The organism is Candidatus Poribacteria bacterium, from assembly GCA_028820845.1.
Classification (GTDB): domain Bacteria; phylum Poribacteria; class WGA-4E; order WGA-4E; family WGA-3G; genus WGA-3G.
In genome coordinates this window covers 1-57,671 of sequence record JAPPII010000124.1, presented here as the reverse complement: position 1 = coordinate 57,671, position 57,671 = coordinate 1, and the positions used below count along the sequence as shown (strand labels likewise).

General features: G+C 47.6%; 51 protein-coding genes and 1 pseudogene (1 of these 52 running past the window's edge). 20 read left to right on the top strand and 32 right to left on the bottom strand.

What is annotated here, in order from left to right:
* The 3 genes from OXN25_24070 to OXN25_24060 all read left to right on the top strand — a co-directional run.
* On the top strand, positions 1–918 hold the 3' portion of the coding sequence (locus tag OXN25_24070; protein MDE0427946.1) for a sugar phosphate isomerase/epimerase. It extends 132 nt beyond the left edge of the window; the window shows 918 of its 1,050 coding nt (coding positions 133–1,050); the start codon falls outside the window, past its left edge; it ends in the stop codon at positions 916–918.
* Between the two features lie 49 nt (positions 919–967).
* Positions 968–2,128 carry a Gfo/Idh/MocA family oxidoreductase gene (locus OXN25_24065; GenBank protein MDE0427945.1) on the top strand — a complete coding sequence of 387 codons (1,161 nt, stop codon included), beginning with the start codon at positions 968–970 and terminating at the stop codon, positions 2,126–2,128.
* A 171-nt stretch (positions 2,129–2,299) separates the two neighbouring features.
* Entirely contained in the window at positions 2,300–3,328 is a 1,029-nt protein-coding gene (locus OXN25_24060) for a Gfo/Idh/MocA family oxidoreductase (GenBank protein ID MDE0427944.1), read from the top strand.
* On the opposite strand, the gene OXN25_24055 is transcribed toward OXN25_24060, so the two are convergent.
* The gene (locus OXN25_24055) at positions 3,325–4,227 is read right to left on the bottom strand and encodes a phytanoyl-CoA dioxygenase family protein (protein ID MDE0427943.1); all 903 of its coding nucleotides are present in this window, start codon (positions 4,225–4,227) and stop codon (positions 3,325–3,327) included. The genes OXN25_24060 and OXN25_24055 overlap by 4 nt on opposite strands.
* 25 nt (positions 4,228–4,252) lie before the next feature.
* Complete coding sequence (locus OXN25_24050; GenBank protein ID MDE0427942.1) at positions 4,253–5,314, bottom strand: Gfo/Idh/MocA family oxidoreductase; 1,062 nt, start codon at positions 5,312–5,314, stop codon at positions 4,253–4,255.
* Between the two features lie 299 nt (positions 5,315–5,613).
* On the opposite strand from OXN25_24050, the gene OXN25_24045 reads away from it, so the two are divergent.
* On the top strand, positions 5,614–6,342 hold the full coding sequence (locus OXN25_24045) for a hypothetical protein (protein ID MDE0427941.1): 729 nt from the start codon (positions 5,614–5,616) through the stop codon (positions 6,340–6,342).
* Between the two features lie 29 nt (positions 6,343–6,371).
* Here OXN25_24045 and OXN25_24040 read toward each other — a convergent pair whose 3' ends face one another.
* From OXN25_24040 to OXN25_24025, 4 genes are all read right to left on the bottom strand, one after another.
* Entirely contained in the window at positions 6,372–7,103 is a 732-nt protein-coding gene (locus tag OXN25_24040) for a glucosamine-6-phosphate deaminase (GenBank protein MDE0427940.1), read from the bottom strand.
* Between the two features lie 23 nt (positions 7,104–7,126).
* Positions 7,127–7,852, bottom strand: a complete 726-nt coding sequence (locus OXN25_24035; GenBank protein MDE0427939.1) for an MOSC domain-containing protein — start codon at positions 7,850–7,852, stop codon at positions 7,127–7,129.
* Positions 7,853–8,155: 303 nt separating this feature from the next.
* The gene (locus tag OXN25_24030; protein ID MDE0427938.1) at positions 8,156–9,382 is read right to left on the bottom strand and encodes a transposase; all 1,227 of its coding nucleotides are present in this window, start codon (positions 9,380–9,382) and stop codon (positions 8,156–8,158) included.
* Between the two features lie 131 nt (positions 9,383–9,513).
* The gene (locus OXN25_24025) at positions 9,514–9,765 is read right to left on the bottom strand and encodes a hypothetical protein (protein MDE0427937.1); all 252 of its coding nucleotides are present in this window, start codon (positions 9,763–9,765) and stop codon (positions 9,514–9,516) included.
* Between the two features lie 78 nt (positions 9,766–9,843).
* Here OXN25_24025 and OXN25_24020 point away from each other — a divergent pair, with 78 nt between their 5' ends.
* The 8 genes and pseudogenes from OXN25_24020 to OXN25_23985 all read left to right on the top strand — a co-directional run bounded on the left by OXN25_24020 (position 9,844) and on the right by OXN25_23985 (position 19,839).
* Complete coding sequence (locus tag OXN25_24020; protein MDE0427936.1) at positions 9,844–10,281, top strand: hypothetical protein; 438 nt, start codon at positions 9,844–9,846, stop codon at positions 10,279–10,281.
* 18 nt (positions 10,282–10,299) lie between these two features.
* The gene (locus tag OXN25_24015) at positions 10,300–11,103 is read left to right on the top strand and encodes a hypothetical protein (GenBank protein ID MDE0427935.1); all 804 of its coding nucleotides are present in this window, start codon (positions 10,300–10,302) and stop codon (positions 11,101–11,103) included.
* A gap of 262 nt (positions 11,104–11,365) precedes the next feature.
* Positions 11,366–12,475: a hypothetical protein gene (locus OXN25_24010; protein ID MDE0427934.1), complete on the top strand. Its 1,110-nt coding sequence runs from the start codon at positions 11,366–11,368 to the stop codon at positions 12,473–12,475.
* A gap of 185 nt (positions 12,476–12,660) precedes the next feature.
* On the top strand, positions 12,661–15,564 hold the full coding sequence (locus OXN25_24005) for a sigma-70 family RNA polymerase sigma factor (protein ID MDE0427933.1): 2,904 nt from the start codon (positions 12,661–12,663) through the stop codon (positions 15,562–15,564).
* 63 nt (positions 15,565–15,627) lie between these two features.
* Positions 15,628–18,168, top strand: a complete 2,541-nt coding sequence (locus tag OXN25_24000) for a dockerin type I domain-containing protein (GenBank protein MDE0427932.1) — start codon at positions 15,628–15,630, stop codon at positions 18,166–18,168.
* A gap of 288 nt (positions 18,169–18,456) precedes the next feature.
* A complete protein-coding gene (locus OXN25_23995) occupies positions 18,457–19,314 on the top strand; it encodes a hypothetical protein (protein MDE0427931.1) in 858 nt (285 codons plus the stop codon).
* Positions 19,315–19,428: 114 nt separating this feature from the next.
* A pseudogene (locus tag OXN25_23990) lies at positions 19,429–19,509 on the top strand (kelch repeat-containing protein).
* Positions 19,483–19,839 carry a kelch repeat-containing protein gene (locus OXN25_23985; GenBank protein MDE0427930.1) on the top strand — a complete coding sequence of 119 codons (357 nt, stop codon included), beginning with the start codon at positions 19,483–19,485 and terminating at the stop codon, positions 19,837–19,839. The pseudogene OXN25_23990 and the gene OXN25_23985 overlap by 27 nt, the downstream one beginning before the upstream one ends.
* A 38-nt stretch (positions 19,840–19,877) precedes the next feature.
* Here the strand turns inward: OXN25_23985 and OXN25_23980 are convergent, their stop codons facing one another.
* The 6 genes from OXN25_23980 to nusB all read right to left on the bottom strand — a co-directional run bounded on the left by OXN25_23980 (position 19,878) and on the right by nusB (position 25,852).
* The gene (locus OXN25_23980) at positions 19,878–20,759 is read right to left on the bottom strand and encodes a DUF1932 domain-containing protein (protein MDE0427929.1); all 882 of its coding nucleotides are present in this window, start codon (positions 20,757–20,759) and stop codon (positions 19,878–19,880) included.
* Positions 20,760–20,896: 137 nt separating this feature from the next.
* Positions 20,897–21,919: a hypothetical protein gene (locus OXN25_23975; protein MDE0427928.1), complete on the bottom strand. Its 1,023-nt coding sequence runs from the start codon at positions 21,917–21,919 to the stop codon at positions 20,897–20,899.
* Between the two features lie 3 nt (positions 21,920–21,922).
* Positions 21,923–22,771, bottom strand: a complete 849-nt coding sequence (locus tag OXN25_23970) for a peptidyl-alpha-hydroxyglycine alpha-amidating lyase family protein (GenBank protein MDE0427927.1) — start codon at positions 22,769–22,771, stop codon at positions 21,923–21,925.
* A gap of 14 nt (positions 22,772–22,785) precedes the next feature.
* On the bottom strand, positions 22,786–23,448 hold the full coding sequence (locus tag OXN25_23965; GenBank protein ID MDE0427926.1) for a hypothetical protein: 663 nt from the start codon (positions 23,446–23,448) through the stop codon (positions 22,786–22,788).
* Between the two features lie 122 nt (positions 23,449–23,570).
* Positions 23,571–25,385: an NHL repeat-containing protein gene (locus OXN25_23960; GenBank protein ID MDE0427925.1), complete on the bottom strand. Its 1,815-nt coding sequence runs from the start codon at positions 25,383–25,385 to the stop codon at positions 23,571–23,573.
* Positions 25,386–25,417: 32 nt separating this feature from the next.
* The gene (gene nusB / locus OXN25_23955; protein ID MDE0427924.1) at positions 25,418–25,852 is read right to left on the bottom strand and encodes a transcription antitermination factor NusB; all 435 of its coding nucleotides are present in this window, start codon (positions 25,850–25,852) and stop codon (positions 25,418–25,420) included.
* A gap of 218 nt (positions 25,853–26,070) precedes the next feature.
* On the opposite strand from nusB, the gene ggt reads away from it, so the two are divergent.
* The 3 genes from ggt (at position 26,071) to OXN25_23940 (ending at position 29,221) form a co-directional block, all read left to right on the top strand.
* A complete protein-coding gene (gene ggt / locus OXN25_23950) occupies positions 26,071–27,672 on the top strand; it encodes a gamma-glutamyltransferase (protein MDE0427923.1) in 1,602 nt (533 codons plus the stop codon).
* A gap of 195 nt (positions 27,673–27,867) precedes the next feature.
* Positions 27,868–28,185, top strand: coding sequence for a Rieske (2Fe-2S) protein (locus OXN25_23945; GenBank protein ID MDE0427922.1), 318 nt, complete (start codon positions 27,868–27,870; stop codon positions 28,183–28,185).
* 82 nt (positions 28,186–28,267) lie between these two features.
* Complete coding sequence (locus OXN25_23940; protein MDE0427921.1) at positions 28,268–29,221, top strand: NAD(P)-dependent oxidoreductase; 954 nt, start codon at positions 28,268–28,270, stop codon at positions 29,219–29,221.
* Between the two features lie 67 nt (positions 29,222–29,288).
* On the opposite strand, the gene OXN25_23935 is transcribed toward OXN25_23940, so the two are convergent.
* From OXN25_23935 to OXN25_23920, 4 genes are all read right to left on the bottom strand, one after another.
* Positions 29,289–29,978, bottom strand: coding sequence for a hypothetical protein (locus tag OXN25_23935; protein ID MDE0427920.1), 690 nt, complete (start codon positions 29,976–29,978; stop codon positions 29,289–29,291).
* Positions 29,979–30,359: 381 nt separating this feature from the next.
* Positions 30,360–30,941, bottom strand: coding sequence for an isoprenylcysteine carboxylmethyltransferase family protein (locus OXN25_23930; GenBank protein ID MDE0427919.1), 582 nt, complete (start codon positions 30,939–30,941; stop codon positions 30,360–30,362).
* Positions 30,942–30,972: 31 nt separating this feature from the next.
* Positions 30,973–32,034 (bottom strand): LptF/LptG family permease, encoded by a 1,062-nt coding sequence (locus OXN25_23925; GenBank protein MDE0427918.1) that lies wholly within the window; start codon positions 32,032–32,034, stop codon positions 30,973–30,975.
* Positions 32,035–32,137: 103 nt separating this feature from the next.
* Positions 32,138–33,340, bottom strand: coding sequence for an LptF/LptG family permease (locus tag OXN25_23920; GenBank protein ID MDE0427917.1), 1,203 nt, complete (start codon positions 33,338–33,340; stop codon positions 32,138–32,140).
* A 162-nt stretch (positions 33,341–33,502) separates the two neighbouring features.
* Here OXN25_23920 and OXN25_23915 point away from each other — a divergent pair, with 162 nt between their 5' ends.
* Entirely contained in the window at positions 33,503–33,988 is a 486-nt protein-coding gene (locus OXN25_23915; protein MDE0427916.1) for a hypothetical protein, read from the top strand.
* A gap of 92 nt (positions 33,989–34,080) precedes the next feature.
* Here OXN25_23915 and OXN25_23910 read toward each other — a convergent pair whose 3' ends face one another.
* The 10 genes from OXN25_23910 to purD form a co-directional block, all read right to left on the bottom strand.
* On the bottom strand, positions 34,081–35,145 hold the full coding sequence (locus tag OXN25_23910) for a tagatose 1,6-diphosphate aldolase (GenBank protein MDE0427915.1): 1,065 nt from the start codon (positions 35,143–35,145) through the stop codon (positions 34,081–34,083).
* 28 nt (positions 35,146–35,173) lie between these two features.
* Positions 35,174–36,235 carry a polyprenyl synthetase family protein gene (locus OXN25_23905; protein ID MDE0427914.1) on the bottom strand — a complete coding sequence of 354 codons (1,062 nt, stop codon included), beginning with the start codon at positions 36,233–36,235 and terminating at the stop codon, positions 35,174–35,176.
* A 168-nt stretch (positions 36,236–36,403) separates the two neighbouring features.
* Positions 36,404–38,980 carry a T9SS type A sorting domain-containing protein gene (locus OXN25_23900; GenBank protein ID MDE0427913.1) on the bottom strand — a complete coding sequence of 859 codons (2,577 nt, stop codon included), beginning with the start codon at positions 38,978–38,980 and terminating at the stop codon, positions 36,404–36,406.
* Positions 38,981–39,428: 448 nt separating this feature from the next.
* A complete protein-coding gene (locus OXN25_23895) occupies positions 39,429–39,665 on the bottom strand; it encodes a hypothetical protein (protein MDE0427912.1) in 237 nt (78 codons plus the stop codon).
* A 1-nt stretch (position 39,666) separates the two neighbouring features.
* Positions 39,667–40,473, bottom strand: coding sequence for a glucose 1-dehydrogenase (locus OXN25_23890; protein MDE0427911.1), 807 nt, complete (start codon positions 40,471–40,473; stop codon positions 39,667–39,669).
* Between the two features lie 52 nt (positions 40,474–40,525).
* Complete coding sequence (locus OXN25_23885; GenBank protein ID MDE0427910.1) at positions 40,526–40,930, bottom strand: hypothetical protein; 405 nt, start codon at positions 40,928–40,930, stop codon at positions 40,526–40,528.
* A complete protein-coding gene (locus OXN25_23880; protein MDE0427909.1) occupies positions 40,927–41,265 on the bottom strand; it encodes a type II toxin-antitoxin system RelE/ParE family toxin in 339 nt (112 codons plus the stop codon). The genes OXN25_23885 and OXN25_23880 overlap by 4 nt, the downstream gene beginning before the upstream one ends.
* 36 nt (positions 41,266–41,301) lie before the next feature.
* Positions 41,302–42,510 (bottom strand): VWA domain-containing protein, encoded by a 1,209-nt coding sequence (locus OXN25_23875; protein MDE0427908.1) that lies wholly within the window; start codon positions 42,508–42,510, stop codon positions 41,302–41,304.
* Positions 42,511–42,664: 154 nt separating this feature from the next.
* Positions 42,665–43,186: a DUF2250 domain-containing protein gene (locus OXN25_23870; GenBank protein MDE0427907.1), complete on the bottom strand. Its 522-nt coding sequence runs from the start codon at positions 43,184–43,186 to the stop codon at positions 42,665–42,667.
* A gap of 152 nt (positions 43,187–43,338) precedes the next feature.
* Complete coding sequence (gene purD, locus OXN25_23865) at positions 43,339–44,613, bottom strand: phosphoribosylamine--glycine ligase (GenBank protein MDE0427906.1); 1,275 nt, start codon at positions 44,611–44,613, stop codon at positions 43,339–43,341.
* 275 nt (positions 44,614–44,888) lie between these two features.
* Between purD and OXN25_23860 the strand changes: the two genes are divergently transcribed.
* Genes OXN25_23860 through OXN25_23850 form a run of 3 tightly spaced genes read left to right on the top strand, consistent with a single transcriptional unit; the run spans position 44,889 to position 47,694 of the window.
* Entirely contained in the window at positions 44,889–45,227 is a 339-nt protein-coding gene (locus OXN25_23860) for a type II toxin-antitoxin system RelE/ParE family toxin (protein ID MDE0427905.1), read from the top strand.
* Positions 45,224–45,628, top strand: a complete 405-nt coding sequence (locus OXN25_23855; GenBank protein MDE0427904.1) for a helix-turn-helix domain-containing protein — start codon at positions 45,224–45,226, stop codon at positions 45,626–45,628. The genes OXN25_23860 and OXN25_23855 overlap by 4 nt, the downstream gene beginning before the upstream one ends.
* A 14-nt stretch (positions 45,629–45,642) precedes the next feature.
* Positions 45,643–47,694: an acetylxylan esterase gene (locus tag OXN25_23850; protein MDE0427903.1), complete on the top strand. Its 2,052-nt coding sequence runs from the start codon at positions 45,643–45,645 to the stop codon at positions 47,692–47,694.
* Between the two features lie 193 nt (positions 47,695–47,887).
* Here the strand turns inward: OXN25_23850 and OXN25_23845 are convergent, their stop codons facing one another.
* The 3 genes from OXN25_23845 to OXN25_23835 all read right to left on the bottom strand — a co-directional run bounded on the left by OXN25_23845 (position 47,888) and on the right by OXN25_23835 (position 52,288).
* On the bottom strand, positions 47,888–49,147 hold the full coding sequence (locus tag OXN25_23845) for an ammonium transporter (GenBank protein MDE0427902.1): 1,260 nt from the start codon (positions 49,145–49,147) through the stop codon (positions 47,888–47,890).
* A gap of 969 nt (positions 49,148–50,116) precedes the next feature.
* Positions 50,117–51,343 carry an ammonium transporter gene (locus OXN25_23840; GenBank protein MDE0427901.1) on the bottom strand — a complete coding sequence of 409 codons (1,227 nt, stop codon included), beginning with the start codon at positions 51,341–51,343 and terminating at the stop codon, positions 50,117–50,119.
* Positions 51,344–51,571: 228 nt separating this feature from the next.
* Positions 51,572–52,288, bottom strand: coding sequence for a hypothetical protein (locus OXN25_23835; protein ID MDE0427900.1), 717 nt, complete (start codon positions 52,286–52,288; stop codon positions 51,572–51,574).
* Between the two features lie 343 nt (positions 52,289–52,631).
* Between OXN25_23835 and OXN25_23830 the strand changes: the two genes are divergently transcribed.
* Positions 52,632–54,041, top strand: coding sequence for a glycosyltransferase family 39 protein (locus OXN25_23830; protein ID MDE0427899.1), 1,410 nt, complete (start codon positions 52,632–52,634; stop codon positions 54,039–54,041).
* A gap of 13 nt (positions 54,042–54,054) precedes the next feature.
* Here the strand turns inward: OXN25_23830 and OXN25_23825 are convergent, their stop codons facing one another.
* From OXN25_23825 to OXN25_23815, 3 genes are all read right to left on the bottom strand, one after another.
* Positions 54,055–54,384 (bottom strand): hypothetical protein, encoded by a 330-nt coding sequence (locus tag OXN25_23825; protein ID MDE0427898.1) that lies wholly within the window; start codon positions 54,382–54,384, stop codon positions 54,055–54,057.
* Positions 54,385–55,098: 714 nt separating this feature from the next.
* Positions 55,099–57,159 carry a leucine-rich repeat domain-containing protein gene (locus tag OXN25_23820; protein MDE0427897.1) on the bottom strand — a complete coding sequence of 687 codons (2,061 nt, stop codon included), beginning with the start codon at positions 57,157–57,159 and terminating at the stop codon, positions 55,099–55,101.
* A 61-nt stretch (positions 57,160–57,220) separates the two neighbouring features.
* A complete protein-coding gene (locus OXN25_23815) occupies positions 57,221–57,565 on the bottom strand; it encodes a hypothetical protein (GenBank protein MDE0427896.1) in 345 nt (114 codons plus the stop codon).
* Positions 57,566–57,671: the final 106 nt, after the last annotated feature.

The following is a 57,671-nucleotide window of genomic DNA, read 5'->3' as shown; positions in this document are numbered from 1 at the left end:
GATGAACGGGTTCTTGACATCGGAAAAGCTGCGGAATCTAAAACCTATTGTGATGAATTAAAAGGAACACTCAATGAAATAGGACTCGAAGCGACGGAGGTGGCAGGCTATCTCGCTGGACAGGTCTTAGCGATGCATCCGGCATACGAAGTTATGTTTGAGGCGTTCCATCCACCCGGTTTGCGTGGTGACGAAAGAACGGCGTGGGCAGCAGGTGAATTGACGAAATGTATCCACGCCTCAGTAAATATGGGACTGGATGTTATCCCTGTGCTTTCAGGGGGTTTCGCGTGGCAGACCGTCTATCCGTGGCCACAACGTCCCGATGGGATCATCGAAGAAGCGTTCAAGGAACTCGCTGCACGATGGTCGCCTTTGCTGGATCTGGCACACGATAACGGTCAGGTTTTTGCTTACGAACTCCACCCAGGTTCGGACATTTACGACGGTGCAACTTATGAGATGTTCCTTGATTATACGAACGACCATCCGGCTGCTTGTCTGAACTACGATCCGAGTCATTTCCTTCTTCAACAACTCGATTATATTGATTTTATCCGACTTTACAACGAACGGATTAAAGGTTTCCACGTTAAAGATGCTGAATTCCGCCCGACCGGTCGCGTTGGGGTTTACGGCGGTTATCAATCATGGGCTGGACGCGCAGGGAGATTCCGTTCGCTCGGTGACGGACAGGTGGATTTCACACAAGTGTTCACACTGCTCACCGAAGCGGGTTATGACAGCTGGGCGGTGCTGGAATGGGAATGTTGTGTCAAAAGTCCAGAGCAGGGTGCCGCGGAAGGTGCCCCGTTTATTGCGAAACATATCATTGAAACGACAGATGTCGCCTTCGATGACTTTGCAGGCGGTGAGACCGACACAGCACGGAATCGGGATATTCTCGGCTTGAATTGAGGCGGTTGTTAGTTTTTAAGTCCTTGATAATGAATTGGAGTAAGACCTTATGGAATCTTGGAAACGAAAATTACGGATGGGTATGGTAGGCGGTGGACAAGGCGCGTTTATCGGCGGCGTGCACCGCATCGCCGCGACGCTCGATCAACAAATTGAGGTCGTCGCTGGCTGTTTCTCGCGTGACCCGGAAAACACACAAATCACGGGTGCGGAGTTGTATCTCAATCCAAATCGTTGTTATGACAGTTACGCAGAGATGGCGGCAGCGGAAGCGAGGCTTCCTGAAGATGAGCGCATCGACTTCGTGAGTATTGTCACGCCAAATATCTCACATTTTGAGATTGCAAAAACATTTTTGGACGCGGGTTTTCACATTGTTTGTGATAAACCGATGACTTACAGTCTTGAGGAAGCTGAGGCACTTGTCCAACTCGTTGAAGATTCGGGGCTTGTCTTTGGGTTGACCCATAATTATACAGGACATCCGCTCGTGCGGCATGCGCGTGCGTTGTTTGCTGAAGGCTCAATGGGACAAATTCGTAAGGTTATTGTCGAATATCTTCAGGACTTTTTGATGGTTCCACACGAGAAACTCGGTCAGAAGCAAGCAGCGTGGCGGGTTGATCCTGCACAGTCAGGTATCGGCGGCACGATGGGCGATGTTGGCACACACTGCGTGAACCTGCTTGAATACGTCACAGGGGATCCGATTGTCGAACTTTGTGCTGACAAAAGTACTTTCCTTCCTGATAGGGTGCTGGATGAGGATGTCAATGCCCTACTCCGTTTTAAGGGGGGCGGAAAAGGCGTTTTAAGCATAAGTCAGGTCGCCACTGGCGAGGAAAATGGACTCACGCTCCGCGTCTACGCTGAACAGGGCGCGGTAAAATGGGCACAAGAGAATCCGAATTACCTTGAACTCTATCGCTATGGTGAACCGAGACAGACGCTTACGCGCGGTCAGGGGTATCTCTCCGACGCAGCGGCAGCAGGGGCACGTATTCCGACTGGACACCCGGAAGGCTACTTGGAGGCGTTTGCAACTATTTACGTCGGCGTTGTCGAAGCGATCCGACGCTACATTGACGGCGAGCCTATGGAAACCGAGGCTTACGATTTTCCGACGGTCTACGATGGATTGCGGGGGATGCAGTTCATTTACAAAGCGGTTGAGTCTTGTGAGAACGGTTCGACTTGGGTTTCGATGTAAATGGTTGTTAGCGGTTAGCAATCAGCAGTCAGCAGTCAGAAAAGAGAGATGGGACGCGCATTCGGGTGAGGTTAGGAAACCTCGCCAGCGATTGTCCGGGTATCTATAGGCCGAAGAAATGGGCAATGAATTGCCCTACTACAAACCGGGAATTCATAAAGGAAGAGAACTATGCAAGCATCTAACTTTGAACCTTTCCGCGTCGGGTTTCTGAACGTTGCATCGTATTCGCACATGCCGTTGTGGGCACCGCATATCAACCCGCGTCCGGGTGAAAAAGATACGCCGTTCACAGGGATGCGGATTACCCACTGTTGGGATATTGAATACGAGAAAGCGCAAGAGGTCTCTGCGCCTTACGATTGCGAAGTTGTTAAAAATTTTGACGATATGCTGGGGAAGGTAGACGGCGTGATTTCTGGCGGCTACTACAACCACCCGTGGAACCATATTCTCCATGAACCGTATCTCGAAGCGGGGTTGCCAAACCTTATTAATCGACCATTTGCTAACTCTCTTGCTAAAGCGGAGCAGATGATTGAACTGGCGCAAAAGCACGGTGCGACAATCCTTGCGCCATCGAGCCATGAGCACAATGATGCTATTTCGCGTGCCAAGGCGTGGGCAAGCGACAAACAAATCGTCTGTTATACTGCGACGAATTCGTTTGACGACTATCCGACACACGGGATTCACGGTGTCTATATGGTTTGCAAGGCGATAGCGGCGGCGGGAAATCCGGTCGTATCCGTAGCGTATCAAGCGGACAGTTGGCATAGTCCACCCGGTGTCATTACGCTTGAGCACATAGATAGCAGTGGACGGCAGTTCTATGGCACACTCCATCAAGTAAGCGGTTCATGGGGAACGGTGCAGATTCATACACAGGAAGCCTACGGTGGTGAGAATTTTAAGATTTACACTGGCACAGGTTACCCGTTCGACAAGACGGAGATCTGGGTGCCGACGATTTGGGCGTTTCAGAATATGGCACTGCACAACGAGATGCCCCAAACCTTTGCGGAAATTTTGCAAAAAACGAATGTATTCCTCGCGGGCTGGAAATCGGTTTTGGAAAACGACGGCAAGCCTGTGAGATTAACAGATGTCCCTGAAGACTGGGAAGCACCGGCTGCGCTTCCGAACCATCCTGACCATGATACTGTGGCACTGTTTCGGAAAAAGTTCGGAGACGTTTAGTTTGACGCAAAAAGTTGATTCCAATCGTGATGAGACTTGGCAATGTTCTTAGGATTCTCACGACTCCGAGCGATGAAACCGGGAACGCTCTCTCGACCTGTCGGCAGACCGATTTGGCTATAGCGCGTGTCAACGCTCCAACGGACGGTATTGGCACGGTTGGGAAGTCCGCGATGGACAACCCGTTCACTCGTTAGCAACACATCCCCAACATCAAGTTCTGCGGTGACAATATCGCCGGGGGGTAGTTCTATATCGCTGATGCCTTTACCGCCGGTATGCCCTGGGGTTTGATCTTGGAAGTTGTGATTAATTAGGTCGAAACGGTGTGAGCCGCGGATGACCTGCATACATCCGTTTTCCTCGGTTGCACGAACGAGTGGCAGCCAAACATTTACGACTAATGTATCACCCGCCTCTTCGGGTATAAGATACGCCAAATCCTGATGCCACGGGATAACTGTAATGTCTTGGTTCGGCATTTTGGCGCGAAAATTAAACTGTGGGTGTGCCAAGATTTCACCACCGATGAGCGACTCGACGACATCAAGGAGCGCGGGGGCCGTTCTGAGTGTAAACATCCCGGCGGTTCGGATTTTCTGGTCGCGGAAATAGTTGCTCCAAACCCAGTTGGGTTCAGAACAGGCATTTGATACGAGTGCGAGTCGCGTCTCAAACCGTTCGTCATCATAAGTGTCTGACGGATTGAGGACTCCGTGCTTGACTGCCGCCTGTGCACCGTCGTCAACGAATTGTGCTAACTCATCAATCAAAGGTTGAAGTGATTGGTTTGGAAGTAAGTTTCGGACAAACAAAAAACCGTCGTCGTGGAATTGCTGCTTCTGCTGAGGGGTGAGTCCGCCTTGCTGAGGTGCTTCTGAATTGCGTTGTGTGGACATTGCGAACCTCCGAAATGAAAATCGGTTATGAAGAGATGGGCTGAATTGCGATGGCACTGCCGATTTCGCTGGATTTCATCGCTGCATCGAGCATTTGCATTAGCATCACTGCTTGCGAACCGGAATTGAGTGGTTCATCTCCGTCCCGGATTGCTCGGATGAATTCTCGTGCTTGAAGCGTTATCTCATCTGCCTCTTGTGCTGGTGCTTTTATCGGTTTGACCTTAACACCGTCAGGTGTACCAACCAACAACTTCCCGCTTTCAAGTCCCGCCTTCGTGCCATAGAGATGAAATTCCTGCGTCTCACTCTTGACGAGATCGCTTCCAGCTGTCGGGGTGTGTCGGTTCGTGGTATTCATGGAAAATGCGACAGCAAAGTGTAAAGTGCATCCATTTTCAAAGCGCACAAACCCGCACGCCGCATCATCTGCGGTGTAGGTTTGCTCAGGTGGTGCGAGATGTGAAAAGGTGCAATAGAGTCCAGCCATAACCTCTGTAGGACGTGGGCATCCCATCATAAACCAGACATTGTCAATGGCGTGGATACCGAGATCGAGTAGGACACCGCCACCCTTTGCCTTATCGTGCCGCCATCCCCGTGCAGAACACCACCGTGTGCGTATCCATCGAGTTTCAGCGTAATACACATCGCCGAGTTCCCCGGCTTCCACAAGTCTGCGCCCTTCCATCAACGAGGAGGTAAAACGTGACTGCCGGACGAACATATAGGTGAGCCCTTTGTTTTCGGCGAGTTGTGTGACCGGTATCAGCTCGGATGCATCATTTGAGGGTGGTTTTTCGCAGAGGACATGGAGTCCAAGTTCGACTGCCTCTTGTGAGACGGGAGCGTGCATCCATGTAGGCAATCCGATGCAGACTGCGTCTAAGTCGCAGGCACCAAACATCTGTCGATAATCATCGAAAACACGAACCCCCTTAATATCACCCAAGACTCTTTTCCTGCGAACCGGGTCTAAGTCAGCCAAAGCAACCAATTGGACCCCCGGTTCTCCATTGAGAATCACAGTTGTACTACTGATTGTCCCGCCGACACCAATGATTCCGACTTTGATTGGATCCTTCATGCAGACTCTCCATTTTTGTTAGAATGACTCTATTGATCAGATTAGGACTGTTTAGTTTTCGGTTCTAATCTCGGTTTTGATTCGCATAAGTTAACATTTGGACGCAAGATCGCGAGCACAGCGTGCTTCTACAGAAGAAAAATGTTCACATAAATAAAGTAAATATGTAAAACTAAATAGACCTGTGATCAGATTAAAAAGGCTTGACATTTCTCGTGTCTTCCTATAGAGTATACCTAAGTTTGATTTGAAACTAACCACATCCTAAAACAAAATCCAAGAGGAGGAAAAGCCTTACCATGTATCGTTACTTTTTCTTATCGGTTCTTGTGCTACTTTTTGCTGCAGGTACGGTTATTGCTGCAGGCGAAAAATTGTTGCTCGTTGGCTCTGGTGAACCCGATCCGAAGGACGTTTTGCTCGTAGATTACCTTGAGGACTGGGGTTATGAAATCGAACTTCGCGAGCATTTAGCGAAGCATCCGGGTAATCTCGCGGGCATCGATTTTGTCTTCATCTCGGAATCAACCTCGAGTGCTAATATTCTCGACGCTTACAAAGATTCAGCCATCCCGGTTGTCAATGCAGAGTCATGGACCTACGACGATATGGGTTTCGCAGCCGATGGAACGTTCAACTCCGATGCAGGCGACGACTTGACTATCGTCAATAGCGACCACCCCATCACCGAAGGTTTCAAGGACAAAATCACAGTCAGCAAACCCGCGGCATCCCTCATGACGTGTAGTGGCTTTGAAGGTGATATTGATATATTAGCCGTGCGTGCCGATAACGACGATTTGGTCGCCATTTCTGTCTATGAGGAAGGCGCGAAAACAATCAAAGGCTCCACGAAAGCGATACACGTCAACATCTGGCCCCATTCAACCGGTTGGCAGATGGTGACAGAGGACGGTTGGGAACTGATTCATCGTTCAATTCTCTACGCCCTCGGTCAGATTCCGTTTGATGTCGCGCCAGAAGACAAACTTGCTGTCACTTGGGGACAAATCAAAAAGTGGCAATAGATAACAGCGGCGAGGTTCCCAATCTCGCTCTACAACAAGGATGCCGACCCAGCGTCAAGAAACACCGAGCAGTCTGGATGCGTCTGTAAGATTGAAGCGGGCTGCATCGGTGTTATCTCGCCGTGTAAGCAATTCCGTACTGCCTCTGCTTTCCGTTCATCCGGTACAGTACAGACGATTGTTTGTGCCTTTATAATCTGTCGGATAGACATTGAAATCGCTTGGGTCGGCACCTCATCAAGTCCTTTGAACCACCCTTCCCCTACCTGCTGGAGACGACACGCCTCATCCAATTCGACGAGGATATAAGGATCTTCTGTCTTAAAATCCGCTGGCGGATCGTTGAAGGCGAGGTGTCCATTCTCACCGATACCGACGAACGCTACATCGATTTGATGTTGCGAAATAATCTGATTGAGCCGGGCACATTCGGCTTGCGGTTCGTCAGCTTCTCCATCCAGAAAATGTACCGTTCCGGGATGAACAATGTCTACGAGGCGTTCTCGGAGATACTTGCGAAAACTGGCGGGATGCGTTTCAGGAATGCCGATATATTCATCGAGATGGAACATTGTTGTGTTGTCCCAATTAATCGTTTTGTCTGCGGTGAGTGCGGCGAGGAAGTCAAATTGGGACGCGCCAGTGGCAACGATGAAACTGGCATGTCCGCGCGCAGTGATTGCTTCCCGAAGTTTCTTACTTGCGAGATGTGCTGCGGCTTCGCTGGTTTCGCGTTTGGTTGTTGCTTTAAAGATATTCATTTGTTTAGAATCTTCGTACTTTTTTAGAGCAAGTTTTTGGCTTGCAAGCTACGCCAAAAATCCCGCTTCCAACTCGGCGAGAGGGCAGGGAGTTTTCTGGCTTGTGCGATTTTCTCGCGGTTGTCGGTATCAAAATAGCGTAGGTTAACTATTTCTGTGATGCTCATCGATTCCGGGGGACTCTCAACGCAGGCAATTGTATCGCCAGCGGTGATCTCGCCTTCTTCAAGCACCCGGAAATAGAAGCCGACGCGCCGACTCTCTAAAAACTGTTTGGGAAACTCTGGGAGTCCCATTTTGTAAGCAAGTTTGAAACAAGGCACACGGGGTTGGGTAATCTGTAATTTCACGGTTGAACCTACCTGAAAGACATCGCCTATGTGGACTGCCTTTTCCAGCAGACCTTCAACAGTGAGATTTTCCCCAAACTGTCCATAAGTTAGGTCGTCTCTTTGCAATTCCTGCTGCCAGTGGGTATAATGTTCAAAAGGGTACCCGTAGATGGCTTTGTAGGTGCCGCCGTGTACTCGGAGATCACCCTGTCCATCGCCGTCAATGTTCTTTTCTCTGAGCATAACGGTGCCTGATACAGGCTCTTTGAAAATTCCGGTACGGATCGTCTTGCCGCCGTATTGGATAGGTTTCGGTTTTGAGACGTTTATAGATAAAAGCTTCATAATGGTTATGGGTTGTTGGCTGTCAGTAATTAGGTGTTGATTCTCGATTATAGATTCTTGTGTTAAATTCACGTCATCTTAGTATATGGATTTGTTTAAGTTGTGTCAAGAGAAAGAACTGAAAATAATACTTTTTTGCTGTCATGCAACACTTGGCTTTTTAAATCGCGTCATTAATAGTAACAGTCGTACGATAGTTGCGTGTGAAAAACGCGCATCGGTATCTTAAAGGGGAGAAATTAGATGAAACACGAAGATACACAGCTGGTTCATCGCTGTTTGGCAGGAGACGACAGTGCTTTCACGACGCTGTTGACATCCTCACCCCGCTAAAGCGTGGGTGATTCCTTTGTTCCTTATAGGACAATTCTCTGGTTATCCAGAGCGACATAAGTGCCAATGGAATTTGACACCTACGGGGGCTGCCAGTGCCCCGACTACAGGGCTGAACAAGAACCCTGATACTTTGTTCCAAAGATTGATAGCACCGACACCGTCACGGTGATATTTGAAACCACAAGCGTTACAATGATAGTTTCGATTTGTAGGTTTCTTTCGGTTCGCACATCTTGGGCAGGTCTGTGAAGTATACGCTTCAGAAGTCGAGATAACACGGATACCTGCCATTTCTGCTTTGTAGCAGATTTTTTGTTGCATCCGAGAGAATGCCCATTGGTGAATCTTCTGATTGATCTTCTTGGAAAACTTCGCACGGTCTCGGATACCTGTTAGGTCACCAATCACAATCGTATCCGCCTTCGCTCTCTGGCAGTCGGATATAAACCTTGATGTGATTTTGTGTTCAGCATCCTTGATCTGTGCGTTGAGTTTATCCAAAACGCGACGCTTGGCACGTATCAACCGATACCAACGTTTTGATCGTTTCTTGCATCTGTCTATTTTCGCTTGGAAACTTGCCTTAACTTTGTTCCGATACTGGAAGATAGACCGTAGCAATCGACCATTATAGATTATCGTTTTTTCGCTATCATGACTGACAATCGGATGTATTTCGCCCATATCTATAGCAACCGTGATCCCCGTTTCCTGTTTTGGCGGCACATCTACTTCAGAGACCAAAGCGAACCAATAGGCACCGCGGTGAAAATACATCTCAACATATTTCGGTTTTATGTCGGTTTTCAAAATAAGCGGTTCTTGACCTTTACCATTAGAGAGTATGAGTTGACTGTCTTTGTGGCGAATCGCTCCTGATTTCCAACGCACCTTGAAATAGCGAGGTGTCCGTTTCGAAGGCTTGGCATCAGAATTGGAATTACGCACTTGAAAGAAACTTTTCAGCGCATCAAAGTAACTATCAACGCACGCTTGCACAGATTGAGAATGCAAGGCATATCCGCGAAGTCTCAAGTATTTCTGCACCGCGCCTTTGGACAACCAAAAACCTTTTCGCTTCTGCGTTTTTCGCATCAGTGAAACGACTTTGGAAAAGCAACGTCCAGACTCACGTGCGAGCGCGTCTAAAACATCGGTTCTTTTGTGTTTAAGTGTCGTTGTGATATACATCGTGAATGCCTTTACATCGTGATACCGCGTTCTAAACGGTGCGGTGGCACTCCCAAGCGGGAGGTAGAACTCCACCGCCACGATGTATAAGAATTATACCACAATTTCACTCTGTTTGTCAAGTTTTTCTTACGTTTCCACGTTGTGGCCTAATGCAATAGGGCGGACTTATATGCCCCTGCTAAAGCATGGGGCTTTACGTCCCTTTATTGAACAGTCGTGGTGAATGGGAACAGATTTCGCCAGAAGTACCGGATAGTGTCACTTCGCTTGTTACTAACGGCGATCGGCTTTATATCGCGACGGAACACCGTGGGATGTTCTATGTTTCCCTTGAGAAAACGCGGTAGAAATTCAGGAAGTACTTTATGACGATGGAGCCCAATTGAGAAATAGACACACCTTTTTTGAAGGAATCTATCCAGAATCCCAACGAAGAAGACATAACCATCGCTCATCAGATAACTATGTCTTCTTCACGTTGCTGAAATGGATAGCGGGCGATTTTTTGAACCTAAACCATAGGAGAAAGATTCATGGTATCAGCGTTCGTACCGCGCTTTGCCTTAATTTGGACGGTAATATTTGCTATGCTCTGGACAAATGTTTCGGCTGCCACTCCAGTTGAAACCGCAAGCAATCCACCCATTCATAAAGAAAGCCGATCTCTCACTGGACTCCCAACCCTTGTTGTAATAGGTGTCACCTCCTTTGGACGTTGGCTAACACCGTTAGACGAATGGCAGGCTGAAATTCGCAAACTTACTGAGGACGAATTGTTCGTTAAACGCTGGATGTTAGTCAACTACGATCCTGCCTCCCTCGAACGGGCAAACAGAGCACTCTCAATTATCCAACAGCAAAGGAAAGCCATCGAGAAAAAACGCAATCGGTTCTTGTGGTGGTACTATCCTACGATAACTGTTGTTGGAGCAGGTGCGATGATGCTAACTTTCTGGATGCAAAGAGATTAACAGAAAAGGACGCATCAAATGAAGAGACCCGTTTTTCTGACGCTTATCGGTATAGGGGTCGCGCTTCTTGTTGTTGGGATAGTTTTTGTTGTTCCGTGGTCCGGTCAGGTGTTCAACGAAATGGAAACTATCACCGAACTGCACCATCAACTTATACGTGACTTAGAAGCGTCAGCCCACGAACCACTGACTGCGGAACAAGAAAAGCTTTTGGCGCAACTCCTCGAAATCGCAGCGGGAACGGATATATCCGAAAACCCAAACGATTTAGAAAGGGTCCTGTCGAGTGAACCGTACCTAACATCTCTAAAAGCGGTGGAAGGCGAGAGTTACGAAGATTTTTCGGCATACATCGCTGCAATGCCCACACCCAGTATAAGAACTGCTGCACGCGCTCGTATCCAAGCGACATTTGGAGCGGATAAGGGCGATGAAGAATTAGAAATCTGGACGAACTACTACTTCAAAGTCCGAGAATGGGGTATTACTGTTGAAGATCCACATGACATCATGTTTAAACTCGATAAACTCCATGAACTCCATCAGACGTACCTGATAGCACCGTTAATGGAGAACGATGTAGAGATATCCGGCTTTCACACCCAAATCGTCCAGATCGGCATGTCTACTTTTTTCATGGCGGAGCACACCCAAGTTTTCAAAGAGGTCTGGCACGAACGTTTAAAGATGGATGGATACCTATCAGGACTTCTATGGTGTGCGATTGCTACACCGGCTGAGTTTGGATTGATGCGTTCGTTTTTTACGGATATGACTGCCTTCCAAGCGTTGATTTTTGAACGTCCTGGACTTCAAGAGTAAGCGTCGGCACACTGAAATCCGCTACTGACTTTGCACTGAATCCTTCTCGAAAAACCTACCATATTTCCCTCAAAAACCTCTCAATAATTCCCAGAAATCCTGCTATTTTTTGCTTAAAAATTCAGCTTTTTGTAGATTATGCACCTTTTCCGCCTTAAAATTGTCTCTTTAAGTAAGTACAGGTACGGTAAAGTGACGTTTTATAGTAACACTTACAATTTGTACTAAGTTCGGACAATTTTTGTGTTGATGAGGGGATCTGATGATGTTCAAAACGTTTAGACATCTACAACGGACTGTTGTTGGTTTAGCTGCTGTTGTTCTATTCCATATATTAGTTATAGAAAACAGCACTGCGGAAAAATGGGAAATTATCTCTCAACTTCCGACACATAGAGAGAAATTCTCCACCGCTGTCGTTAACGACAAGATCTATCTCATCGGCGGTACACCCTTTGAAAACAGAAATGGTCCTTTTGGGATGTCACTCGTAGAGGTCTATGATCCACAAACCAACAGATGGTCCAGAGCTGCTGATATGCCAACGCCGCGGTCCAACGCAAAGGCTGCAGTCGTGGATGGAAAAATTTACGTCCTAAGCGGACATGATGGCATAGATAGACGTATTGTAAATAATGAACCCCTGAAAGTCGTTGAAATCTACGACCCGAAAACTGATACCTGGATGAGAAAGCAAGACATGCCGACCGTTCGTGGACAGTTTAGCATCAGTGCTGTTGCGGGGAAAATTTATGCCATAGGCGGATCGAATTTTCTTGAAAACCCGTGGCGTTTTCGTTTTGTAGAATCTTACGATCCGGAGACGGATACTTGGGGAAAGCACCCTAAAATGCCAACAATACGAGATCGCGTTCGGACGGGTGTCGTCAATGGTGACATTTATGTGATCGGTGGTGCCGGATGGCCACCAGGCGCGAACGGGGGGCCTCACCTCTCCACCGTTGAGGTCTATCATCCAAAAACCAACAGATGGTCAAAGAGACCCAATATGCCAAATCTCAGGATTTCATTTTCGACAGTTAGTCTTGATGGAGTCATCTACCTGATTGGCGGTTTCGTTTGGCAAAACAGAGATCTGAAGTATCTGGCGACTGTGGATGCTTATAACCCAGAGACAGAGAAATGGAGCGATATACCCCCGATATCAATACCCTTTATCCCTCACGATGCAGCGGCAATCGATGGCAAAATCTACGTCCTCGGAGGGACATGGAGAAAAGGCGTGGGCAAAGAAACGGTGTATGTTGCTACTGTTGAAGTATTTGATACCGGGTTTCGTGCTGTAGAGGCGATGAACAAACTCTCCACGCGTTGGGGTGAACTTAAAAGCAAACACCCGCCTCAACCTTGAGATAGAAGGAAAACTTACCACACCATGGGACAACGCAAATACTAATAACCGACAACTAATAACTCTTATAGTGGATCCCGAAATTATTTGCACACTATGCATCGGCGAGGTTAGGAAACCTCGCCTACCAGTGGGGCGGAAGTGTGAATTTATTTTTAGAATTCACTATAACATGGAGTATTCTGATGGAACGAGAAGACGATGTTCATCTAATTCGCAGCATTTTGTCAGGTGACGACACGGCATTCAGTGTCTTAGTCCGAAAACACCAGAAGAGTATCCACGCGCTTGCGTGGCGGAAGGTTGGTGATTTTCACGCTGCTGAAGAGATTACGCAAGATACTTTCTTCCAAGCATACAAGAACCTCGCAAAATTAAGAAATCCGAATCAGTTTGCGGGATGGGCTTATGTAATTGCCAATCGACTTTGCCTGAGATGGCTTAAAAAGAACAAATCTACGATCCAATCCCTGGAGGGCACCCCCATGGCAGAGATTGAAAAATCCTCTTATACGCGTTATGTATCGGAGCAGCGGGAGATAGAGGTTAGGGAGCATCGCTATGAACGGGTGAAAAAACTTCTTGCACAGCTGCCAGAGAGTGAACGCACGGTGGTGACGCTCCATTATCTCGGAGAAATGACAGCAAAGGAAATTGGAAAATTTTTAGGTGTATCGGTCAACACGATTAAGAGTCGGCTTCGCCGCGGCATTAAGCGTTTACGAGATCAAGGGGAAGAGTTCTTAGTCAGTGAGACACTCGGAGGTATCCCATTTCCTGCTCATGTAACCGAGCGTATCACGCGACAAGTTGCCGATATTAGTCCGACAGCCCCTCCGGTTGGAAAACCGTTAGTGCCGTGGGTGGCTTTCGGGACAACTGTGGTTTTGGTTCTATTGATGCTCGGTGCAAGTAATCAAATTCTGGCTCGGTTTCAGAAGCCGTACAGTTTCGAGGCAGCATCGGAACGGACGATTGAAATCGTTGACGCGCCTATTGTCCTTGATGTTGCAGCGAAACCGGCAGTGCGGAACCAATTCGGTCAGGCAGCCACGCCCGGTAAGCGCAGTGGGAGCAGTCCGCAAGTTTCTGATGTGACACCAACGTCTGTTACGTCGGACGATGGCACCACATTTTCTACTGCACAATGGACGCAGGGAAAAGGACCGCCAGCGGGTTATATCCGTGACCTCTTCGCTACACCTGAAGGAACTGTGTATGCTGCTGCATCAACAGGAATTTACAGATTATCAGCAGATGCGACCGCATGGATACACGTCAACGCGAGTATCCCTATTGGTGAATCTCGAATACCGATGGCAGCGCATAACGGAAGGCTTTATGTTGTTTCTACAGATGAGATATTTACTTTAGATGATAACGGCGAAACGTGGAGGACGCTGGGCCCCCGACCAACTGGAGATGCTGTCGGACTCATCATTACAGAGGCGACACACGTGCGTAATGCGCAAACAGATAGGACAATGTATCTTGGGCTTAAAGATGAAGGGATTTTCCGATCTATAGATGGTGGGACGCAATGGCAGCCTTTTAATGATGGGTTGACGGTTTCCGAGAAAATTTCCACACTGGCCGCTGTTGGCAAAACAGTGTTTGCAGGCACAGAAAACGGACTCTACCGTCTTGATTCAGATATTTGGAAAAAACTGCCGTTGGATACACCAGATGCCATTTGTTCCATAGCAGTGTCCGGCAAGAATCTCTATGTTGGAACAGGTTCCGACCTGCTGGTGAAATTATCTGACACAGAACTCTATGAAGCAACGAAGAATACCTATTCGCCGCCAGTCAAGATCTTTCATTCAGCCGACTTGGGAGTTTCGTGGACCGAAATAAGTCACACCGGTGTACATGGTCTTAGACATGCACATACTGGTATAACGGTTTTAGCAAGAGATGAAACACTCTTAGCACTGAGTTGCAATCAATTTCATTCAGCAGATGGTGGACAAACTTGGACAGAACTTGCAAGCGACTCGGGTTGGTTGTGGCATAGTAGCCTTCCAGCTGTAATGGTAAACAAAAGAACGTATTATAAAGCGCGTGTATGGGGTATTCACCGCACGACTGACGGTGGTGAGTCATGGCATCCATTTATGAATGGCATAATTGGGACACATATAGTCGATCTGGTTGGGTTCAACAACAAACTCTACGCACATACTGGCTATGAAGTCTATCAATCATCCGACACCGGCATCTCTTGGAAAAAAGTGCCAGTTGATGGACAGGGAGTTGTGCTTAACCCCAGGACGAAACACGCGGGTGAGGCAAAGTTTGCGGTTGTTGGGAACACGCTTTATTTTGTTTCATCTGAAGCAGAGGAGTTCCAAATTTTCCGTCTATCTACAGATGGCAACATGCTAATCCCCGTTCAAGGTGTCCCGCTTTTTGATCGTAAAACAAACTCTTCTTATGCGATCGCTCGGATGCAAATTGATGCCCCTTATGCGATAACTCGGCTGCAAGGTGAGACAGCTGCAGCCGGCAGCGATGCATTTTATGTGGAATACCAAAGGGGACTCTTCAAATGGAAAGTCGGCGATCCAGAGTGGACATATACGGGATTGGTAGATGATAGCCAAGGGTATGATTACTGGAATGCTGGGAAATACAGAGGCGGATTCAAAACGGCGGTTTCGGGAGAAACAATCTATGTAGGTCAACGAGATGGCAGGTTGTTTCAGTCGCTTGATGAAGGACACAGTTGGCGGGACATTACATCCAGCCTGCCGCTGCGTTTCACGCACTTCAAAGAGATAACCTTTATAGGATCAACCCTCTACGTCTCAACAGACGCAGGGGTCTTAACTTCACAAACCGGCGCGCATTGGCAGGTGCTAACAGATAGCGCGGGCGCGCGCCCTACCATAGATAGATTTGCTACGGATGGTATCAAAGTTTATGGGACCGGCGAGGCGGGCGTCTATTGCTTGGATATCCGTAACCGATGGCAGAAGATTTCTTCAGAAAGTGTAAATGAAGTGATCTCTCTCGCTGTCATTAAAGATAGACTCTATAGTGCTGTTAATAGTCGTGGGATATTCCACATCTCGTTTGAGGAGTAGTCGGTTGTTAGTTGTTAGTTAAAACAGTGCTAAGTTACTTACGTTACTAAGGAAAAAATACAGATGAAAACCACACGATTTTCGATTTTAGTTGGACTTTTGGCGATATTTACGATTGTACCGAACACCTTCGCGCAAGACTACACAACATTGGAATTACCTGAAGGTGCTAAAGCACGTCTCGGTAAAGGAAAAATAAATGAAATAAAGTATTCCCCAGATGGCACACGTCTGGCAGTTGTAAGTGCTATAGGTATTTGGATTTACGATGCACAAACTGACGAAGCACTTGAACTGATCAAAGGACATACGGCTGAGGTTAATAGCGTAGCGTTTAGTTCAGATGGCAATACCCTCGCAAGCGGGAGTGCGGACAGCACCATCCGTCTCTGGGATGCGAACACAGGGAGCCATCTCCACACACTCACAGGGCATACGAAGCCGGGCAGAAACTTTATTAGGTCTGGGGTTCTCAGCGTAGCGTTTAGTCCGGATAGCACGATTATCGCCAGCGGGAGTACAGACAATACTGTCCGTCTTTGGGATACGAACACGGGTCTCCATCTGCGGACACTCACCGGGCATGCGGCTGGGGTCAACAGCGTAGCGTTTCATCCAGATGGTGCCACCCTCGCAAGTGGGAGTTGGGACCGCACTGCCCGTCTGTGGGATGTCAACACGGGTAGTGAACTTAAAACACTCACCTGGCATACGATTCCCGTCGCCAGTGTAGCGTTTAGTCCAGATGGTGCCACCCTCGCAAGTGGGAGTTGGGACCGCACCATCCGTCTTTGGGATGCGAACACGGGTCTCCATCTCCGTGCATTCACCGGACATACGACTGGGGTCAACAGCGTAGCATTTCGTCCGGACAGCACGGCTCTCGCCAGCGGGAGCGACGATAACACTGTCCGTCTCTGGGATGTCAACACAGGGGACCATCTCCACACACTCACAGGGCATACGGCTGAGGTCATTGGTGTAGCGTTTCGTCCTGATGGCACCACTCTCGCCAGCGGGAGTGAAGACGGCACTGTCCGTTTCTGGGATGCGAACACGGGGAGCGAGCTCCGAACGCTCACAGGACATACGGCTGGGGTCATCAGTGTAGCGTTTAGTCCAGATAGGATGACCATTGCAAGTGGGAGCGAGGACGGCACCGTCCGTCTCTGGGATGCGAACACGGGTCTCCATCTCCGCACACTCACCGGACATACGAATACGGTCAACAGCCTATCGTTTAGTCCGGATGGTACGATTCTCGCCAGCGGGAGTTATGACGACACTGCCCGTCTTTGGGATGCAAACACGGGGCACCACCTCCACACACTCACCGAACATAGAGATTGGATCAGAGATGTAGCGTTTAGTCCAGATGGAACAATCATCGTAACTGCGAGTGGTGATCGCACCATTCGTCTCTGGGATGTGAACACGGGGAGCGAGCTCCGAACACTCACAGGGCATACGCATTGGGTCAGAAGTGCGTCGTTTAGTCCGGATGGGACGACTATTGTCAGCGGAGGTTATGACGACACCGTCCGCTTGTGGGATGCGAACACGGGTAACGAACTCCACACACTCACAGGGCATACGGCTGGAGCCGCCAGCGTCCTGTTTAGTCCCGATGGCACTATCATCGCCAGTGGGAGTTATGACGACACCGTGCGTCTTTGGGATGCAAACACGGGGCACCATCTCCACACACTTACAGGGCATACGGATTCAATCGTCAGCATATCGTTTAGTCCCGATGGCACCCTCGCAAGTGGGAGTTGGGACCGCACCGTCCGTCTTTGGGATGTCAACACGGGGAGCGAGCTCCGCACGCTCGCTGGGCATGCGGATGACGTGGACGGTGTAGCGTTTGGTCCAGATGGCAATACCCTCGTCAGCGGGAGTAAGGACGGGACCGTACTCGTATGGGAACTCAATCCCTCCACGACATCAAGTGCTATTGAACCTCCAAGACCCAAAGAGGATGTCACTGGGGATGGTCTTGTTAACATCCAAGACCTTGTATCGGTCGCATCAAATCTTGGGCAATCAGGATCAGATCTTGGGCAATCGGGAAACAAGGCTGCGGATGTCAACGGTGATGGGACTGTCAATATACAGGACCTTGTCCTTGTTGCGAGTGCCTTAGGCTCAGGTGGTTCCGCGCCTGCTCTGAATGCCCAAGTCCTTCAAACGTTCAGCACTGTAGATTTAGAAAAATGGATTCAGGAAACCCAGCAATTACCGCTAACAGACCCGACTTTTCAACGCGGTTTTCTCATTCTACAACAACTCCTTGCAAGATTAACACCGAAACAGACGGCTTTATTGCCGAATTACCCGAATCCGTTTAACCCTGAAACATGGATACCGTATCAGTTGTCAAAACCTGCACATGTCGAAATCTCTATCCATGCGGCAGATGGGAAGTTAGTTCGAAGACTCGCGTTAGGCACGCAAGGAGCGGGCATCTATGAATCGCGTAGCCGTGCAGTGCATTGGGATGGTAAGAATGCGTTAGGAGAATCTGTTGCGAGTGGTGTCTATTTCTACACACTCACTGCGGGTAATTTCAAAGCAACGCGGCGGATGTTAATTTTAAAGTAGACATTCTGGATCGCAACCCAATGTGATTTGCAAGAGTTGGCGAGGTTAGGAAACCTCGCCAGCGGAGCAGGGCGCAAATTTCTGTGTTCACACATTTTCGGCTTTATTATAACAGAATAAGGGAGAACCATCCATGTTAAGAGCATTTGATTCTAAAAAAATTATCGTTATTGGTGTCGTTGTTCTTATTCTCTGGTTATACAAACAGAAGCCTTTGCTGGTAAAGCACCGACGACCTCCAAAATCTTGTTTACTTCTGTCCGCGATGGGAACTACGAAGTCTACATCATGAATACAGACGGTAGTCATCAGGTGAACTTAACGCAAAATCGCGCAGACGATTTTCAAGCCGTCTGGGCCCCCACCGGCGAACAGATTCTTTTCGTTTCCGATCGCGATGGTGGCACACATGATTTGTATCTGATGAATCCCGATGGATCCGATATCCGACGCGTCTTCAAAAGAAAAAGAAGAATTAATAGAAGCAATCCATCATGGGCACCCGACGGCAAACAGATCGCTTATAGTGTTAGGGACTGGAACTGTTCCAGGTCGATCATCTACATTGCAACTTTAGGGAAAGAAAAAGAAATGGAGTTCGTCATGGATGCTACTGATCCGGCGTGGTCCCCAGATGGTAGCGGAATCGCTTGCAGTATAGAGGAGCGTCTTACATTTGTCAATCTCCGCACACGGGCGCGAAAACAATTCCTACCTAAGAAAGCGATACAATGGCAACGCCATTCATCTTGGTCGGCGACCGGTCATCAGCTCGTCTTTTCTGGAAACAACCATGCAGTTCCCGTGGATAGGCAGCAACGCAACGAATGGATGGACAAAAATACAATTTTTATCATCAACCGCAATGGCACCGGTCTCCGACAACTTGTTGATGAAGCCGGCCCTTATGCATGGTCTCCTGAGTTGTCACCAGATGGACGAGAAGTCCTTTACACACAAGGAATTAATGGAGCACACCAAATTTTAAAAATCAACGTCCACAGCGGCAGACGGACCCGGTTGACGGATAATATATGGAATTTTGGTGGTGATTGGTTCGATCCAGAGTATGCGTTGCCAGTTGCACCCCAACCGTCCTTGCTAACCACAACATGGGTTGCAGCAAAAACACAACCCAGCAATTGACGTTTGTTCCAAGTTTCACTCAGAAACTTTCAAAAAATCAATGGAGGTAAATCATGAAAACTCGTTGGACTTTAGGGACCTTGACCTTTTCCATTTCATCCGGGTCCTTTTCTTTCGAGCGTTGAAGTTTTCAATCCAAAAACAAATCAATGGCGAGAAATAGGAGAGATGCCTGAGGCAAAATCGAGTCATACTGCAACTACCATTAACGGAAAAATCTATGTGATGGGCGGATTTTTTCGAGGTGACGGACGGGATTTTAGGTATCTTTCAACGATTGACATCTACCACCCTGAAACGGGTCGTTGGACGCAGAAACCCGACATGCCGGTTGGCAAATCCGGACATACCGCCGAAGTCATAAAGGGAAAAATTTACGTCTTTGGTGGACACATCGAGGATGCAGAAGAGGCACTGCTCACTGTCGAGGTTTATGACACGGGAGAATTTCCTCAGAGCGTCGATCCAACGGGTAAACTCGTTAAAACGTGGGGAAGTTTTAAAAAAATTGGCGCAGAGAAGTAGCAGTATCTCGCTTCATACAATAGAGACGATGCAGTTGTCTACTCCGATTTAAGGCTTTTCGCCAAGATTTCGATGAGCTCCGCTAAAGTCGGAAATTGGTCGCGTGCCTCTGGGGGAAGATCAGCGAGATGCGTGTCACCTACAAAGCGGTACATATCCGCTGCGCCTGTTAAGATATTCGGTGTCAATCCGACGTATGCAAAGGTCGCTGAAATCTCCTCCATCTCACCTATCCAACGTCTCGCCTTAGGAGGCATACCCGGCAATCCCTTCTCCATCCGTTCAAACAGTGCAGACTGACTCAACTGAAATTCGGCGGTGAGTGCTTCTGAAACACCCAAAACCTGCGCCGCTGTAAGCAATTCCGTGCAGAGAGCAGTTAAGCCTTTTGTTAAGGATGCGTAGCACATCTTAATCGCAGAAGCGTGTCCAATCTCATCACTGAGTGGTCGTACATCCAAGCCGTGATTACTGAGTTCTGAGAATAGACTGAGATCGGGTCCTGAGGCATAAAATCGGGTTGCTCCCGGATTCCGCGGGGGTGGCCCGATAATGGAAGCATCGACGAAAGTCCCACCTGCTTCGGTAATGACCTTTCCCAATTTGCGAACCGTCTGTGGTGCGATGGCGTTGCAGTCGGCATAAGTTAGCGTCGCGTTTGTCTGTTGAAGTGCTTCTGCGATTGCAGAAGCGGCAGACATCGCCTGTGCTGGCACCATGATTGAGAGGATAAGGTCTACTTCGGTTACCAATTGTGGGTATGTTGGGACATCTTGGATACCTGCTTTTTCTGCGAGCTCCCGCGTGCGTTTGCTTCTTCCTTGCAAACAGGTGATAACGCGCAAACCATTTTGACGAAGCACATCTCCGACGGTGTGTCCCATATCCCCAGGACTTAAAATTCCGACAGTGTTTGGCATAATAGGCTGAGACTCCCTTCTCTTTTCCTTTGTCAAATCCGAAATTCTGGATAAAGGTAATGTTTCTGAACGTTGATGTCCGGTGCGGTTACAAACCGCACCTACAACACTAAGGTAGACACAGCAGTGGCGTTTTTTCAGATGTGAACGCCGACAGTGTTGATTGCTTTGAATACCAATACCGCACCGAGCAAGATGACAACAGCGGCACTGACAATCGGTAGGCGTTGTAACCAGACACCTTCACCTGTGAAACGCTCAATCAACGGTTTCGCCATTACCATCAAGATACCGATAGCAACCAATACAGCAGCAAGCCCCAATGAGAAAGCAGACAGAATAATTAGACCCCACACAAGTTTGCCAAGGCTAATCGCAAACAGAAGTCCGATGAGTGCATCAACACACGGTACAATGCCACCGGAGATACCCAGCGATAGCAGTCCCCAAAAACCGGTTCGCTCCGGCGGGACATGGGTATGCGTCCGCCCTCCATGACTGTGTGAATGCCCATGGTCGTGGTCGTGATCATGAGAATGTCCGTGGTCATGGTCGTGATCATGCGAATGTCCATCGTCGTGATCGTGGTCATGGTCATGATCGTGGTCGTGTGAATGCGAATGCCCATCGTCGTGCGAATGACCGTGATCGTGTGAGTGTGCGTGATCATGCCCATGAGGGTGCTGATGTCCGTGACTGTGGACACCGCCGCTATAATACTGTTTCATGTTTTTTGCGAGGAGCCACGCGCCAATACCAACAATCAAAATCCCAGAAAACAGACTCAACCACGGGACGATATCCTCGGGTGCAAACTCCTGTGCCACCAACATGACGACACCGAGCGCGATAACGCTGAAGGTGTGCGTAAAAGTGACAACAAGCCCAAGGAACACCGCATCAATGACTCTGCCTTTAGAACCGACGAGATACGCAGCGACTATGGCTTTTCCATGTCCGGGTGTTAATGCGTGCAAACCGCCAAGCACGAATGAAATGACAAGCGCAGCGATTGCGAGCTGCAAGGTAAGGGGCCGGTTTATCAGTTCCTTTATCTTATCGCCTGAATGTTCATGTCCCTCATCCGCCAATCCTAATGTGCACGCGATAACACCGATAAAAACAATAGTAAGAATAAAAAGGTAACGTTTCTTCAACACTGACTAAATCCTCGCGAATTTTTGGAAACGTCTGTCGGCGACGACTTCACTGACGTAAATGTTCCCATTTGAATCGATCCAGATGCCGTGTGGGGAATCACTGAATTGACCAGGATTACTTCCTTTCTCCCCCCATCGTCCGATGACTTCGCCCTCAAGCGTCATGATGCTGATGCGTTGTCCACCCTCGGCGATGTGGATGACATTATCACTATCAATAAAGAGATCGTTCGGCGAGCGGAGGTCTGTCCACTCGGTCAAGTATTCACCGTCATTGTTGAAAATCTGGCAGCGGAGGTTCCCGCGGTCGAGAATATAGACGCGATCGTTGTGGTCTACGGTGACATCGTGCGGTAGATTAAATTCTCCCGGTCCCGTGCCTGGTGCACCCCACGAAACGATGACTTCGCCGTCTGCGGTCATTCGGTGTACCCGCGATTGTCCGTAGCCGTCAGAGACGTACATCTCACCCGATGCCGAGAGGACAGCACGTGTGGGTTCATTAAAGGGACCGCCTGGTGCTCCGGGTTGATTGACAGTGCCGAATGTCTCCAACAGTTCGCCGTCAAGCGAAAATTTCCGAACAGTGTGATCGACAGTGTCTGTGGTGTAAATTTCGTCATCGGGGCTAATCCAGATGCCATGCGGTTTCTGGAAGATATCCTTGCCCCATTCGGTGACGAATGTGCCGTCAGCCTCAAAAACGAGCATTGCGGGTTGTGGACTCCGATTGTAGACGTAGACGCGATCATTTGAGTCACACGCCACCCCTGAAACGAGTCCGAGTTGGGGAATCATCCCCCACTCTTCTACGACCTCATATTGATAATCACCTGTTCCAAAAGTTGCCATGGTAAAACCTCCTATTAGGTGCCAATGTCGATGTGCTGAGCGACAATAGATTTCAGAATCTGAACGATACGTTTCGCTTCAAGTACCCCGTTGTAGACGGGACCGAATTCAATATTGAGGGTTGGTTTTTCGCTCTCAATGTCGCCGACCACACCGCGGACGAAAGTCCAATTGTCAACAACAGTATAGCATCCAAAAATCTCTTGTTCAAGAGCGGTTGTATTTTTATAATTGAGCCATGCGGCAGCGAGCATCTCACCGTAGAGTTGATATTGGGGATCAACAGCTGTCAAACCTCTCTTAGCTTCATGTACAATGAGATACGGTGTGCGAATCTTACCTCCAATAGAAGGGGCAAGTGCACCATCGGCTTCGCCTTCAAGTTCAAACTTGGGGTAGGTCGCTTTCAGGGGTACCCCTGCCCATGCTTGAATTCGCCCCTGTTCTGCAAGTCGTAAAAGTGGATAAATTGCCCGAGACCAAAGGGTGGCTTCGTTCATTGGCACCAGATTGCGTCGGTACAGGGTTGCTTTGAAGGAATCAAGCAGCATCTGCTCTTCGGAAGTCAAAGTTGCTTGCCTTTCCTCCCAAGTCTCCAGGTTACTTTCCTCTTCGTGTAGGGTCACAAGCGCGTTGAGTGCATCTTCGGTGAGCTGTGATAATGGATATGTTTGCATCTCTGAAAATCTCCCTTCAGAGGGTTCTACCAAACCTTTTGGCTGCTAAGGTATTTTTGAACATATCTCAAAAGGATTCTAAGCTCAATAATACCTAATTTTAGGATATATTGCAACTTTTTTTAAAAGACTCCATTTATCAACAAAACGGCGCGTATGAGATCCGCTTCTTGAAAACCGGTGGCATAGAGGACATTTGTCTCATCAACATACGTATATCTATTCTCACCGAAAAAGTGTGTGACTTCAAAATTCAGACGGAACGTTCGGCTCAAGTCGTAATATATGCCTGCGCCCCAGTCAGAGAGATTCGCGTTGAAGTCGAAGTATCGGAAGTTGAACCGGTCAAGGGCATCGTTAATAAAACCGACGCGGACAACACTGAAGTAGACGAATGCACGCGCTTCTCGGTAATTGTAGAGGCTATGGTCGCGTATCCACGTGAAATCAAGCTGGACTCGATCGTCCCAAGAGGTTTCCGTCGTTCTATCATCTTGATTGAAACGTCCACGGAAATCTTCAAAATCCCGTGCGCGATAGTAACTTGTATCGGTGGATCGGATAAAAGTAAGCCTGTTGGAGAGCGCGAGTCGGTAGGCTTCGTTGATGTCGTAAGATACAATTAGATTTGCATCTGCTGTATCCTGAACAATCTGTTCGTCAAAATCAGATTTGGTATAAAGGTCCGCGTCTAAGTCATCTTGATTGTCAATTTCAACGTCGTGCAAGTCGCGTGTATAACGGAGTTTGAGTTCTGTTTGGAACATCGGCGAGATTAGGGATTGCGTTGGTGCATACTTCCTAAATCGCAATTCGGCTGGATTGAGGTAGTAAAGGTTTCCAGTACCATCAATGCCTTTGAGTTGGAGTGCGACATCCGTTTCAACCTCCCGCTGGAACGGAATCAGCAGTTTTTGGGTGTACACGCCATCAGTGGTAAATCGCTGAATCCGTTTTAGACGATAGCGAAACAGGCGGGTTACATCGGTAAGCCGTCTCGTTGGATCATCAAGTCGCATTGGAAGCGTGGAGACGAAATCTTTAAGATACTTCGCTGTATCGGCGATGAGCAGCGTTCCGTCTTCCAAAGCCGCTATCTGGAAAGGCTCAATAAATTGCCCCGCTGCGTCTCCATATTCGCCGAAAGCCTTTAAAAATTCCCCATCAGCACCATATTTCAGCACGCGGTGCCCTTTTTCATCAACAATATAGAAGTTTCCGGTTTCGTCAACGGTTATATCGACGGGATAGATAAAGTCTCCCGTTCTGGATTGTCTGAGCGGATAGCGAGCAAGAGGTTTGCCATTAGCATCGAGTTTGAAAATGCGTTTGTTTCGACCTCCAGCATCACAGACATAGAGATTGCCGCGTCTGTCTACAGTTAGCAAAAAATTGCGCTTTGTGTCGCCCTGCGGAATAATGAGGATATAATTGCCGTCGGCATCGAGTCCGGGGCTGGCTGCTTCAAGGGGTGCCACCCGTTTGCTGAAATCCTGAATTGGGTAGGTTGCGACAAAGGTACCGTGCGCGTCGAATTTATGGACGCATGGCGCGTAGTTGAAGATTTTTAGTTCCGGTGGCACTTGCGGCGTTGGGTTGGAAATCTCAATGAACATCCAATCCATTACATAGATAGCATTGTTCGTCCCTACAACAATATCTGTAGGATTGATGAATCGAAATTCGCTGTCTGCCGCCATCTGAATGTCGAATACAAAACTTCCGGTTTCATCGAATTTTTGGATTCTGAAGTTATCCGTATCTGTAATGTATATGGCACCGTCAGGCCCGAACGCCATAAATAAGGTTTCTGCGAATTGCGCCTCGCCTTCCCCTTTTCCACCGAACTCACTAACAAATTTGAATTCTCCAGCGGCGTTTAGAGACATCGAAAATAAGAACAGAAGACAGAGTATAAAGTTTCTTAGTTTAGACATTTGCTATTTTTTGGACGAGCGATTGACCTTTCTCATGGACAGATATTTTGATGATTTGGTGGGTTCAGGTGTTTTTTTCGGATATTATCTAAGACACCATTAATGAATTTAGGCGAGTCTGGCGTGCTGTAAGACTTGGCAATCTCAACAGCCTCATTGATCGCGGTGGCTGGATCAACGTCAGTGAGATAGAGTATCTCATAAGTCGCGCATCGTAGGATTGAGAGGTCTACGATAGGCATTCGGTGGAGTTTCCAGTTTTTAGAGGTGTTTTGAAGCAGCGTATCAATAGATTCGAGATGTGCAGTGGTGCCTTCAACGAGTTGCACGGCAAAAGAGCAAGGCTCTGCTGATGTATCTTGACGCTGTGAAAACCCATCTATGACCGTTTGCGCCGGTGTCTCAGTAAGTTGAATTTGATATAGCATTTGCATCGCTGCGATGCGTGATTGTCTGCGAGAGAACATTATATATTCCTATTGCTGCCTTTTATCGTCACTAATATAAAGGCATTTGTTCGGGTGCGCGTATTAGTTTGTATTATACACCATTTTAGGCGAGGTGTCAAGTTAGTTTTCAGGTGTCGGTTATTGAATGCCTCTGGCACAAATATTTGAAATACTTGACAATTCTGTGAAAAAGTTTTAAAATCTCACCTATTAGCCTTGAGTGAAAGGAGAGATCTGTGAATCTACGCAAAAGAGATTATGGTACAGTTGTTGTACCACACCCTCGCACTGCAGAGGCAGGGTTTAAGATGCTGCTTGCTGGTGGAAATGCCGTTGATGCCGCAGTTGCCGCTGCTTTCGCAGAAGGGGTTGTTGAACCCTCGCACAACGGCATTGCCGGATATGGGGGTTGTGTACTCATCTATCGTAAGGAGACACAAGATGTTATTGCGATAGACTACAACACCTCTGCGCCCGCTGCTGCTTCTGAAGATATGTTTACAATTGAAGATGCTCCAGACGCAGTTGCGGGGTATCGTGTGCCAGGACGTGTAAATGTCCACGGACCACAATCCATCGGGGTGCCGGGAGTTGTGGCTGGCTTGTGTTTAACGTTGTCGGAGTTTGGAAGCCTACCGCTTGCGGATGTGCTGCGTCCAGCCATCAATTCAGCACGCCACGGTTACGCCCCGAACAGTACGAATCGGGGTGGTATGGCAGGAAACGCCGAGCGATGGAAAAAAGATTTTCCAGAAACGGCGCGCGTTTTCTTGAAAGACGGTAGAGCACCGAAGAAAGGTGAAAGACTCACGAACCCTGAACTTGCTCGGACCCTGGAGGCAGTCGCGGAAGGCGGACGTGAGGCATTCTACGAAGGGTCAATCGCTGAAACAATCGCGAACCACATTCAGGAATTAGGGGGTTGTCTCACTGTGGAGGATCTGAAGAACTACCGTCCATTTATCACTCACCCCTACGAAATTCAGTATCGCGGCTATTCGGTCTATACGGCACCTTTGGGTGCGGGGGGACTAACGACTTTACAAATGCTGCGATTGGTAGAAGAATTTGACATGGCAGTAATGTCGGTCGCCGAAAGGTTTCACCTTTTCGCTGAAGCGATGAAAGTGTGCTGGCCCGAAAGGCTCCGTCGATTCGGCGATCCAGAGTTTGTTGATATAAACATAGAAACAGAACTCTCTGATAGCTTCATCGCTACACTCAGGAAGAAACTACAAGCCGGTCTTCAATCTCCGCAACCCGGAGAAGTCGTCTACTACGAACCGATGAACTGCACAAGTCATATCTCTACTGCAGATGCAGAAGGGAATATGGTATCCCTGACACAAACGCACGGCGGTGGTTTCGGCTCAATGGTGACGGTGCCTGGTACGGGGTTGCTGTTTGGTCACGGTGTCGGACGTTTTGATCCCAGACCTGGCATTGCGAACTCAATTGGACCCGGTAAACGTCCACTTCATAATATGGCTCCGTTTCTTGCCACACGAGAAGGGATGCCCTTCGCTACGTACGGTATACCGGGAGGTAGGACTATTCCGAATAACCAGTTGAACATTAGCGTTAGTCTTATGGACCTTCAGGTACCAATACAGGCGGCGTTGGATGCCCCGAGGCTTCACACCGATGGTGCCGAACCGATTCAAGTCGAACCGCGTGCGGGTGAAGAGACGCTGATAGCGTTGCGGAAACTTGGACACGAGATTACGCCAAGCGCAGGTATCGGCGGTCCTGGACACGGTATTCGCCTATGGGAAGATGGGGTACGGCATGACGGTGGGACAGACCCGCGAGGCGAAGGCAAAGTAATGACGAAGTAACAGGCGTTTTGGCAGGCGTGTTTCATGTGGTTTAGCAAGTAGGTCTCGGTGTCTAATGATTCTGGTCATCTCGAGACCAAATCCTTGAACCGAAAACTTTCGGAAGCAATTACATCAATTGGAAACCTTTGGTAAGGTTTCCCGATGTGACTTCAACTTCGTGCTTTGTGACAGGCGCGAAAAAACGGAGAAATCATGGCACAATTTGTAAAAGCCGCGACAACGGATCAAATTCAACCGGGCAAATGTATTGGTGTAAAAGTCGACGGTGTTTTCATAGGTATTTACAACGTGAAAGGCGAGTATTACGCTATGAACAACATCTGTCCACACCTTGGTGGCGTTTTGAGTTACGGTTTCTTAGATGATAACTGTGTTACGTGTCCACTCCACATGTGGGAGTTTGACGTGACGACTGGTGAGTGTGTCTGGCCAGGGGAGGAGAAACAGCCCACTTATGCTGTTAAAGTGGAGGGTGAAGATATCCTTGTAGATGTCGAAACGCCGCTCTAAAGCAATTAATGAATACGTTGTACGCGGGTTTTAGTATGGCGGCGTGATCGTGTGATCACGCCTTTCAAATAGGAGAAAAAATATGGCATATCTGCTCACCGGTGGCATGGGATGCATCGGTACTTATGTGATCCGTGACCTGCTGGCTGCTGGTGAAAAGGTAGTCGTTTACGATTTCGCTTACGACTTAACCATCCCAAAGATGGTACTTAGGGACGACCAAATTGAAGGGTTCACTTTCGTGCAGGGCGATATTACCGACCTGCCACACGTTTTACGCACTGTCCAAGAACATAAGATTGATCGGATTATTCATCTGGCATCGTGGCAGGTGCCAGCGTGCAATGCGAATCCACCTCAAGCACTGAAAGTCGTCTGCGAAGGGACAATCAACATACTGGAAGCGGCGCGTATTTTCAATCTCAAACGGGTTGTCTGGGCAAGCAGTGTTGCCGTCTTCGGTGCACCAGAAGATTACAACCACCAACAGATTCTCAACGATGCGCCGCACTACCCGAAGTTTATCTATGGGGCGTGTAAATCTCTGAACGAGAGGTATGCAACACACTATTTCGACGCTTACGGGGTTGACTCCATTGGACTCCGGTTCACTGCTGTTTATGGAGTCGGGCGGACGCGTGGCATGAGCTCTTTTACGACGCAAATGATTGAAGCAGTGGCGTTAGGTGAACCGCACGTCTGCCCTTTCGGTGATGACGCAGTGGATTGGCAGTATGTGGAAGATGTGTCGAGTTCAATTGTGCTGGCGTGTACTTGTCCGACAACACGGACACGCGTTTTTAATGTGAAAGGTGGCATTCGACCGGTCAAGGAAGGCGTGGCGTATCTTAAGACGCTGGTACCGGACGCGCAGATTACACTAGAAACGGGGGTGTTTGGCATCTCATGGGACTATGACGCGACAGCAATTGCTGAGGAGATGGGATTTACACCTGCGTATACGATGGAGCAGGGGATTCTGAAAACGTTCAACCGCTTCCGTGAGCGGGCAGGACTCGAACAGATAACGCCTTGAAGGGTGAAGGTAATTACACCCCCCAAGGCGTGAAAATGTACTGCTATTGTCTAATTTTCCTATTGGTTTAGTAATACTTCTTCATTTGCGCCCAAGTGGCAGCTAACTTACCGCGGGCATCGACAGTGAGGACCTGTTCCCAGGGGATATTTCTGCCTCTGGAATCGGCTTGATGTATATCATCAAAGTTTGGATGCCCCCAACCGCCGCTGTTGTTATCCACAACAACAATTTGGGCTGTCTCCCCATCAAATCCAGAGAGATCCCATTCTACACGTGCCATGGTTTCGGTGTTATTGCCGGTTGATGTGAGCACAACTTTGCCATCAATCTCCAAGTTAACACTGCAGGGCGCCGGATCATCTTTCCACGGGTGATTGCCACCGCCGATGAGGAAATTCATCGTTTTTCCGACAATCGTGAACTCGATTGAGGTAAGGGTACCTTGAGGGCCATCGCCTTGAGTGGCACCTGGGTTCTGTCCGAGTTTCTTGCCTTTATCCGGTCCCTGATACTTTTCGTATAACCCTAACCACCAATCGCCCTGATGTTCCGAAGGCTGACCGCGGTTCCGTGCCGTTGGGTTATCGCCCCAAGTGGGCTGAAAATCAAACGCTTCTCCATCTGCTTCCCAATCCGTGAGATCGCCTGTCTCAAAGTCGTTGTTAAACGTCTTCGCTGAAGCGAGGTTCACAGACAAGACCAGCAGCATCAGAAGAGCAGATGGAATCGTGAGTAAAAAGCATACCTTTTTCATGAGTGGTCTCCTCCTGTTTCCGAAAGTTGTCTTTCAAACAAGTGAGTTAACCTTAAACCTGTACCTGATAGCACTGTTGTGCATAATATACGATTGGGAAATTAATGGCAAGAAAATTGTGAGTCAGAAAATACTTCGTAGAATCAAAAAAAACCCGAGTAAGATTGACATAAATCCAACAAATAAGGTTAATCCACCCATCGATTTTGTAATTGAAAAAGCAATCAGTTTCCGCACGATCAGACGTTCCCAGACGACATCCAACGGAACCATTATAACAATACCGAAAATCAATGGATTCGCTAATATGCTCTGCCATGTTGTTTTGGTGGTTTTTGGGAACTTTGGGAATGTGTTGGACATTGTATGTGGCTCCGGTTATTATGACACATCTACGAGCTGCCGCGCGAAAATTAATCCGACAACGCAGAGGATTGCTGTTAAGGTGCGCTTCTCACTTTTAATGGCGCGTGTCCAAGAAAAATCGTGGGTAGATGGTTCGGGATAGGGATGGAAACGTGGCAGGAGACGGGGGACCCGCTTCTGATATGCCCGATAGACATGCCCACAAGACTCCAAAAGATATGCCTCCTCCAGTGCAATAATTGGAAGGTATTGGAAGAAATAACCCACAATCAAGACAGCAACGAGCCAATAGACATTTGCGACAAGACAGACCCCGAAGCTGAGTAGGAAATTGCCGAGATAGAGTGGGTTTCGGACGTAACTATAGGGACCCGTTGTGACGAGATCCCGGGCGGCACCGAGCGTTCTGGCACGGGTGGACGCGCCAGCATAGCCGACTGCCCATATTCGGAGGAATTCACCTATGGTAATAAACGGTGCACCGATCGCTACTGTATACCATGCGGGATTAGCGAAATAGAGGAGTGCAAAGATGAAGGGGATCGGCGTGTAACTACGGATTTTGAAGAAGAAGTTGCCAATCTTTGCAGAAGTCATGTTTTGTATCGCGCCAACGAGTGGGTTGATTCTATTTCGGTGTCCGCCAGATGAGAACACTGCCGATAACTGCGTAGAGGATATTCGCGCCCCAACAGGCGAGGAATGGATGGAGTTTTCCGCTCTCACTCAATCCCTCAAGCGTTGCAAAGGAAAGTGCCCAATAGATGAAAGAGATAAAGAAGGCAATGACTAAACCCGCAAAAAACCCAGCCCTGCCAAACCGGATGGCGATTGGTGCGCCAAGCATAATGACGACGACAGCAGCGAAAGGATATGCTGTTTTGTGATATAACTTTACACGCTCTTTCCGGGAGATCTGCCCTGCTTGTTGTTTGTATGCGATCTGCTCGCGGAGCTCCTTAATCGTCATCGCTCTCGGGTCTTTTTCGCTCCCGATAAAACGAGCGGGATCTTCATAACGCTCAATAGCATAAGTATCGAAAGTCTCGTAATTTACCTCAACGCCTTTCTCAAAATGACGGATATATCCATCGGTGAGTTCCCACTGCGTAGGTGTCCATGTTGCTGACTTCGCAAAGAAGATGCGCTCAAGTTGTTCATCTGTATCATACTCATAGATTGTCAAGTGGCTGATTTTCTGAGCATCTAATACGATTCGCTGCGAGTAAAAGATACGATTGTTTTTGCCTTTAAAGACGATATTTCTGCCGCGTCGAGGTCGGACTTTGTTTTCCAAGAGGTGTGCTTGGTGAAAGGCGGGTGATGCGACTCGGTCATAGAAAAATGCGAAGAGCCCACAGATAAGGAGTGTCACAGCAAGGATAGGGACGAGAATCCGGTAAACACTGATCCCACCAGCTTTCATCGCAGTGAATTCGTTGTTTCTCACCATCCTGCCGAGTGTAAAAAAGACAGCGACGAACGCAGCGATGGGTACCATTTCCATGATCCGACGAGGCGTTCGAAAAAAAACAATCTTGACCGCGGTTATATAGTCGACATCGTCCTCAAACTTCTTGAGATCGTAATCAAGCAGACGGACGATAACAACCAAGGCGATAAAGAAACAGAGCCCAACAATGAAGGCGCGGAGATATTCCCGAAGCAAGTAACGGTCTAAAATATTCAAACGATGTTCACATCCTGAAACTTTTATTTTTAATCGTGAGGCAGTGGGACGCGTGTGCTACAACTTTGCGTTTTGTATATCTATAAGGTATGCGATATAGCAGCTAAGATTCTGCTTTCCTATTAACAACGAGTGGCACTTTCCTGTCCCGATCCCGCCAAGCGCGTAATTTTCCTTCGCCCATTACCCAGAGACTGAGCGCGATTCCAAATATCCCAATGACAATATTCGGTAGCCACATAGCAAAGATTGGCGAGAGAACATCGTCAACCCCTGCCGTCTGCCCGGCTTGTAATAATAAGTAATAGATGACGATTACAGCTAATCCGATCCCAAATCCGATCATTTTGCCGCTCCGTTTCACCATCAACCCTAACGGAATACCAATTAAACCGAGTGCGAAACATGCAAATGGAATAGAGAATTTTTTGTGATATTCGACCTGAGCAAAACGGAGTTTATGGCGTGCGTAGTCTGGGTTTGCGCTGGTTTGGACGGTGGATTGCAATGTGCCGATGAATTCCTTGAGTTGAGCAACACTCATCGAACGCGGAGTCTGATTTTGAAATTCGCCGCGCTCCAAGTCTTCGGTCATCTGAAGTGAAAGTTTTTGTTGTTGAAACTTCGTTATACGAAACTCATCTGGATTGTCTGTTGCGGGTTCATAAGAAAGTCCGTCGTAAAGCGTCAGCATTGCTCGACCGTCTTCAAAAGCGAGGGTCGCTTCTTGTGCGTGGCTAAATACTGGACGTCCACCCCAAATGCTATCCCAGATTTTGACGTTCTGCATGCGTCCGCTTTCTGCATTGGTAGATTCATACATCCACAACTTCCCCTCGGTTTCCAATTCCTTCATAACAGTGGCTTCCTCAAGGACGAAAGCGGGATTATGTTTTTGTATATCGCGTCTGAGTGAAGCATAGGCGAGGTTCGCCTGTGGCAAGGCATAGTCCATGAGTGCTAAGTTCACAAAACTCAATATCAGCGCGACTCCCAAAAGGGGTAGCATCAGTTGGTAGAATGCCACACCGTGCGATTTCATTGCTGTTATTTCGTTATCAGAGGCGAGTCGTCCAAGTGCAAGCAAGATCGCGACCAAAACTGCCATCGGGAGTGCTAACACAACCATGACCGGCATCATATAGAAGATTAATTCAATAAGATAGAGCGGACTGACCCCTTTCTGCACAAAAAGTTTCGTCAACCGAAACAGATCATTGAAGATAAGCATAACGGTGAAACAGGTGAGTGCTATTATGAAGGGCGGAAAAAATTCTTTGAGGATATATCGTGATAATATTCGCATATAGTTGTCAGTAACCGAGAACCTTTAAAATACTTATTCTATTTTTGTATTAGTTGATTTATGGTTAAAAAACCTTTATTTTTTTAGAAAACCCATAAGTTAGTGGGAACACGCACCGTTTTTAATTTGAAATTCCGCGACTGAAATGCTATTATATCCTTTATGAAATTCACGCTGGAACAGATTCAACTCACAACTGATGACCTTGCGGACGTGGCAGCACGCCATGTATCCTCCCAAGAGATCTATTCTCCGACAGCACCGAAGGCTCCTTCCGCGCAATTCGGTTGGCGTGATAGATGGTGGTTAAACCAGACAGCGGCAGCGGCAGTAGCGATTCATTACTGGTTTTTTGCGTCGGGCGACGAGGCATGCACAGCGGCTGACGAAGGTAGATTCCGGCTATCGGCGCAGACGGTGCCAAAACCCGGTGGGCGTGATTCTATCTATCAACCACCAGCGAACAATAAACACGGTCTGGGCGATATGGTATGGCAAGCGGGTGCGAATTTCCTATTCGTCCAAGACGCCGTTGTTATCCTGGTAGCAGAAACAGGAGGGAAGGTCTCAGCGGACACAACCCTCCAGATTGCCCAAAAAATCTTTTCAAAGATTCACTTTTTTAGCGATTCGCCAAGCGTAGAATAAGCCCCTTAGTATCCTAAGCGTTTTCGGTCAAGTTCCGCTTGCGCCGTTGTTGCAAGCTGCCAGCAGTCTTCATCGGTAAATGGGGACAGAGTTTAATAATCTTGGTACCACGTCCCGGACTGCTTGGCTACACGAACATTCTGTTCGCCTCCGAACTGGCGATGTTCAAACCACGGCAGTGCGCTTTCAGCTGCAGCGTTCGCATTTGTGAAGTTCGTCGTCGCTTCGTTTTCAAGGAATTGCTTGACCGCGTTGGTGTCAGGGTAATACTGGACAGCGTCTTTCCAGATGGCTCTACCACAGAGGAAACCACTTGCACCCGCACCGGTTGCAAGGTGGACGTTCTCGATAAATTCCTCAATATCGACACCGGCACTTAAGATGACCCAAGGCAGCGTTGAGGTTTCGTCCAATTTCTGACAGACCTCTTTCACTTCAGCAAGCTCATAAGCCGAATCCCCAGCATAAAAATCAGAATTTTGATAATCCGCAGTGTATTTAAGGTCGGCGGGGAACTCTAATTTTAGAATATCGACTTTATAACTGGGATCAATGAATTCCTCGACGCTCCGAATAACAAGGTCAGGTTTCTGTTTTGCAAACGCGACGCTCTTCGTAGTCCCTTCAAGTGCGTAGCTCACCAATTCCAACAGGAACGGCAGATCGTGCTTCTCACACTCGTCTCCGACATGACGTACAAAGGCTTGCTGATGCTTCAGGGTTTCCGGTGAGGCATCGGGATGGTAGTAGGCGAGGAGTTTAATGGCATCTGCTCCGGCGCGCTGTGCCTTGGCAATACTCCAATTTTCAATAGGGTTGGAGAGACGCTCGTTCTCGGCAACCCCTTCGCTAACATAACCTGATTCTTCATAGGCGAGTAGGAGTGCGACATCGCGTGGAATCTCCGTGATAGAGTAAGGATGTCCGTAAATCGGGTCGGTGAGAACTGCAGTGGCATTCGGGGCAAGAACCCGCGTTATCAAGGTTTTGAGTGCGGCGACATCTTCATATTGGACATCGGCATTGTCCTTGTTTAGTGTATCAGCGAGTGCTTGGACCATGGAGCCGCGCTGGTCGATTGCCATCATTTTAAAACGACCGTTTGTATCGGCGAGTTTGGTGATACCACGCAATTTTCCAGAAGAAATATCGTTCATTAACCTCTCCTTTTTTACTGGTTATCAGTTAGTATTCACGTTCAACGAAAAAATGAATTAAAGATAAAAACAATTGTTTTGCACGTTCATCAGGAAGGGCAAAGTTATGGCTAAACCGTCCTGCAGCTTCCTGTAGAAGGGCTTTAGAACGTTGTTGGGCGTAAGTAATAGATTTATATTTCTGCATTAACTGAAGAACGCTCTCAACTTCCGCCTCGGACTTCTCATCTCGCGGACGTGCCATGATATCAATAACCTGCTGTGCTTCGGTAGCAGTGCAGGCGTTAATGAGATGAATAAGAACAAGAGTGCGTTTGCCTTCGCTGATGTCGCCAGCGATCTCTTTTCCGTACCTACCGACATCGCCGATGAGGTTAAGGACATCGTCTTGAATCTGGAAGGCGATTCCGATGTCTTTGCCGAGTTCAACGAATGCGTCTATTTCTGTTTCGCTTGCCCCGCCAATAATTGCCCCGACCCGACAAGGCGTAATACAGGTATACCAGGCGGTCTTCTGTATACACATTGTCAAGTAGTCTTCCTCGTCGAGATCCCAGCGGTTATCATTGACCCAACTTAATTCGATGTGCTGTCCTTCAACGACTTGGTTGCTGAGTTGTATAAACTCAGATAGGATTCGGAAGGCGAGTTCATGGCCGAGGACCTCTGTATTTCGGTGGAGGAGTTCCCACATCTTGCAGTGGAGTGCATCGCCAACGTTGATTGCCATCGGAGTTCCGTGCTTTTGATGGAGACAGGGTTCACCTCTACGGAGTTCGGAACCGTCTTCAATATCGTCGTGAATCAGGAGCCAATTCTGGAGGAGTTCGAGTGAGGCGGCAGTGTTTACGGCGCGTTCTGGGTCTCCGCCGAACGCTTCACAGATAAGCATACAGAGCGCGGGTCTTAACCCTTTACCGGCGCGGCGGGGGTAGTCTAACATCATCTGGTACAACTGATGGACATCCGGGTGCTCGTGGGCAGTCGGGAGGAAATCGAAGATGCAGGCATCAACCCTGCGTTTGACATCGCTGAGGTAAGTCGTAACAAGGTGCTGTGTTGGTGAAGGTTCCTGTTCAGTTTTCTGCATCGGTATCCTTATATTTTAACCGTTTTTTATTTTTCGCACCCCTTCATTGCCTTTTCGAGACGACGGAAGTAGAAAACCCAAGACTTCTCAAGGATTGACTCGCAAATTTTGCCTTATAACGGATTTCAATATAATATTCCGCCACGGGGATTCTGAAACACACCAGACTTACTTCAGGATCAACATCTTCCGCGTCGCGGTGAATGCATCGGCTTTAAGGGTATAGAAATAGACACCGCTTGCTACAGGCTCCCCTTGGTCATTTCGACCATCCCAATAGGCAGCACGACTCCGAGTTTCATAACTACCGACTGACCTATGTCCTAAATCCAACGTCCGCACTAACTTGCCATCCGCAGCATAGATAGCGATGCTGACTTCAGCAGGGGCAGCTAAACGATACGGAATCCACGTCTCCGGGTTGAACGGATTGGGATAGTTCGGTAAGACCTCTGTCAACTCAGGGTGTGGAAAAGACTCAAGGTGCCCCGGTGCGGCAGAGACACTCTCACTCTCATCCATACTCTCACTCTCATCCATAGGACGAGGTATGTCAAGCACGAGTTGACCTGGCACAAGTAATCCTATGATAACATCTTCAATCTGTGAACCGTTAAAATTTGCGCGACGGATGCGCCCTTGGGTATCTGTCCAATACAACTTCTCACTTGCAAGGTCGACAGCAATGCCCACTGGGACGCTATCTAACCTATATAATACTTTCAGCCTATGTTTTTCAAGATCCGCGCGTCTGATTATTCCCTTCGTTTCACTAATTTTCTCGGTCCAGTAGAGGTGGTCACCGGCTATTGTGATGTGTCCAAGCGTCTGCGGAATTTTCAGAAAGGTTTGGATATTTTCTCCATTCAGGTCTGCCGATAGGATGCGTTCTTGTCGATCTGTCCAATAGAGTTTACTGCGGGCTGTATCTATGGTGATGTGTTTCGGGGAATTGAGCCCTGTGATCAGATTTTCAATATTGGAACCGTCAAGGTTGCACGTTTGAATCTCGCCCCGATTATTCGTCCAATAGAGTTTGCCCTGCAACGGGTGAATGGCAAGACTCACCGGCATGTTCATGAAAGTCGAGATTTCTATATGAGGCGAAAAAAGATCATCCAGGGCAGTACTTTTGATCGATGCACAGTGATATCCCATAGGTAGCAGCCCCTCTATCCAGTACATTTGCCGATTTAATTCATCATAAGCGATACTTTGTACCTGGGTGGCATGTACCCATTCACTCCCTTCAGGCCCATAAAGATGGTTATCTATCGCGTCTACCCAATAGATATTCGGATATTCTGACGGATCGATGAGTACTTTTTCTCGCGCCATAGCATTAAAACGGATCTGTTTGGAAACGCCAGGGACACTCACATGGACTACAGGGGCGAGAGTCTCTACTTGATATCCGAGCAACAGATGATTCTGTGCTCGTCCATCGGCATCCGTGCGGGATTCCATATCGGAGAGAAGCCCGTGATCGCTCCGCAGAGAGCCCGCGGGGTGATCCTCAGTTGGATACTGAGTCACACGAAAGATGACTTCTATGCCTACGACTGGGTCACCATTTGCGTCTACGACTTCTACAACGAAGGGTTCTGGTAACCAAGCGTTAGGGAGGCCGAGCTGATTATCTCCAGAAATTTTTCGGATATCCGCAGGAATTCGGTCATTCGCATCAACAATACCATCACTGTTGATATCTACCTGATTTTTATCAGCTGCTTGCATATCATCTTCTTGGAAGAAAAAAGGCTCCTGTATATAATTTCCACGCTTATCCATAACCCAAAGATGATTGTACATAAGATGATGGGGCGATGGGGCTAATTCGGTGGTGATAAATTCAACAGTTGCGCTTGTTCCGTTTAAGGATTTACAAGCAATTAAGCTCTCTCTCATGCTGTTATCATAGTTTTTTCGGTACCCAACTATGCTTGCCTGATGCAATCCATCGGGATCACTCAACTCAAAGCGGAGAATGGCCGCATTGGGTGGATAGGCGAGGATTGGAAACGTTTTTATTCTTGTGAGTGTATCCTTAATATCGGTTGGGTTTTCATTGAAGTACCGATGGGCATCTAACCATTCAGCTGCAAACTTAGACATCGACAGCGGAATCCCATCATAACCATACGACATGATCCCTCCGGTCCGAAAATCGTGAGGCAATGAAAATGCGTGCCCTAACTCGTGAATTGTAACGCCGAAAACACTACGCGGTAGCCCACAAGCTCCCTGATGAGTCGCGCCTTTATGGTATGTGTATGCATATCCCTCATGAAGGCTCCACTCAGTAGCCACGCCAGAACCTATAAGGAAGCAATCCAGCCCGTTCTTGGTGGCGCATGAGGTGATATAGATATTCTTTGATATATCACCGAAGTGTTCCTTGATTTCAGTTCCAATTGATGTAAGGGGTTGGAAATCATAATGTGAGGTTTCGAACTGCCCAATCACACGGTGCACGATGACTTTTCCTGCCTCATCGGTTTCAAGTCTAAAGGTTTTTCTGCCAAACCCATGGCGTTCCATTTCGTCGGCGTAAAACTTTTGGACATCTTTCATCAATGTACCCAGATAGGCTTCCATATTCGGATCGGGGAGGAGGTCATTTGGAACAAAGTAAACCGTTCGCACGACATACTGAGGCATCTCCTCCTGAGCGAAACTATTCGGCAAGCATAGAAATGTAACGAAAGTCAAAAACACAAGTAAATAAATGGCTATTGTTTTCATGGCAACTCCTTTGGGTGATCAGTTTTATCATAACAATAAATATTTCTACTATGCGAATGGACACCTATTTCTAACAGCCAAATACCCGATACAAGAATAAGAGGATATGATAGATAATTGCAAATTTCGCTATAATAACGCAAGTTGCCGCGTATCATAAACATATAGCACTCCGCTGGAGTGCGATCGGTAAATACGCCATTTTCTATAGATATATCACCCCTCTGGGGTGTGGAAAGCGACTGAAAAACCTTTCTGAAATGTGCCAAATCCGTTAGTAGCAACTTAGAACTTAGGTTATAATATTATAACACATCATAGCATGAAAATCAATTTTTTTGCTCCGAAATCTCCGAAAGGCTATGCCAATATTTTGGTAGCGGATTGTGAATGGCGGTCAGTGAATAGTAGTTCGTACAAGACAGACGAGGAGCCCTCGCTCCTATAATTAGAATTCATCTAAATCAAGGGCAACGAAACGGTATCCGAGGGGTTTTATGCGCTCAACCAAAACCTCTCGGATTTCGAGTGCATGCGCAAATTGCGCCTCGGAGATCTGGATGCGTAAAACGGGTGTGTGGTCAAAGAGAACAGCGTCTTCAATTTGAAGTTCGTGCAGGACCTGTTCAATTTCTTTGAGTGAAGTCTGGTTTTCGCCTTTTCCGAAACTGTGTTCTTTTTCCATATCAGGAACGTCGCCTCCAGTCGCTTCCTGCCATGAATCCACCATCCACGAAGACCATTTGACCGGTGACAAAATCAGAGGCATTGGATGCGAAGAAGATTGTCAAACCCGCCAAGTCTTCAGGCTCTCCCCACCGATAGGCGGGTGTCCGGTTGAGGATCCATTCATTGCGGTTGTCTTCGCGTGCGGGTGCGGTCATCTCTGTCCGGATAAACCCGGGTGCGATGCCGTTCACTTGAATGTTGTGTTCCGCCCATTCTACAGCGAGGAGTTTTGTCAATTGCAGGAGTCCACCTTTCGCTGCCGTATAGGCGACGCTCGTGGGTAACCCGATCGCTGAGGTGAGCGATAAGGTATTAATGACCTTTCCAGCCTTCTGTTCTTTCATAACGTTACCACAGGCTTTTGCGAGAAAGAAGGCACCTTTGAGATTAATATCTGTGACGAAATCCCAATCCGTTTCGGTAAAGTCCAGTGCAGGATTCCGTCTATTGACTCCAGCGTTATTGACGAGCACATCAATTCTGCCGAAGGTTTCAACAGTTTGGGCAACGAGCGCATCAATTTCAGTGAGATTCCCGACATCCGCCTGAATTGGGAGGACGGTTCCACCGGTCTCCGCAGCAATTCGTTCAGCAACGGGTGTTAATGTCTCCAGTTCTCTGCCAACAATGACGAGTTCGGAACCTGCGCCTGCGAGCCCTTCCACCATAGCGAGTCCGATGCCACGACTGGCACCCGTGACAAGACTCACCTTGCCATCAAGTCGAAATTGCTGGATGACGTTGGTTGCGGGTTTTTGAATCATATATTACTCCAATTTGTGTTATACCAATTAACCAATTTTATTTTCTCCAATTCTATTCGCTATCTATAGCAAGTGCTGTATCGGATTTGCTACCCTCCGGCGGCGCAATCCGGGTATGTATACCTACAGATGTTGAACAAAAGTCTTTATTCTCCAGAGGTTCAATTGAAAGCCGACATCCAAGCGCGGTAAGAATCGTTATGAGCATATCAAGGCGCGGTGGCTTCTCATACGAGAACACTTCCGAGAGGGTTTGTGGGTCCATTTCAGTTTGCTTGGCAAGTTTGGGGATCCCGCCCTGTGCGTCTATAACAATCCGGAGTGCACTCACTAACGCAGCTGGGTTCCTGTATATTTGGTAATCCTGTAATACCGCTTGAAGAAACCCGATGGCAGCCTCGCGATCCGCGGTCAGGTCTTCAATAAGAACATCATGCCATTTTCTTAATTTTCTCATGTGTGTGCCTCCTTGTATTCTTGCCAATAGGTTTTTGCGCGTCGAATATCTCGCGTTTGCGATGCCTTGTCCCCACCGCAGAGCAAAAGCACAATTGTGTTATCTATCTCCGCAAAATAAACACGATAACCCGCCCCGATATGGATACGCATTTCAAAAACGCCTCCACCCACAGAGCGGTAATCACCGAAATTGCCTTGCTCAAGATAGAGCAATCTCGACCGAATACTACTTTGTGCTCTTGTATCTCGAATAGTTTTAAACCACTCAGTGAAAGGTTCACTACCTTTTGAAGTCTGATAGAATTGTAGCTCTCGTGGGCGTGTGCTACGCATTAAGATTGTGCTTGATTAACATCAATACCAGTTTAATTAATCGTTTAACCCTTCCTGTTCTGCGAATTCAAACAATTGTCCACCGTCAATAGCCTTTATTTTTCCGTTGTGTTCCTCAGCAAGAGAAACAAGCAGTTCTGCTCCACGTGAGTGTTTTAAATTAATTTCAAGACCAACAACGTAGATAACGGCGTTATTGCGATTCTGTTCACGGACAATATCAAGAATCTTCTGAGTGTTCGTTTCAATGTGTACTTCACTATTCTTATCTACTTGTGGTAAGCCATCTGTTATCAAAACAACAACAGTGGGTTCAAACGTCAAAGCGGCTTCAATGGCAAGGAGAATGTTAGTATCGCTATTCTTCCAAAGACCCTCCGGTGTGAATCTGTCAAGGTACTTGAAGACACGTTCTATGTTCGTCGCATTCGCAGGAATCATTTTCTCACTCATAGTTTCCGCTGTGGTAGAAAACGTTACAATGTTAAACTTATCCTCATCTCCTAACATCATTACGGAATCTTTTAGAGCGCTTACTGCCAATGGTAACTTTTTCATTCCCGCTGCCACCATACTTGCGGTGATGTCAAGACAGTAGACGACCTCTTTGGGTCCGTTAAGTTCGTTGAGGAAATCAATGATGCCAAGCCGATCTGCGATACCGTCAGCCCCACCACCGCCGAGGAGTCCGTCCCCGCCGCCCTGTCCACTGCCACGGAACCTCCCCATGCCCTCGTCTCCACGCGCTCGGACTCTACCGGTAACAACCCCGCGACCATCGGTGCGTCCGGGTTGTGAGATGAGCCTACTGAGATTTGAGGCTTCCGCATCTCGTAATTGGGCATCCGTCATAACATCTGGGATGGTTTCACTCACCGGTGCTTTATTGACTTCAACATCCTGAATCACAACGCGTGAACTGAGTTTCATGACTTCATCTATTTTGTTCCGCGTCGTTTCAATTTTCCTATCCTCCGCATTTCTTGCGAGCTGCTGATTGGGATCATATAATTTTTTTGTCAATGGCGGTTTGGGCTTTGGGCTGCGCTTCCTGGGTGCTTCTGCATCGTCAATCAAATCAACAGCAAAGGCATCCTCCTGCTGATCGCTGAGTTGGTTTATTGGCAAGAAGAGATAGACAATGACAACGATCATGTGAACAATAAGAGATAATAAAACGACAGAACGTATCCTATTTCTACGCCGTTCGGCATCAATGCGCCAATTTAGAAGTTGATTTAACATGATAAACCCTCTCAGTGTGTTTTTTCATCGGTACGCGTCTCGGCAATCAATAATTAAGATCAGGACGGACGCAATTTTGACCGTAAGGCATTCTTTTAGGTGGAGATACCCGGACGAAGACAGACGTTTGGATAGCACAACCTAATAGGTTATACTACATGGTAGATGCCAAAGTTTGCTGATCTTCAAAAGCTGCAATCCACGTTTTGCCTTCTGGTGTCAATTCATAGTAGGTATGATTCCGGTGTTTGATCCACTTGCCTTTAACGATGTTCTTTCGATATTGGATTACACGTCCTTGCACCCGTTTTAACCCACCAAGTTCCCTTAATTTTCGGTGTCGTTGTTGCATCTCTTCAAGCGGAACTCTTAAAGTCTCAGCGACAACGATGGAGTAGTCCATTCCGAATTCTTGATGGTGCTTGAGTATAAAGTAATCCGTTTCATCAAGTTCGGCAAATTCGGGTGCGAGTGGAACGGCATCCGCTGCGACTTCGGTCGTCCGGATCTCATCCCATGTTACCTTTAGCAACCGCTCTGTCCGTAAACCTTGGACTGCATTGCAGGTGGCGTTGTGGACAGTAATCGTGCCGTCCTCTTTGAAATAGCCGGTAATTGGGTCTCCCTCTTGTGGGGTGCAACATTTGGCAATTTTGTATGTGAGCTCAGCAACCATTCATTCATACCATTGTAACGCCAATATATTACTCTAAGTTGACGCTATTTCGTCCGTTAGAATTAGGATTTACAGGATTTTAAGATTGGTAAGATTATTGAACATCTTAAAGAACGCCAACACCTAAGTTAGACAAATTTTCTTACACCATCTCAAAGGCGTTCTAATGCTCGGTATCCAATGTCGTTCCGAAAATGCGCATCGGCGAACCGAATAGCAGAAACGCCCTGATATGCCCGTTGAATCGCATCGTGTAACCCATCAGCAGTAGCCGTAACACCTAACACCCTACCGCCATCCGTGACGATGTTTTCACCGTCGTGTTTCGTGCCAGCGTGAAAGACATTCACCGCTTCAAGCGTTGCAGCATCTTCCAAGCCTGTAATAATTTTGCCCGTTTGGTAAGGGTCAGGATACCCCCCCGAAGCCATGACGACACAAGCGGCGGCTTCGTCATGCCATTGCACGTTAGTGTGCTGTGCGATCGTTCCATCAATACACGCCATCAACAAAGGCACCAAATCGCTCTTGAGACGCGGTAAAAGCACTTGTGCCTCCGGGTCTCCAAAACGACAGTTGAATTCCACCACCTTCGGACCGGCATCCGTAATCATCAAACCGACGTATAGCACACCTCTGAAGGGTCTTCCGATAGCCGCCATACCGTTGATAGTCGGGTAGACGATGTGCTGCATCACATCGTCGTGCAGTTCAGGTGTGATAACAGGAGCAGGCGAATAAGCACCCATTCCGCCGGTATTTTTACCCGTATCCCCGTCGTGCGACATTTTATGGTCTTGCGAAGAGACAAAAGGCAGACAGTGTGTGCCATCAGTGAGAACGGTAAACGAGGCTTCTTCGCCGATTAATTCTTCCTCAATTACGACGCTATCGCCTGCTTCGCCAAATGCTTTGTCTATTAAAATAGTTGTGACAGCTTGCGCCGCCTGTTTGAAGGTACGTCCGGGGATAACGCCTTTGCCAGCGGCAAGTCCATCTGCCTTAACAAAAACAGGTGTATTTTGATCCTCAATATACGCCATCGCCTCCTCAGCATCCACGAATGTGCGGTGCGCTGCGGTTGGTATATTGTTTTTCACCATCAGCTGCTTGGCGAAATCTTTGCTTGCTTCAAGACGAGCAGCACGTTTATCGGGTCCAAACGCTTTGAGTCCGCGCTCATGGAATGTATCAACGATCCCTTCAGCCAATGGTGCTTCGGGACCGACCACAGTTAATCCGATATTTTCGGATTCCGCCCAGTCTGCCAAGTCAGTAAACTGGTCCGGCATAGGGATAGATTCTGCGATTTGTGAGATGCCGGCATTGCCGGGGGCGCAATAGATTTTTTCAACGAGCGAACTCTGGGCAAGTTTCCAGACGAGTGTGTGTTCACGTCCGCCTTGCCCAATAACCAGTATTTTCATTAGGTCTTGTCCTTTTTTGAGTGTATTATATCAGAATATGTTCGGGAAATCAAAGGTTTTAAATTAAGTTCAAAAATAGCAGCGGCTGTGTTATACTTAATGCATCGACTTCAAACTGTTACCTATAGGAAAAGAAATAATACCATTTCTAAAAGTTTATACCACATTAACGGCACCTGAATGCGCAGGAGACCAACGGTTTCCTATGCTACAAGAAGGCACAAACTGAAAGTTTATGCTACAATTTCAATCAGAAATGGTATAAGAAACCATCAATGCGCAACACACACCCACGAGAAATAGAAACTTACCGAACGCAAAATGGACGTGAACCCTTTACGGAATGGTTTAACGCAGTTCGAGATACAAGAACACAAAGCAGAATTCGAGGTAGACTTGACCGACTTGAAAAGGGAAATTTTGGAGATTACCAATCTGTTGGTGGCGGTGTCTTTGAGCTGCGTCTGCCTTTTGGGCCAGGTTATCGCATCTACTTTGGTGAAGTGGATAGAACAATTGTCCTTCTGCTCTGTGGGGGCGACAAGGCATCGCAGGTACAGGATATCGAACGCGCAAAAAGCTATTGGCGAGAATACAAGGAGACACGAACATGAGAAAATACCGAAAATGGAGAGATATCGTAATAGCGCAGCTTGCAGCCGATTGGGATGCAGCAATTGACTATATTCAATTTGCATTGGAAGAATACCAAGTTGATGGTGACACGCCCGTACTACTGTTGTCCCTCAAAACGTTTATAGAATCGCAAGGTGGAATTGCCGAAGTTGCCAAGCACACCGGCATGGCACCAGAAACCCTGTCGAAAATCCTTTCAAGCGAAGATGCTCCACCCCTTGACACCTTTGTGACTATTCTCAAGGCACTGGGATGCCGACTTTCGATCGAACTACTAAAAGACGAGGACTTTCAGTCAGAGAAGATAGGCGCGAATGCTCCGATTGCCTCCTCAGAGGGCATTAAACCTGATATGGTACTCGCTACAGATAACAAATAGGAGATCAGTAAGCAATGGCTGAACAACACCACGAACTCGCCCATGTTTTTACGGATGCCTCGCAGGTTGTTAACGATGCGCGCGGTGGCACGCCACGCGACGTGAATACGCCCTATACCTTTCCCGGTTATAGCAAAGCGGAATGGACAGAAAAAGCCGCAGCGTTACGTCAACAAATTCGGGTTGCTAACGGCTTAATCCCGAGGCACGAACCGACCCCGCTCAATGCCGAAATCTTCGGGAGAATCGAACGAGAAGATTACAGTGTGGAGAAGGTCTATTTTGAACCCTTTCCAGGCTTCTTCACAACCGGAAATCTTTATCGTCCGTTGGGGAAATCGGGTCCGTTTCCGGGGATTGTGAGTCCACACGGACATTGGGCACGTGGGAGACTTGAGAACATTCCGCGCGGCTCAATTCCAGGACGATGCATCAATTTCGCCAAACAAGGTTATGTCATTTTTGCGTACGATATGATCGGTTACAATGATAGTGGTAAACAGATAGACCACCGCTATGGTGGTGTCCACGAAGGATTATGGGGTATGAGTGCAATGGGCCTTCAACTCCAAAATAGTATTCGCTCCATTGACTTTTTAGAGAGCCTGCCAGATGTGGACAGTGAACGCATTGGGTGTACAGGTGCGTCAGGGGGTGGCACACAGACCTTTATCTTGACAGCGGTTGATGAACGTATCAAGGTCTCTGCCCCTGTGAATATGATTTCAGCGACGATGCAAGGCGGTTGCCTCTGTGAAAACGCGCCGAACCTGCGTTTAGATGTTAGCAACATTGAGATTGGCGCGCTGATGGCACCGAGACCGCTTCTACTGGTGTCGGCGACAGGTGACTGGACAGTGAATACCCCGACGGTTGAATATCCTGCTATCCGAAGTATCTATGCCCATTTCGATGCAGCAGACAAAGTGCATCAGGTTCAGATAGACGCAGAACATAATTACAATCAAGAGAGCCGCGAAGCCGTATACGCTTGGTTTGCTAAATGGTTCTTAGGGGTAGAGGATGCTTCGGCGTTCAAAGAGGTGCCGTTTCAGGTTGAACCGGACGATGCCTTGCTGGTTTTCTCAGAACGTGAGATGCCCAGGCATGCCTTAAAACAGGAGACGTTTCTACCGACTTGGGCGAATCGCTGTCGTACAGCAATAGAACAACGGAAACCGACGAATGAAACAGAACTCCAGACATTCCGTGAAGAGATAGGGAGCGGGTTGCAACACGCACTCGGATTACAAATTCCGAAAAGTATGGACGTAACGCTTTTTGAACCGAAAGGTGCCTTTCCAACGACTTATCAAAGGAATGTAGGGCGCAGCTTGCAAGCCCATATTCAGATGTCGGCAAGACATCTCGTTATCGGTAGAAAGGACATAGGGGACGCTATTCCCGCTATTCTATTTAGCCCAGAACCACAAGTAGGACATGACCCCGTGGTTGTTATTGTTCACCCAGAAGGCAAAGAGAAGTTAATTGATACAGAAACGGGGGAACCGTTGCCGCTTATCACAAACCTGCTCAGTGCCGACCGGAAAGTGCTCCTGATTGATGTTTTCGGTACAGGCGAACATAGGAATTATGAGAGATCAGAAGATACCAATTACTTTACTACCTATAACCGAACAACTGCCGCATCACGCGTGCAAGACATTGTGACGGCACTGCACTGTTTTACAGATAGGGGGGACGTTTCGGAAGTGAATTTGATTGGGATTGGTGAAGGGGGACTGTGGAGTCTGTTGGCGGCAGGATTCACAGATGTAAAGAACGTTGTTGTAGATGCAGCAGCATTTGCCCTGCAAGACGATCTTGATGGCGACGCTGCTTTCTTGGAAACGCTACCCATACCGAATATCCGGCAGGTCGGGGACTTTCGGACTGCCGGGACGCTGATTGCACCGCGACCGCTGATTATCCATAACACGGGTGATGCATTTGACACGGGATGGATTGCTGAGGTATACGGAAATATTGGCGCAAGCGAGCGTTTGCTTGTGGAGAGTGGTAGATTGTCCCATGAAGAGATCGTTGCACGGGTGACGGCAGGCTAATTAAGTGCGGGGACACAAATAAGGATTGAGTGTTCTCACTTCAGTTGTAATATAATCTGTCAGATTGTGTGTTCTAAGTCGCAAACTAAAAGTTTGCGGTACAAAATAAGGAAAAAATATAGGGCGGACACTGCGGTCCGCCCTTACGTTTGTCAGCACGATTTGTAACCGTGCGGAATTACAAAATTGTCTTCTATGAAAGGTTGTATCCACGTTCGTTGTGTTGAGAAAGGTCGAGTCCCATGCGTTCCTCATCCTCCTCAACACGTAAGCCGACTATGGCATCAACAATCTTGAGGATAATAAACGAAAGCACACCACTCCAAATAATAGTAACGACGATGCTAAGGAACTGTGCCCAAACTTGCATCCCGATACTTTTATCCAATCCAACACCACCTAAACCTTCGGCGGCAAAAACTCCAGTTAATAATGCCCCGACAATCCCACCGATACCGTGAACACCGAACGCATCTAAGGAATCGTCATAGCCGAGTTGCGCTTTTAAGCTGGTAGCACCCCAGAAACAGACGACTCCTGAGACGATACCGATAGCGAGAGCACCGATAGGTCCAACGGAACCAGAAGCCGGGGTAATAGCAACCAAGCCGGCGACCGCCCCTGTTACAATGCCCAAAGCACTCGGTTTGCCGTGTTTCGCCCATTCAACAAACATCCACGCAACGGCAGCAGTTGCAGTTGAAATCTGCGTGACGAGCATCGCCATACCCGCGGCACCATCAGCGGCAACAGCACTACCGGCATTGAAGCCGAACCAGCCGACCCAAAGCATAGATGCACCAACAACGGTCAGCGTTAAGCTGTGCGGTGGCATTGCTGTTGTTTGATAACCGAGACGTTTTCCGACTAAGATGGCAGCAATGAGCGCTGCGATTCCTGCGTTAATATGCACAACAGTACCACCAGCAAAGTCGAGTGCCCCGATAATATCGCCAAAGAGTGATCCGTCGCCAGACCATGCCATGTGGCAGAGCGGTGCGTACACGATTATCGACCAGATTATAGAGAAGATGAGCATCGCGGAGAATTTCATCCGTTCAGCGAACGCGCCAGCAATCAGCGCAGGTGTAATAATCGCGAATGTGAGTTGGAAGGTGATAAAAACGGTTTCAGGGATAGTCCCAGAGAGAGTATCTACACCGATACCGCGCAGGAACATCGTACCAAGCCCGCCAACAAAGGAGGTGAGTGTGATTTTTCCTGCCTCCATACCAACGGTGTTAAAGGCGAGACTATAGCCACAGATAACCCATATAATAGTAATCAACCCTGTCAATGCGAAACATTGCATAAGGACAGAGAGTACATTTTGGACGCGTACGAGTCCTCCATAGAAGAGGGCGAGTCCGGGGATAGTCATAAATAGGACGAGAGCCGTTGAGGTAAGCATCCAAGCGGTGTCGCCTGAATCATGTGTAGCCTCCTGTGCCATCGCCAAACTCGGCACGCCACAAAGTAAAAGAATAACAATTAGTGTTCTAATTCGTGTGTAACCAGATCGTTTTTTCGCAGACGTCGATGCACATCGTTGTCGCATCTGGGATCCTCCATAATATTCACAAGCAAATGGTGCTTGTTCCGTTGTTCTATAAAGCAGACTGCTCTGTCTACTATTCAGTTAAGGGTACACTTTCGCTGGTGAGTTCCAAAATTTCATCCAGCAAAAAAGTGAGTTTGTCAGATAGAAGTTATATTTCCCGATTTTTACGATAACAGGCATTAATTTGCCATTTTAGCAGAATACAGCGAAGGTATCAAGTAGTGATAGACCCCGTCCTAAAGGGCGAGGCTTCTGCAAAAGTTTTACAGAAGCATTCGTGCTATCAACGACCACTGCTTCCAGTCAAAGACTTACGTAGCCTACTGCAACAGACGCTATCCCGACTGCGACACAAACGTGTCCTTACGAAAAGTTTGATACACATTTTCAAATGGGATTCAGCATGACCTGTCTTTCCCTACTGTGTATGTCAAGCAGATTTTTTACAAGTATAGAGTTGTAAGGCTTTTACGTAGTTGTCTCACTTGTTTAGCGTATCTACCATAGCATCAACTACAACCTATGCCGATTACAATGCGTATTATAGCAGATTCAATCACTTGTTTCAAGGAAAACAACGTCTACATCTCCTACCTAAAGGACGGAGTTTTGACGCTGAAGATTATGATAATTTCAAGTGTATTTAGTCCCACCAGCGTTTCGATCCTGTGAAGGTAGCATCCGCTCCTATTGGAATAACCAGTGAACTATAGTCTACAACAGAGAAAAAAAGGCAATCAAATACAACAGCAAAAAGGGAAACGCCCACAAATCATGAAGTAAAACTCAGGGATAAAAGTGAAACTTCCAGTGGGCGGTCCCTATTCGTTTCATAGCCGAAAGGCTATGAGAAAAATACGTTTAACGTATTGCAGAGACGTTGAAGTCTGGATAGGCACTTGCGCCGTGTTCTTCGTAGTCCAGTCCTGCTTGTTCTTCTTCTTCCGTAACCCGTAAACCTGTAGCAGCTTTGATACCGTAGAAGAGAATAAAGCCTGTAACGAGACACCATACCAGAACAGCGACAACACCGACGAACTGTGCCCAGAGAAGCTCGAATCCACCACCGAAGAAAACGCCACTTTCACTGTCGAAAAATCCGAGGAGAATCGTTCCTAACGCACCACACGTACCATGTACAGAAATAGCACCAACCGGATCATCAACGCGAAGTTTTTCAAAAAACAGGACACTCAACACAACAACGATACCCCCCAGGGCACCGATAATCGCAGCGGATACTGGACTCACAGAGGCACAGCCTGCAGTAATTGCGACCAATCCAGCGAGTGCGCCGTTGAGGGACATACCAGCATCGGGTTTACCGAGGAATATCCACGCGGTAATCATAGCCAGAATAGCACCCGCTGCTGCTGCGAGGTTGGTGGTTACAGCAATACTGGAGATGTCGGCTGCATCAGCACCCATTTGGCTACCTGGGTTGAATCCGAACCATCCGAGCCACAAAATAAAGACCCCAAGTGCGGCAAGCGGAAGATTGTGTCCAGCAATCGGTCTCGGGTTGCCTTCACTATCGTATTTACCCATACGGGGACCTAAGACGATAGCACCTGTCAAAGCGAGCCAACCGCCTGTCGAATGGACAACTGTTGAACCCGCGAAGTCAGACATACCCAGATTTGACAACCAACCCCCACCCCAAATCCAGTGTCCAACAATCGGATAGATAACACCGGTGATGAAGACGCTGTAAATGAGATAACTTTTGAATTGTGTGCGTTCCGCCATTGCGCCGGAAACGATAGTTGCGGCAGTAGCAGCGAACACAAGCTGGAAGAGCCATGCGGCATGTGTCGGAACAGAACTCCATTCCAATGAACCAAATACATCAGAATCAGATGGGACGAACCATCCACTTGTTCCCATGAATGCATTACCGGCACCAAACATGATAGCAAAACCGATCGCCCAATATGCGATCGAACCCATCGAGAAGTCCATCAGGTTCTTCATAAGGATGTTGACGGCGTTCTTGGCGCGTGTGAATCCTGATTCCACCATAGCGAATCCTGCTTGCATAAAGAAAACGAGAAATGCAGCGACAAGCACCCATAACGTGTCAGCCATATATTTTGCGTCAGAAACCTTCTCGCCCTCAATAGCTCCATTTAAGGCGAAAACGTTTAGACTTAATAGGCAGGTAAGGGCAAAAACGACTATAATCACCTTTTTCTTCATTTGAAATATCTCCTTGTAGAACAGCAGTCAGTTGTTAGCAGTCAGTAAAGAAGGACTGATCCATCACACGCCTCTTTTTACGAATAACCGATAACTAACAACTGATAGTTCGCGTCTTTACCACGAGCGAACGAATGTCATTCTGCCAGTAATTCCTGTATCCTCGTCCTCTTTTTGGGTCTCAAAGCCGACGAAGACTCCGAGGGTGTTATTTTCACCGTAGGCAACATTTGCCCGAAGACCGGGAGCAAGACCCCCGAGTCCGCCGTTGGTTAAATCAAGCGTTACTTCTACCTGTGGACCAACAGAGAGTGTATCGTTGAGCGACAGAAGTAAAAAATTTCGGGTGTAGATCGAATCGTCACCATAATCAAAAGGCGAATTGAAGAACCCTTGTATCCATGACTCAAAATAGATGGAACCAGCGGTGAGATACGTAAACAACTGCGGGGCAATCAAGGAAGATGGCCCGTTCGGTGCAGCGTAATCAAACCCAATACCTACCATGGGAAGGAAACTAAGTGACAGTGAGTCGCTATCAACAACCGGAATACCAAGTCCAATATCTAACTCACCGAACGTCCCAACAACATAAATGTCGGTATCTAATGAGAGACCGCCGAGGAAACTTGGAGAATGACTGGCACCCACCCATATCTGTGTGCCTAAACTATCTGTGTCAGTACGGAACCAACCCGAAGCACTTGATGCCTCTTCCTCCGCCATCTCTTCACCGGCTTCATGTGCATCTGCATAGGCAGTATGGATACTACCGACGGCGAAAATACAGACGACTGCTAACAACTGAGCGAACCAAAATGTATGCGTTTTCATTAAAATCTCCTTGTGCACACCAAAGCGTGCATGGGTGTTGTGTAGATTTAGTTAACGGACAATCACGGTGCTATCGTGCCAGTTCAGGTTTCTATTTAGAACGGAGCCTCTTGACTCCGACATAATTTTCTGATATACTCGCCTGCAAACAACAGGCTTTCACCAGCACATCTTGCGCACCTATTGTCGCTTAAAGCAAAACGCGTGCCAATTGGTTATTGGTTATTAGTGGTTGGTGGTTGGTAGTTCCCGTTATAGCGGTTAGCGCAATGTGTTCTTGCGACAAACCGTTCTTACCCATTAACCATTCACTATTAAGTGAGGAGACAGATTTCTAACAAAAATGCTGAAATTTTCAACAAAAGATTGCCCAAAAAAAAAGCATATTGCGCTTTTAAGCACTGTTGTAATATTCGGGGCACTCCTCCGTTTCTGGAATTTGGGCGAGTGGAGTTTTTGGATCGATGAGGTCTTTACTGTTAAAGATGCACAGAAACTCTCGTTGGAGAGTTGGCAGGGCATTCCAAACCCTGTTCCATATCTGGCAGTAAAATTATCCATCGCGCTTTCGAGTGATAGTGAATGGGGGAGTCGTTTGATTCCGTGTATTGTTGGGATCGTCTCAATTCCTGCAGTCTTTGGGTTAGGACGCACGCTATTCAATTGGCGAATTGGACTTCTTGGTAGCACGTTTATGGCGTGTTCAAGTTGGCATCTGTTTTGGACACAGAACGCCCGTTATCCCGTCTTTACACTACTCTTTGGAGTCCTGACAGCGTGGTGCTTCTATCTGTCCCTCGAACGCGATTCGACGCTTTTGACGATAGGTGCACTCCTTTCTTGTTTTTGTCTAATTCTCTCGCACATCCTCTCCGTTGTAATTGTGCCAGCATTAGCCGTCTATGCGGTAGTCTGTCTATCAGAAAAATCCAACAAAAAACGGTGGCTGAATCTGCTTATTTTCTTTATCCCTTTCGCGATGCCGGTGTTCGCACTGATATTTCCACAGGTTCGGGACTATCTCTTCTCCGGGTGGGGACGCAATGTATGGCAGCGAAGCCCACTCTATATTGTGCTAACGCTCGTCCACGGGATGAGCGTGCCGATAGCAGTTACTGCCTTTTTCGGTTGCGTCGCGATGGGACTCAACAGGTCTGTACGGTTTTTACTCTGCTACGCTGGTGTACCGCTGGCACTCTTTCTCATAGCATCGCAATTTCAAAATGTCGCCGGTTATTACTTATTCTGGACGATTCCTGCCTATTTTATTTTCGCTGGTATTGCGTGCGAAAGGGTTTGGGGGGCAATAGAATCACAATCAGGTGGAAAAATACTGGGGATGCTCATGCCATGTGTTCTGGTGGTGACGTTGCTCTCACAGGTCTATCTCTACTTTCAGATCGAAAACGGTGGGCGACCGAGATGGCGGGAGGCGTTTGAAGCGATTGAAGCCGAAAAGAGACCAACGGATAGCGTAGTGCTTTCAGAACCTGAGATGGGTCGGTATTACCTTCCAGAACTGATGCCCGTCTACATAGGCAAATTGTTAGACGACGCAGCAGGTTTCGAGAAACAGTGGGAATCTTCTGGAAAAGCGCGATTGTGGTTTGTTGTAGACGTGGCGAGTTTTAACGTTTTCGATGCGAATGTGGAGGTCCGCAGTTGGATTCGCGAACGCGGGCACCTTGTAAAGACCTTGCCTGCCTTCTCACGTGCGAAAGACAGGACAATTCACATCTATCTGTTGGAATAGAACATGATCGCCTTCAAGACAAAAACGCCTTGATTGCTCCGCCGACACCGACTGCGGCTGCAATACGAAATAACCAATCAATCAATGTTTTCTTGTAAGTCGCAACGGCTGTCGTTCCCGCTACAGCAGTTTCAACGTTCCGAAGTCGATCGTCTAAAGATTGAATATCGGAGCGGACATCAGCGATATCTGTTTTGAGTTCGGATCGGACCTCGGCAATCTGTGTTTTGAGTCCCGTGATCTGCCCCTTGAGTTCTGAAGACTGATTTTGTATATCAGCACGCAGTAACTCAAACATCTCTTTCGTTGTTATCGTATCACCGTTCATTGCTTTTTTCTCCATTTTTCTACAACCTGACAGTTTTAACACGCGGCCCGGTCTGATTGGCACGCAGCGCTGCTTCGCGATCGGCACACAGCCCGTAATAAAGGTGATTCTTGCACAGTTGCCTCCAAGCGTCCGGCATAGGAGTATTATACTCGCCTTTATGGAAAAAAATCAAGATTTTTTCTCATTTAGCCAGCGGCATTCAATTTCAACACAATCCTTAAAAAGAAAATGGGGATAGATGAAAAAACTATTAAACTTGCTATTTGAATCAAATTGTGGTAGACTGCTCTGCTGAATATAACAAAAGCAAATGGAGAGAATGAACCATGGCAACGGAAGTACAAACTGCTCAAAATGTATGACCACTACTAACAGAAGTTATTTTTGTTCCCCATCGACAAAGTGAATACCAACGACTTATAGAGGTATTAGACAATTTAATTGATGTCGTAGGAGAAGATGAAGGTCATCCATTAGCCTCCCTAATGGAAATCATCGGTGTATTGATAGAAAAATATGAAGACGAACACATCCCAGAACTGACAGAAATATAACTTGTAGAGGAATCAATGCCGAATGCTCGTTTAGCATTCAAAAGGGATGAAATAGACCTGAAAAGAGGTTTATACTTACACAATCGGTCTCAAAATAGTAGACACTCGGTGTTTAGTGTCCGCGCGGATAAACGACGGTGTCTACTACTTTTGCCCAACCCCCAAAGAAAATTTACTTCCGTATTAACATCTTACGCGTGGCAGTAAATTCACCTGCTGTCAATGTATAGAAATAGACACCGCTTGCGACAGGTTCCCCGACTTCGTTTTTACCATCCCAATATGCCGCACGGCTCCCAGAATCATAGTGTCCCCCAGACTGATGCCCTAAATCCAATGTGCGCACCAACGCGCCATCAGCAGCATAAATGGTGATGCTCACATCCGCAGGCGATGCCAACTGATACGGTATCCACGTCTCCGGGTTGAACGGATTCGGATAGTTGCCGAACAACGATGTGACATCAGGCGGGGGCGCAAAATCGGCAAGGCTCGGAGCGGCAGGCGGAATCTCAATATCCACATCTTCAAGTCTCCGAAGACTCGCAAGGAGACCCACATCTGCTATCGGGTTATCGGCAAGCCGTAAACTCGTCAGTTGCGTCAACTTCCCGATCGGAGATATATCGCGGATCTGATTCTCTCGGAGATATAACGTCCGAAGATTCGTTAATCCCGCAAGCGGCGAGACATCGCGGATCTGATTATAGTCGAGCCAGAGACTTTCGAGTTTCGTCAATTTTGCCAGCGGTGTGATGTTACTTATCTGACTATCATAGAGGGATAACCCTCTGAGTTGCTTAAATCCGGCAATCAGTCGGACACCGGCGTTCTTTATCGGATTGCCACCAATCAACAACCAATCTAATTGCGTTAATTTTGTAAGGGGACCGATGTTGCTGATTTGGTTTTCATCAAGCGTTAGCGTTTTTAGGCGCGTTAAGCCTGAAAGCGGATTTAAGTCCCGAATTTGGTTTCGATCGAGTCTTAATCGGGTGAGTTGTTTGGCATGCTCAAGTCCCGTGAGGTTCTTTATTTGACTGTTCCTGGCATCTAATACGTCAAGTTTCAACATATCTTGTTTTGTGATAGGACCTTTGTTTTTGAGTCCCAAGGCTTTTCGGACAGCCTTTGCCAAGTTCGCGTCGGTGATGGATACAACTTTGGGTTCCTGTGGCGCATCATCAGCGTCAGGATGTGACTGTTCCCAAAGTCGAAAAATAGACACGCTGATATTTCCAGATGTATCAATCACCCTAACACCAACATGATGTATCGCAGCATCGGAAAGACTTACAAAATCTGTAAAGCTACCCTTGGAATTTACATGAGAAAAAGTAACACCACCCTCATATTCAAATTCAACAACAGCTTCTGTTTTCCCTGCCAATCCACGAGATTTTTGGAGTTCTCCAGTCACAACGTGAGCACCTGGTGAGATTCGATCAAGTAAGATTTGATGAAGTCCACTTGAATCCTCGACTTTGAACCGAAGGGGTATACTTTTTGATCCTGCGGCGTATGTAGGCGAGGAAATGAGCTCAACGGTTGGTGGTGACATAAATGCCGTGGGAATGCGAGGATTAAAAAATGGGGACACAGCCAAATATTCGGCTGCTGCTGCAGATAGAGAAGGATCTTGACGGGCCCCATACGACATGATGTACGAATCATCCCGAAAATCGTGATGCAATCCGAAGGCATGTCCCAATTCATGTGCCACCGTTCCCCAGGTAAATTGATCAGGCACTATTACGAGTCCACCAATTTTTCCTCGTCGACCTCCGCGCCCACTTCCCCCGCCATTACGAAGGTAAGGAAGTTTCCCAGCCCCAAGCACAATGAAGTAAATATTCGCCCCAAAATCAAATGCCTGCTCCAGTTCCTCAATTACAGCATCGCCAGCGGTGTTGTCATAGTGGCTAAAGGGGGATTTCCCATTTACGAGACGCACCCTTGGGGCCCCCTGACGATCGGTTTCAAAGCGAAAAGTTTTCTTGCCTTCGCCGTGTGCTTGCATCTGCTCGGCAAAGAAGTTTTGAGCGGTGCGGATACTATCTTTCATCTCCTGAACGACTTTGGGACGGTATAGCCAGTCATTGGGCAGAAAGTAGATCATCCGAACTGTAGGGAGTTCACCAACGTTCAAATTCTGTCCGGCACTCATGTGTAGTGGACAGATGAATATAACACACAGCACGGATAAGATAAATAGAGTCAAGGGTATTTTCATGTAGTGATACCTCCGATATGAACAAGGGTTCGCTACGTTGTTTCGCCTCCTTACGAAGTCCCTATCTGTAGACGTTAATATGCCCTGCTTCTATCCTTCCTTCAGGAAAGATAATAACACATCTCTCAGGGGCTTCATATTGAGTTCCGTTTTCTAACTTTAGGACACCTCTAAAAGTTAATGAACCCGCAACTTTATCATTGTACTTCTCTATAACAGAGATGATAAGATCCCCTTGATGAGTGAATTTCTTGTTCGATTCTGTATCATAGAGTTCGTCGGGTAGTTTATCACCGACGCTATAAGTTTTGTCAGGATTCCTCTCAATTCTAACGGGGGTTTGGCGCGGACGTATTTCATCTACACGCTTCTGTTTAGGTTCGATAGTTTCTAAGGTGATTGGCACTGGTGGCGTTTTTTGGCATGCAACCAACGTGCAAATCAACACGCAGAGAATTATAGGTATTGTTTACATTTAGAAGTTATTGACATTTTGCGTATAACTTGGTAAA

Bases quoted from the DNA above. Each gene is read 5' to 3' on its own strand.
- OXN25_23905 (MDE0427914.1), bottom strand. From the start codon at position 36,235: ATGCAGAAAACTGAACAGGAACCTTCACCAACACAGCACCTTGTTACG.
- OXN25_23910 (MDE0427915.1), bottom strand. From the start codon at position 35,145: ATGAACGATATTTCTTCTGGAAAATTGCGTGGTATCACCAAACTCGCC.
- OXN25_24015 (MDE0427935.1), top strand. From the start codon at position 10,300: ATGAAGAGACCCGTTTTTCTGACGCTTATCGGTATAGGGGTCGCGCTT.
- OXN25_24065 (MDE0427945.1), top strand. From the start codon at position 968: ATGGAATCTTGGAAACGAAAATTACGGATGGGTATGGTAGGCGGTGGA.
- OXN25_23890 (MDE0427911.1), bottom strand. From the start codon at position 40,473: ATGATTCAAAAACCCGCAACCAACGTCATCCAGCAATTTCGACTTGAT.
- OXN25_23995 (MDE0427931.1), top strand. From the start codon at position 18,457: ATGAATACAGACGGTAGTCATCAGGTGAACTTAACGCAAAATCGCGCA.
- OXN25_23970 (MDE0427927.1), bottom strand. From the start codon at position 22,771: ATGGCAACTTTTGGAACAGGTGATTATCAATATGAGGTCGTAGAAGAG.
- OXN25_23870 (MDE0427907.1), bottom strand. From the start codon at position 43,186: ATGGTTGCTGAGCTCACATACAAAATTGCCAAATGTTGCACCCCACAA.
- OXN25_23855 (MDE0427904.1), top strand. From the start codon at position 45,224: ATGAGAAAATACCGAAAATGGAGAGATATCGTAATAGCGCAGCTTGCA.
- OXN25_23860 (MDE0427905.1), top strand. From the start codon at position 44,889: ATGCGCAACACACACCCACGAGAAATAGAAACTTACCGAACGCAAAAT.
- OXN25_23915 (MDE0427916.1), top strand. From the start codon at position 33,503: ATGAAATTCACGCTGGAACAGATTCAACTCACAACTGATGACCTTGCG.
- OXN25_23875 (MDE0427908.1), bottom strand. From the start codon at position 42,510: ATGTTAAATCAACTTCTAAATTGGCGCATTGATGCCGAACGGCGTAGA.
- nusB (MDE0427924.1), bottom strand. From the start codon at position 25,852: ATGTTCTCTCGCAGACAATCACGCATCGCAGCGATGCAAATGCTATAT.
- OXN25_24010 (MDE0427934.1), top strand. From the start codon at position 11,366: ATGATGTTCAAAACGTTTAGACATCTACAACGGACTGTTGTTGGTTTA.
- OXN25_24060 (MDE0427944.1), top strand. From the start codon at position 2,300: ATGCAAGCATCTAACTTTGAACCTTTCCGCGTCGGGTTTCTGAACGTT.
- OXN25_23935 (MDE0427920.1), bottom strand. From the start codon at position 29,978: ATGAAAAAGGTATGCTTTTTACTCACGATTCCATCTGCTCTTCTGATG.
- OXN25_23820 (MDE0427897.1), bottom strand. From the start codon at position 57,159: ATGAAAATACCCTTGACTCTATTTATCTTATCCGTGCTGTGTGTTATA.
- OXN25_24000 (MDE0427932.1), top strand. From the start codon at position 15,628: ATGAAAACCACACGATTTTCGATTTTAGTTGGACTTTTGGCGATATTT.
- OXN25_24025 (MDE0427937.1), bottom strand. From the start codon at position 9,765: ATGAGCGATGGTTATGTCTTCTTCGTTGGGATTCTGGATAGATTCCTT.
- OXN25_23835 (MDE0427900.1), bottom strand. From the start codon at position 52,288: ATGAAAACGCATACATTTTGGTTCGCTCAGTTGTTAGCAGTCGTCTGT.
- OXN25_23845 (MDE0427902.1), bottom strand. From the start codon at position 49,147: ATGGCACAGGAGGCTACACATGATTCAGGCGACACCGCTTGGATGCTT.
- OXN25_23965 (MDE0427926.1), bottom strand. From the start codon at position 23,448: ATGCAAACATATCCATTATCACAGCTCACCGAAGATGCACTCAACGCG.
- OXN25_23850 (MDE0427903.1), top strand. From the start codon at position 45,643: ATGGCTGAACAACACCACGAACTCGCCCATGTTTTTACGGATGCCTCG.
- OXN25_24005 (MDE0427933.1), top strand. From the start codon at position 12,661: ATGGAACGAGAAGACGATGTTCATCTAATTCGCAGCATTTTGTCAGGT.
- OXN25_23900 (MDE0427913.1), bottom strand. From the start codon at position 38,980: ATGAAAACAATAGCCATTTATTTACTTGTGTTTTTGACTTTCGTTACA.
- OXN25_23940 (MDE0427921.1), top strand. From the start codon at position 28,268: ATGGCATATCTGCTCACCGGTGGCATGGGATGCATCGGTACTTATGTG.
- OXN25_23930 (MDE0427919.1), bottom strand. From the start codon at position 30,941: ATGACTTCTGCAAAGATTGGCAACTTCTTCTTCAAAATCCGTAGTTAC.
- OXN25_23885 (MDE0427910.1), bottom strand. From the start codon at position 40,930: ATGAGAAAATTAAGAAAATGGCATGATGTTCTTATTGAAGACCTGACC.
- OXN25_24055 (MDE0427943.1), bottom strand. From the start codon at position 4,227: ATGTCCACACAACGCAATTCAGAAGCACCTCAGCAAGGCGGACTCACC.
- OXN25_23830 (MDE0427899.1), top strand. From the start codon at position 52,632: ATGCTGAAATTTTCAACAAAAGATTGCCCAAAAAAAAAGCATATTGCG.
- OXN25_24020 (MDE0427936.1), top strand. From the start codon at position 9,844: ATGGTATCAGCGTTCGTACCGCGCTTTGCCTTAATTTGGACGGTAATA.
- OXN25_23825 (MDE0427898.1), bottom strand. From the start codon at position 54,384: ATGGAGAAAAAAGCAATGAACGGTGATACGATAACAACGAAAGAGATG.
- OXN25_24045 (MDE0427941.1), top strand. From the start codon at position 5,614: ATGTATCGTTACTTTTTCTTATCGGTTCTTGTGCTACTTTTTGCTGCA.
- purD (MDE0427906.1), bottom strand. From the start codon at position 44,613: ATGAAAATACTGGTTATTGGGCAAGGCGGACGTGAACACACACTCGTC.
- OXN25_23980 (MDE0427929.1), bottom strand. From the start codon at position 20,759: ATGCCAAACACTGTCGGAATTTTAAGTCCTGGGGATATGGGACACACC.
- OXN25_23920 (MDE0427917.1), bottom strand. From the start codon at position 33,340: ATGCGAATATTATCACGATATATCCTCAAAGAATTTTTTCCGCCCTTC.
- OXN25_23960 (MDE0427925.1), bottom strand. From the start codon at position 25,385: ATGTCTAAACTAAGAAACTTTATACTCTGTCTTCTGTTCTTATTTTCG.
- OXN25_23945 (MDE0427922.1), top strand. From the start codon at position 27,868: ATGGCACAATTTGTAAAAGCCGCGACAACGGATCAAATTCAACCGGGC.
- OXN25_24050 (MDE0427942.1), bottom strand. From the start codon at position 5,314: ATGAAGGATCCAATCAAAGTCGGAATCATTGGTGTCGGCGGGACAATC.
- OXN25_23880 (MDE0427909.1), bottom strand. From the start codon at position 41,265: ATGCGTAGCACACGCCCACGAGAGCTACAATTCTATCAGACTTCAAAA.
- OXN25_23895 (MDE0427912.1), bottom strand. From the start codon at position 39,665: ATGGAAAAAGAACACAGTTTCGGAAAAGGCGAAAACCAGACTTCACTC.
- OXN25_24040 (MDE0427940.1), bottom strand. From the start codon at position 7,103: ATGAATATCTTTAAAGCAACAACCAAACGCGAAACCAGCGAAGCCGCA.
- OXN25_23840 (MDE0427901.1), bottom strand. From the start codon at position 51,343: ATGGCTGACACGTTATGGGTGCTTGTCGCTGCATTTCTCGTTTTCTTT.
- OXN25_23985 (MDE0427930.1), top strand. From the start codon at position 19,483: ATGCCTGAGGCAAAATCGAGTCATACTGCAACTACCATTAACGGAAAA.